Below are 57,115 nucleotides of genomic sequence, written 5' to 3' on the forward strand. Positions count from 1 at the left end.
GGCGATGCGGGGCTGGATCGCCTCCGCCGCGCAGGGCGAATGCCCGCCCCGGACGCTCGCCTGCGGCTTCGCCCAGCGCGGCGCCCTGCCCGCGCTGCCGCCACTCAACCGCCTGCTGGCCACGCTGAACACGCAGGCGCGCGATGCCATCGCCTTCCACCCGCTCGCCTGTCCCCGCATCGGCGAGGACGAGGCGATCCTGCTCCAGCTCTGGGAGGATGCACGCGCGGCGCCGGTGCGGGCGCGCGCCACGCTGGCGCTGATCCTGGAGGAGACGGCGGTGGAGCCCGGCTTCGAGGCGCTGCTGGCCGTCAGCGCGCGCCTGGCGGAAGCCGGGCTCGACGCCTGATCCCGTTCTTAGGCCGGGCTTTTCTCGGGCACGTCGACGGTCTAGATCGCCGTCATGGCCGATCTTGACCGTTTGCTCGCCCGCGCCGCCGAATGGCGCGACCAGCCCCTCGCGCTCGCCACGGTGATCGGTACCTGGGGTTCGGCGCCGCGCCCGCGCGGCAGCCACATGCTCGTCGCCGCCGATGGCCGGTTCGAGGGATCGGTGTCCGGCGGCTGCGTCGAGGGCGAGGTGCTCGCCCATGCCGCCGAGGTGATCGGCGGCGGCGGCTTCCGCCGGCTGCGCTACGGCGTCGCCGATGCCGCCGCCTGGGAGGTGGGCCTGCCCTGTGGCGGCGAGATCGAGCTCATCGTCCAGCCCGTCAGCGACCAGGGCTTCGCGCCCGCCTTGTTCGACCGCATCGCCGCCGCGCGCGACGCGGGCGCGAGCCTGGAGATCGCCACCGATCTCGTCACCGGGAACAGCGGCGAAGCGGCGGATGCGGCGGAGCGCGAGGCCTTCGTCAACAGCTACCGGCCGCCGCGCCGGATGCTGATCGTCGGCGCGGTGCAGATCGCGCAATCGCTCGCCGCGCTGGCGCGCGAGCTCGACTTCGCGGTGACGGTGATCGATCCGCGCGCGCGTTTCCTCACCGCCGATCGCTTTCCCGGCGTCGTGCTGGACGATCGCTGGCCCGACGAGGCGGTGGCGGCGGCGCGTCCCGGCCCGGCGACGGCGCTCGTCACGCTCAGCCACGACATCAAGATCGACGATCCGGCGCTGATCGCCGCGCTGACCGCGCCGACCGGCTATATCGCCGCGCTCGGCTCGCGCAAAAGCCATGCGGCGCGGCGCGCGCGTCTGGCCGATCTCGGCTTTGACGAGGCCGCGCTGGCGCGGATCGAAGGGCCGGCGGGGATCGCGATCGGCGCGATCGGTCCGGCGGAAATCGCGCTCTCGATCGCCGCGGGCGCGGTGCGGGCCTTCTCGACCAAGGCGGGATGAGCTAGGCGCCGGGCATGACGCACGGCGCCCCCCTCACCCTGTTCAACAGCCTCACCCGCGCGAGCGCGCCCTTCGCGCCGATCGATCCCGCCATGGTGCGGCTCTATTCCTGCGGGCCGACCGTCTATTCCACCGCCCATCTCGGCAATCTGCGCGCCTATATCTTCACCGATACGCTGCGGCGCACGCTGAACTGGAAGGGCTGGCCCACCACCCATGTCATCAACATCACCGATGTCGGCCATCTCACCTCCGACGCCGATGCCGGCGACGACAAGATGGAGCTGGCGGCGCGCCGCAGCGGCGAGACGGCGTGGGACATCGCCGCGCGCTACACCGCGCTGTTCAAGGCCGATCTCGCCGCGCTCAACATTCTCGAGCCGTCGCTGTGGAGCGTCGCGACCGATCATATCCAGGACATGATCGGCTTCGCCCGCGCCATCGAGACGCATGGATCGGCCTATCGCCTGCCCGGCGGCCTCTATTTCGATACCGCGACGGTGCCCGATTACGGCCATCTCGCGCGCGCCACGCAGGACGGGCCGGAGATCGGCCGGATCGAGCAGGTCGAGGGCAAGCGCAACCCGGCCGATTTCGCGATCTGGCGGCGCTCGCCCGCGGGCGAGCAGCGGCAGATGGAATGGGATTCGCCCTGGGGGCGCGGCGCGCCGGGCTGGCATCTCGAATGCTCGGTGATGAGCCTCAAATATCTCGGGCGGCAGTTCGATATCCACACCGGCGGCATCGACCACCGCGAAATCCACCATGTCAACGAGATCGCCCAGAACCAGGCCTTTACCTGCTCCGCCGCGACCGGCGCCAACATCTGGATGCACAATAACTTCCTCGTCGACCGGACGGGGAAGATGTCCAAGTCCAAGGGTGGCGTGGCGACGCTGGCGGCGCTGGTGGCGCGCGGCGTGCATCCGCTCGCCTATCGGCTGCTCTGCCTCGGCGCGCACTACCGCTCCGAGCTGGAATTCTCGCTCGAGGCGGTCGCGGCGGCGCTGACGCGGCTCAAGCGGCTGGCGATCGCGCTCACGGCGCTGCGCGCCGAGGCGGGCGATCCCGCCTATCGGGCCGTGGCGGAGCTTCGTGCCAGCCGCGGCGCCGCGTTCGACTGGCAGCGCGCCACCTTGGAGGCGGATCTGTCCGAGACCGGTCGCGCGCTGGTGGCGCGGTTCGACGCCGCGCTCTCGGCCGATCTGATGACGCCGCAGGCGCTCCCCATCCTCGACGAGGCGATCGCCAGCCGCCTGCCCGCCACGGAGCGGCTGGCGCTGGTGGCGCTGTTCGATCTCGCGCTGGGCCTGGACCTGCTCGCGCTCGATCGCCGCCGGCTCTCGCTGCGGCCGGACAGCACGACGCTGACCGACGCGGCGGTGGAGGAATTGCTCGCCACCCGCGCCGAGGCGCGCGCCGCGCGCGATTTTGCCGCCGCCGATGCCGCCCGCGACGCACTGAAGGCGGCGGGCGTCGAGATCATGGATGGCGATCCGCTTCGCTGGGAATGGCGCGCCGATCTGGACTGACCGGATCGGCGGCGGCGGCCGGGGCGCAGCCCATGCCGCCGCCGCCGAGGATCAGAAGCCGGTCCAGTCCTCGGCCAGCGCCGCGGCCTGCGCCCCGCCCGCCGCGCGCCGGCGCGGGGCGGCGGCACGCCGCGCGGCGACGGGCACGGGCCGACCGGCCTCGCGCCGGCCGTCCAGCGTGAACCGGGCGACCTGTTGCGCCAGCGCCTCCGCCTCGTTGGTCAGGCTGCGCGCGGCGGCGGTCGCCTCTTCCACCATCGCGGCATTCTGCTGGGTGACGGCGTCGATCTCGGACACGGCCGCGCTGATCTGCTCCACCCCGCTCGATTGGCGCCCGGCGGCGGCGGCCATGTCGGCGACCAGCGTGTTGATCGTGCCGATCCGCGCCACGGCCTGGGCCAGCGTGTCGCGGGTGCGGCCGACCAGCGCCACGCCCTCGCCGACATGCGTGGTGCTGCTGGAGATGCGCGCCTTCACGTCGCGCGCCGCTTCGGCCGAACGCTGCGCGAGCGCGCGCACTTCTGACGCGACCACGGCGAAGCCCCTGCCCGATTCCCCCGCCCGCGCCGCCTCGACCCCGGCGTTGAGCGCGAGCAGGTTGGTCTGGAAGGCGATGCCGTCGATCACCGCGATGATCTGGGCGATCTCGTGCGCGCTGCCCTCGATCGCCTGCATCGCCGTCATGGCGCGCGCGGCGGCCGCGCTGCTCTCGTCGATCTCGGCATGCATGGCGCCGACCGCCTGATTGGCTTCGCCCGCGATGCCCGCCGTCTCGCGGATCGAGCCGGTGATGCCGCCCATGGCCGACGCGGTCTCGGCGAGGCTGCCCGCCTGGCGCTCGGTGCGCTGGGCAAGATCGTCCGAGGCCTGGCTGATCTCGCTCGCGCCGCGATGGATGCTCTCGGCGGAGAGCGTCACCGCGTGCAGAGCCTCGGCGAGACCGGCGACGGCGGCGTTGAAATCGGTACGGAGCTGGTCATAGGCGGCGGGGCATTCCGCGCCGATGCGGCCCGTGAGATCGCCCGCCGCCAGCCCCTGCAGGCGCGTCGCCAGCGTTTCCATGGCGATGCGCTGGTCCGCCTCGGCCGCGGCCTTGTCGATCGCGGCCTGGCGGAAATGGCGCAGCGCCTCGCCGATCGTGCCGATCTCGTCGCGACGGCCGGACGCGGGCAGCGCGATCTCGTAATCGCCGTGCGCCAGGCGATCCATCGCGTCGCACATGCTGGCGAGCGGCCCGAACAGCCGCCGGCTCGCCGCCAGCGCGGCCAGCGCCGCCGCCACGGTGACGAGCAGCGCCGCCAGCGCGACCCGCACGCCGACGCCATGGACCTGCGCCAGAAACACGTCGGCCGGAATGCCGACATAGAGGATGCCGATCACATGGCCACCGGCGTCGCGGATCGGATCATAGGCGGTGAAATAGGAGCGGCCGGCGATATCCGCGCGCCCGCGATAGGGCCGGCCCTCCACCAGCACCGCCTGGCGCACGGCGTCGCTCGTCAGCCGCGTGCCGAGCATCCGCTTGCCATCCGGACCGATCACATTGGTGGCGATGCGCAGATCCCCGGCGAAGATGGTGGCGCTGCCATTGACCAGCGCCTTCACCCGGTCGACGGGTTCGTTGAAGCCCTTGAGCGGCCGCGAATCCACATAGAGCTGGTCGGCCTGGGCGCTGAAGCGGGTGCCGTAGCGGTGCAGCACATCCCAGGCGACGCGCATATTCGCCTCCTGCCGCTCCACCGCGGCCTCCTCCGCCGAGGCATAGAGAAGCCGGGTCGTGACGAGCCAGCTCGTCGCCGACAGCAGGGTGAGCGCCCCGACCACCAGCACCGTGATCTTGGTCGACAACCGCCAATCGCGGATCTTGTTCGCTATGCCTGCCACAACCCGTCACCCTTACCCGCTTCCCACTCGAGGGTGGTTCTACGGATGGGGAGGTAAAATCGACGTAAACTATCGCAGCAAAGGCGTAACGATCTGTGGCGAGGCGGCCATGGCCTCGTTGTAGCGCAAGGCTGCCCCCCTCCCGCTCTTCTTGGCCGCGTAGAGAGCCGTATCCGCGAGAATCCAGAGGTCTTGCGGAACGACCGCATCCTCGGGCAGGCAGGCATAGCCGATGCTCACCCCCACCCGCACCAGGCCGCCAGTACCCAGCCGATAGGGTTCGCCGCGGATCGCCTGGATCAGCCGTTCGGACAGCAGCCGCACCTCGGCGGGACGCACATGCGTGACGATCATGAACTCGTCGCCGCCGAGGCGGATCACGGCGTCTTCCGGCCGCACCGTGGCGCGCAGACGATCGGCGACACGCTGGAGCAGCTCGTCCCCGGCGCCGTGGCCGAGCGTGTCGTTCACCGCCTTGAAGCCATCCAGATCGAGGCAGAGCATCGCCAGTCGCTGGCCGGGCGCCGCCGTCCAGGCGTGGAGTCGCTCTTCCAGGCCCGTGCGATTGAGCAGGCCGGTGAGCGGATCATGCCGCGCCCGTGCGCGCTGCAGCGCCTCGCTCTCCAGCATGGCGAGCACGAGATCATGATATTCGCACACGATGCCCATGACCGCGCGAAGATAGACAGGGGTGAGCAGCACCAGCACCAGCAGCCAGGGCTCGCCATTGATAAGCAGGCCGATCTTGAACGGCAGGTCGCACAGCGAGGCGAGCAGCAGCGCCAGGCGCGGTGCGGCATAGGCACGCGCGCTCAGCGGGCCGATGATGCTCATGGTGAGCGCCGCGCCCATCACCATGGTGGGCGTATCGTGGCTCAGCATCGCCACCAGCGCGGTGGCCCCCTGGAAACCCGCCCAGCCGATCGACAGCCACAGCAGCGCCTCCACACGGGGCGCGGCGCCGCCGCGCTGCTGCCGATGCTGCACCACGAGCAGCACGAGCCGCACCACCACCAGCACGAACTGCGCGGCGGTCAGCCCGGCGATGATCAGGCCATGGGTGCGGATGGTGGCGGTGATCCCGCACAAGAGCCCGGCCAGGCTGCCCGCCGCCACGACCGACGGCGAGGACAGCAGCGTGCCGAGCAGGATCGCCTGGTGCTGCGGGCTGATGGGCCGGCGCGGCACGGTGAGCCACGCAGAGACGAAAGACCGGCTGCTGAGCTGGCCTCGCAACTTTGTTTCCGGACTCGTCGGTAGCATCGAATGCTGAATAGGGAGTCTTCACTACCGTGGGGTGAGGAGAGAATCCGGTATTCTGCTTAGGCCAAGTGTCGGATCGCCCGAAGTCGACAATCGCATCCGCTCTGGAGATGTTCGCCGCCACATCGGAGGCAAGGCGGTGGCCGTGGCGGGCGAGCGCGACATTGCGATCGTGATCGGCACCCGGCCCGAGGCGATCAAGACGGCGCCGCTCCTGCTTGCCGGCGGCCACCATCCCCGTTTGCGGCTGCGCCTGATCAGCACCGGCCAGCAACCCGATTATTGCCGCGACGCGCTGGCCGAATTCGGCCTCGTCGCCAGCCACCTCCTGCCCGCCCCCCGGCCCGGCGCCGCGCTCGACATGCTGGTGGGGCACCATGCCCGCGCAATCATGCGCCTGCTCCGCCGCGCGCCTCCGGCGCTGATGCTGGTGCAGGGCGATACCAGCTCCGCGCTCGCCGGGGCGCTGGCAGCGCGCGCACTGGGCGTGCCGCTCGGCCATGTCGAGGCCGGGCTGCGATCGGGCGATCTCACCGCGCCCTGGCCCGAGGAGCGCAATCGCCGCGTGATCGACGCGCTGGCCGATCTCCTGTTCGCGCCGAGCGTGCGCGCCGCCGCCCGGCTCGCCGCCGAGGGCCATGATCGCACCCGCATTCATCGCACCGGCAATACCGGCATCGATGCCCTGCTCTGGATGCGCGCGCGGCGGGGGGCCGTTTTGCATGCCCCGGCGCGGCGACTGATCCTCTTCACCTGCCACCGCCGCGAAAGCTTCGGTGCGCCGCTCGCCGCCATCTGCGCGGCGGTCCTCCGGCTGGCGGCGCGCGGCGATGTCGAGATCCTCTGTCCGGTCCACGCCAATCCGGCGGCGGCCGCCCCGATCCGCGCCCTGCTGGGCGGCCGGGCGACGATCCGGCTGGTGGCCGCCCTGCCCTATTCCGCGATGGTCGACGCGCTGGCCGGCGCTTATCTCATCCTCACCGACAGCGGCGGCATCCAGGAAGAGGCCGCCGCGCTCGGCACGCCGACGCTGGTGCTGCGCCGGCGCACCGAGCGCCCCGAGGTGCTTGCCGGCGGCGTCGCGCTGGTCGGCACCGATACCGACGCGATCGTGGCGGCGGCGGAGCGGCTGCTCGACGATCCGGCGCATCATCGCGCGATGCAGAAGCCCGCCTGGCCCTTCGGAAAAGGCGATGCCGCCGGCAAGATCCTCGATCATATCGAACAATATTTCTCCACCGGCCGCTTGCGGGATCGTCCATTGCTTTTGGGCGACGATTGGACCAAGGACGGCGCCCCGAAAGGAGCGTAATCATGGCCACCCACTGGGCCCCTGCGAGCTGGCGCGCCCACGAAGCCCGGCAGCTGCCGGACTATCCCGATCCCGCGGCGCTCGCCGCCGCCGAGCAGCGCATCGCGGGCTTTCCGCCGCTGGTCTTCGCCGGCGAGGCGCGCGCGCTCACCGCCGAGCTGGCGCGCGTGGCCGAGGGCCGGGGATTTCTGCTCCAGGGGGGCGATTGCGCTGAGAGTTTCGCGGAATTCCACCCCAACACCATCCGCGACACGTTCCGCGTGCTGCTGCAGATGGCGGTGGTGCTCACCTATGCGTCCAAGCTGCCGGTGGTGAAGGTGGGGCGCATGGCGGGCCAGTTCGCCAAGCCGCGCTCGGCGCCGCTCGAGGAGCAGGATGGCGTCGCCCTGCCCAGCTATCGCGGCGACAATGTCAACGACATCGCCTTCACGCCCGAGGCGCGCCGGCCCGATCCGGAGCGGATGATCCGCGGCTACAACCAGTCCGCCGCGACGCTCAACCTGCTGCGCGCCTTCGCCCAAGGCGGCTATGCGACGCTGCAGCAGGTCCATGCCTGGACGCTCGACTTCATGGGCCGCAGCCCATGGGCGGAACGCTACCAGCTGCTCGCCGACCGGATCGGCGACGCGCTCGATTTCATGGCCGCGTGCGGGCTCAATCCCGAAACCGTGCCGCAGCTCAAGGGCACCAATTTCTACACCAGCCATGAGGGGCTGCTGCTGCCCTACGAGCAGGCGATGACGCGCCAGGATTCGCTCACCGGCGACTGGTACGACACGTCCGCGCACATGATCTGGATCGGCGACCGCACGCGCTTCGAGGGTTCGGCCCATGTCGAATTCGTGCGCGGCATCGGCAATCCGATCGGCATCAAGGTCGGGCCGAGCCTCGCGCCCGACACGCTGCTGCGCCTGCTCGACCAGATCGATCCGGCGCGCCAGCCCGGCCGGATCACGCTGATCACGCGCTACGGCCATGACGCGATCGAGCAGGGCCTGCCGCCGCTCGTGCGCGCGGTCAAGCGCGAGGGGCGGCCCGTCGTCTGGTCGTGCGATCCGATGCACGGCAATGTCGTCAAGGCCGCCAATGGCTACAAGACCCGCCCGTTCGAGCGAATCCTCGCCGAGGTGCGCGGCTTCTTCGCCGTGCATCGCGCCGAGGGCACGCATGGCGGCGGCATCCATATCGAGATGACCGGCCAGAATGTCACCGAATGCACCGGCGGCGCGGTGGCGATCACCGACGAGGGGCTGGCGGCGCGCTACCACACCCATTGCGATCCGCGGCTCAACGCCCATCAGGCGCTCGAACTCGCCTTTCTGGTCGCCGACATGATCAACGCGGAGATGCGCGAGCGCGAACGCCACGCGGCCTGAAAAAGCGGTTGACGGACCGGCGCCATCCCCATAGAGGAGCGCCTCCCGCCGACGGCCCCTTCGTCTAGCGGTCTAGGACGTCGCCCTCTCACGGCGAAAACACGGGTTCGAGTCCCGTAGGGGTCACCATCCAGCCTCGCCCTGTGGCTGTCATCCGGGTTATTCTGACACATCAAGCAAAAGAACAGGGACGGCGAGGCGGCCATGAGTCCGCCTGCCTAGGTGAGATGGTGATCTCACCCGATATTTGACGCAGTAGCTGATCGATTGGCGGTGTTCGCCCCCCGCTGCGTGGCGCCGGCCACCTCGCACAAAGAGGTGCAAAGCTATGGATGCGCCCATGCGACCGCAGGGCTCAAGCGCAATCAACCCGTCATGGGGGAGCGGGTCGCTCCTCGGCTCAACTGCACCTTGGTGACAGACGTACGCGGCTCGACGGCTCCGCCCTGCCCATAGGCGGAGAGGCTGGCGATCAACTTATGCCCCACCCGATCGGACTAGTCCTTCGCGCGCATGAAGAAGCCGCGGAAGATCGTGCGGCCGCGGCCGACCTGCGCCTCTCGCATCAGGCCGAGCGGGCGCACCATCTTTAGCGCCGATAATCTTCGACTGTATCCCCCCGGAAAGATAGGGAGGCTCCACCCGGTGAGGACGCCTGCCCGACCTGAAAATGAGCGGCAGCGCCGGTTCGCGCGCCGACGACCTCGGTCAATAAAATAAGAAGTCGGAAGCCGTCAGGGCCGCCGGCGAGACACCTCTGAGGAGAATCGTGTCGTGGTCGGACAAAGCGATCAGCGTTCCGTCACTCACGGACGTCATATGAGCCTGGAGACCGTGAAAGTCCGTGATGGCCCATCCGGACAGGCTCAGTTGATCGTGCCCGGTACCATTTCCCGCAACAAAACCTGAAATCGCGGCGGCTCCGAAGTGCTGCCCGAAGGCGAAAGTGTCGCTGCCCAGCGGCGAGCCCACCATGATGGTGCTTGTGCCGGAGGGCGCCGTCAGCAGGCTTGGCTGATAGGCGGTGAGCCGGCTCGTCCCGTCGCTGTTGAGGCTGGTGCGTTCCAGCACCGTACCGTCCGCGCCATACCGTTCCTGGAGCACCGACATGAGGAAATCGCTGTTGCGCGCGTATGTGTTCGACACGGCCGTCCGGCTGTGATCCGCCGCGCCGGTCACGCTTGAGACGACATGGCCAAGAGCGTCGTATGTGACCGCGTCGAATGATCCATCGGCGTAGTAGTGCTCGGAAAACTCCTTGCTGCCATTGGCGAAGAAGCGTTCCAAGGCGGTGATCTTGTTATCCGCGCCAGTGTCCGTGATCTGTCGCGCATAGACTTGCCCCGAGACGAGTTGATCGACCGTTTTCGAGCCATCCGCGTGGTGCGTCTCGGTCTTGAGCAGGATGCCGGAGCCAGGATCGAACGTCTTGTGCGTGTGATCGCCCAGTGGAACGCTGATATCCTGCGCTGTCAACTCGTCAGCCGCATCATAACTGTTCACGACATGCTGGAGACCGTTGTCGTACCGATACTGGTATGAGCCGTCCGGATTCCACGTTGTGGTGTAATGATGGCCTTGCCCATCAATCGAGTCATATTGGAGCTTTTTGCCGCTGGCGTCGTAGCGCGCCGTCGCCACCAAGTGCCCATTGCCATCGTAGAACCGAGCATCCTTCCAGCCGTTGGCCAAGGTGGTCATGTCCTCGCGAATGGCACTGCTTTCCAGCTCGGTAGATAAAGCTTTCCCATTCTTGTCGTAGAAGGTCGTATAGTGGATCGCCCAGGAGCCTCCATAGGTGGGTCCTGTTTGCGACTCCATGGAGCCGTCCGGACGAAAGGTGGTGGCGCCGTAATCCTCTCCGCCATAGCTGTCGCTGCCCCCCGAGTAGGAGACGGTGATGCTATCGTCTCCGTTCAGCTTGGCAGAGCCGCCCGGCGAGAAATCATCCCAGAAGGAGACTGAGTTTTTCCGCACCCCGGACGCATCGAGAAAAACGGCTTCGAACTCACCATTGTTATACGTCAGCACAAAACCACCGGTTTTGGAGGCGACGACGCTGGCGGGAGAATCGGTGTAGGGGCTCTGCGACAAATCCTGATTATCGACGAGAACTTTACCGTTCGCGCTTATCAGACTGTAAGTTGTCTCGTAAAACGGATCACTGTAATATGGAAGATAGGTCGAGTACCGTGTGACATCTACGATGTTCCCGTTGGAAAGCTGCGCAGAGGAAATTATTGTTGCGTTCGACATCCTGCCCCCCAGGCTAACACTCTGATGCTGAATGCTTCTTCCAGAGGTTTTCGACTTATTCAAGTCCGTCCTACGTGACTCACGTCCTGGCAGCTTCGCGAATCAGCAAATCGCGTGTAGAAAAAACCGAAATGGAGTAGTCTCTCTTCCAGTATCAGCGGTTCAAGCGCCAGAGATCGAGCCGATCCAGCTCCAAGTCGAACGGAGCGAGCGACAGCCGCGCTTACTCCGCCGCGGTCGGGGTTATGAGGCGCGCGGTGGGCGGGGCCGCGTGGGTTTTGAGCGACGCCTGCGCGTTTTCCCTGTCCGTGCCATACCAGCCACGCTCGTAAACGGGCGCGTTGGCGGCGATGCAAAGGGTCGAGCGCGCGCTGATGACGACATGGCTGTCCTTGCCTCCCAAGCAAGGAGCCCCGCGACCATAAGGCGGTGCTGATCCTGGCTTCTTCGACCGTAGCGCCTCGGCTTGCGTCCCTCAGAAGATGGGCATGGCCGTCGGCGAAGGCGGCCACCAAGCTTGATGATTGGCCTGCTTCCGAGCGGGTCGGCGGTTGCTCGAGACAGCCATTGCTGCGATAGCAGTGTCCGGGTGCGCGCTTCAATGTGAAGGCGCAGGTTGATTGCGTTGGTCGGGCCGCCAGCGCCGATTGCCTGTGGCCGGGGTCTTTTATGTTCGATCTGGATGCGACCGCTGCGGCGAGCCGCCGCCCTCGCCCGGATGTCGCTCGACACCCTTCACCACGGCGACCGGTCTATGCCATCCGGCGTCGAAGCGCCGATGCGCGATCATGAGGATAGGCGGTGTGCGCGCCGGATGTCCTAGCAAGCGTTTCAACCCTCCGCAGCGGCGGCGGCCAATGGCTGTACGGCTGTCGCTGCTGTGGCGCCGCCGCGTCGCGCCGATCGTCGCGGCCCCGCCCACCGGTGGAACGATCGGACTGTCCTTGGCGACAAAAACAACCGCCAGATCCGTCAACGGCCTCGGCATGTCGAACGGCGCGGCGGGCGCGGCCGGCCGCACCGCGCTTCCGGGGGCACGGCAGATCGCCCGCGCGATGGCGGTGAACCGTCCGGCACATGCCGCCGGCTTGCTATCGGCCGGACCGAGGAATGGCGCCCGGCGGCGCGAAGCGGGCGACTGCCGTGTCGGGATCGGTCCGGCGGAGCGCCCCGCGTGACCGGCCCCGCCGCGAACCTCCCGGTCGATCCGTCCAGGCGGCTCGACCGGATCGCCCTGTATCGCTGGTGGCGACGCGCGATCGTCGATCCGACCGATCATGCGGCGGTGCTGGCGCGCGTTGCTGAAGAGAGCGGCTGGAGTCCGCGCTTCGCCTTCATGACGATGATGTCGGCGGGGATCGCCGAACTGGGGCTGCTGCTCTCGTCGCCGGCGGTGGTGATCGGCGCCATGCTGATCTCGCCGCTCATGAACCCGATCCTCGGTTTCGGATTCAGCCTCGCGCTGTTCGACTTTCGCGAGTTGCGTCGATCGCTGAAGGCGCTGGCGATCGGCGCCGTCGCGGCCGTGACCTTCACCGCGCTCCTGGTGCTCGCCTCCCCGTTGCAGGCGCCGACGGCCGAGATCGTCGCGCGGACCCGGCCCAATCTGTTTGACCTTGCCGTTGCGCTCTTCGCCGCGCTGGCCGGAACCTTCGCGATCATCCGCGGCCGCGGCGACACGATCGTCGGTGTGGCGATCGCGACCGCGCTGATGCCGCCGCTGGCGGTGGTCGGCTATGGCATCGCCACGCGCAACGCGCCGGTCGGCATGGGCGCCTTCGCGCTGTTCGTCACGAACTTCATCACCATCGCGCTGTCGGCGACCGTGATGGCGCGCTTCTACGGCTTCGGCCATTATCTGTCGCGACGGCAGGGTTGGCTGCAGACCATCCTCCTGACGCTTGTCTTCGTCGTGATGGCGATCCCGCTCGGCGTTTCGCTCAATCGTATCGGTCGCGAGGCCGTGGCGACGTCACAGGCGCGTTCGCTGCTCTCCGATCGGTTCGGCTCCGCGGCGCGCGTGACCCAACTCGATATAGACTTCACCGCGCGGCCGATCGTCGTGCGCGCGGTCGTCATCACGCCGCGCCGCTCGATGCAGAAGACGCACGCGATCCAAGCCGCACTCGCCAGAACGCTGGGCCGGCCGGTGCGACTGAACCTCGACCAGATTCTGCTCGGCGCCGGTGCTGACGCACTGGCCGCGCAGCGCGAGGAGCTGCGCCAGGCCGGAGAGGCTCCGAACACGGCGGCGCAGCGGGTGACCGATCTCGCGAACAGCGTCGCGCTGATTACCGGCATCGCGCCCGACGCGGTGACGATCGATCGCGACCATCACCGCGCGGTGGCCGCCGCCGCCCTATTGCCGGGCGCGACCGTCGCCACCTATCGCGCGCTGGAACAGCGTGCCGCGGAGCAGAGCGAGGATTGGGACGTCGTCATCGTCCCGCCGCAGGGCCCGCTGCCGCCCATCATTTTTGCCGACGGTGCGGACACGCTCGATGCCCGTGCGCGCGACGCCGTCGCGGCTTCGGCCTGGGCCGCGCATCGGTGGAACGTCGGCTCCCTCGCGGTGCCAGCCTTGCCCGCCGACGGCGCGACGCCCAGCCGACCCACCCTCGCGCAGCGCCGCGCGCTGGCCGTGGCGGCGCTGTTGCTCCAGGCGGGTATCGCCGCAGAGCCGGCGCCGCCGGCGGGACGGCAGTTCAGCCTGACGCCGGTCGCGGGAAATGCGCCATGAGCGGCGATATCGGCCTCACCGAACTCGGCACGCTTCTCATCGTCGCCTCGCTGGTGGCGATGGTGTCGCGGCGGATCGGCCTTCCCTATACGGCCGGCCTGGTGCTCGCCGGGATCGGCCTTGCCTATCTGCCGATCGGTGCCGACCTGCCGCTCTCGCGCGAGCTGATCTTCAACGTCTTCCTGCCGCCGCTCATCTTCGAGGCGGCGCTGCAGCTCCGCTGGTCACGCTTCAAGACGGATATGCCGTTGACGGTCGTGCTCGCCTTTTTCGGCGTCGCGATCAGTGCCGTTTCGGTCGCGGCCGGCATGCACCTGTTGCTCGGCTGGAGCCTGCTCGGCGCGGCCTTTTTCGGGGTGCTGATCGCGGCGACCGATCCGGTGTCGGTGATCGCCGCCTTCAAGGAGATGAAGGCCGAGCCGCGCCTCAGCATGGTAGTCGAGTCCGAGAGCCTGCTCAACGACGGCGTCGCGGCGGTCGGCTTCGCGATCCTCGTCGGCATCGCCAATGGCGAGGCGCTGACGCCGTCGGGTGCCGCGCTGGCGCTGCTGTGGACGGTGGCCGGCGGCGTCGCGATCGGCGCCATGATCGGCCTTGCCGTCCTGACCATCGCCGGCCGGACGACGGACCATCTGGTCGAGGTGACCTTGACGACCGTGGTCGCCTGGGGCTCGTTCCTGCTGGCCGAGCATGTCCATGCATCCGGCGTGTTCGCGGCGCTGGCGGCGGGGCTCATCGTCGGCAATGTCGGGCCGCGCGGCTCGATCTCGGTCGCTGGTCACCAGCATGTGCAGGATTTCTGGGCCTATGCCGCCTTCCTCGCCAATTCCTGCCTGTTCCTGCTGATCGGCAGCCATGAGGCGCACCAGCCGATCACGCTGGTCTCGGCGCCGCTGGCCCTCGCCATCGTCCTGACGCTGATCGGCCGCGCCGCCGCGGTCTACCCGCTGGCGCTGCCGTTCGCGCGGTCCGGGCTGCGGCTGCCGGTGACGTATCAGCATGTGCTGGTCTGGGGCGGGCTGAGGGGCGCGGTGGGGCTGGCGCTGGCGCTGGCGGTGCCTGCCGGCGTCGCCGAGCGCGGCCAGATCGTCGTCATCACCTTCGGCGTGGTCGCCTTCTCGATCTTCGCGCAAGGGCTGACGATGCCGCGTCTGCTCCGCCGCTGGCATTTGACCGGTTCCGACGCGGACGAACACTGACGTCCCTTGCCTGGAACTCCGCGCGGTTGCCGGAGCTTGAACGCCCGGAAAGGGGACCGGCAATGACGCGATGGCAGTGGCTGCTCCGGCTGGTCACGCGCAGGATGTGGTTCCGGGCAGCCCTGATGTGTGGGTTCGGCGGTGCGCTGGCGCTCGCCGGTGCGCTGGTGGGCCACACCATATCCTATCACTTCGCCGCGACGGTCGGGTCGAAATCGGTCGACAGCATTCTGACCATGCTCGCCTCGAGCATGCTCGCGGTCACCACCTTCTCGCTGACCGCCATGGTCTCGGCCTATGCGGGTGCGACCAGCACGATCACGCCGCGCGCCGTCCAGCTCCTGATCGACGACAGCACCGCGCAGAACGCGCTCGCCACCTTTCTCGGCAGCTTCCTGTTCGCAATCGTGGGCATCGTCGCCTTGTCCACCGGCCTCTATGGCGAAACCGGCCGCGTGATCCTGTTCTTCGGCACGATCCTGGTCATCCTGATGATCGTCGTGACGCTGCTGCGCTGGATCGAACATATCGCCCGGTTCGGGCGCGTGTCCGACACGATCGACCGGGTCGAGCGCGCGGCGATGGCAGCGGTGGAAAGAATGGCCGTGCCGCTCGCGCTCGACTATGCGCCGCCCGCGGTCGCGCAGAGCGGCATGACGGGCGTGCCGGCTTCCACCATGGCGCGGGTCACCCATGTCGATATCGCGCTGCTGGGCGAGATCGCCGACGCGGCGACGGTCGATATCCACCTGCTCGCCCTCCCCGGCAGATTGGCCGAACCCGGGCGACCGCTGGCGTTGATCGCCGGGGCCGTCGACGAGGCGGTGTTGGAGAAGGTGCGGCAGGCTTTCACCCTGGCGCACCAGCGCGCCTTCGATCACGATCCACGCTTCGGCCTGGTGGTTCTCTCGGAGATCGCGTCGCGGGCGCTGTCACCGGCGGTCAACGATCCCGGCACGGCGATCGCGGTGATCGAAGCGGGCGGCCGTGTCTTGCTGCGGCTGCTCGATCATCGCTCGGACGGCCGCACGCGGCTTCCCGCCCGGATCCATGTTCCACCGACAGCCTTGGCCGATCTCCTCGACGATTGGTGCCGACCCATTGCGCGAGACGGCGCGGCGATCGTCGAAGTCGGCGTTCGCCTGCAGAAGACGCTGGGCGCGCTGGCGCGACACGCCCCGGCGGCACGACACGTCATCGCGCGCGAGGCGCTTGATGCCGTCAAGCGGGCGCGCGCCGCGCTGGCAAGCGAGGCCGACCGAGACCTGATCGAGCGAACGCATCGCGCGGCCTTTGGCGCCTAAAAGCAAGAATGCGGCGTTCAGGTGTATAGGCTATCGCCGCTACGGATCGGCGCCGCCTGCGCTGGATGGTTGCGCTTATGGTCCCGCGTCTCGGCCGCCGCCGCCAGGCCGCTGAGCCCAAACAAGCCACCAGCCCCCTCGACAGTCTACACCAAGGTATAAACTAGCGCCGACTGCCGCCAACCGGCACCGGCCCTTCTTCATGGCCGAACGGCGGCGGTAGCGCTTGTGCCGATGCGGGGCGGCCCCGCCCGCCGACCCGCCCGAGGATCGGCTCGGCGGGCGCGGCGGGTGGGTCAGGCGGGAACGAGCGCCGCATAGTCGGTCGCGGCGAGGTCGGTGAGGAGATCCGGGCCGGTCGGCTCCCATCCCAGCCGCGCGCGGGTCCAGTCGTTCGACGCCGTCATGTCGAGCCCGGCAAAGGGCGCCATCCAGCCGAAATACTGGTCGATCTCGGCCGGCGTGACCGAGCGGACCGGCAGCCCGGTGCCCGTGCCGATCGCCTCGGCGATGGCCCGTGCGGCCACGCCCTCTTCGGCCGACGCATGGTAGCGCGCGCCCGGCTCGCCTTGCTCCAGCGCCAGCACATAGAGCCTCGCTACGTCGGAGACATGCGCCGCCGCCCAGCGCGCCCTGCCCTCGCCCAGATAGGCGACCGCCCCGGCGCGCCGCGCTTCGAGGATCAAGGGCGTGATCAGCCCGGCCCGGCTGGTGTCGTGCACCTGCGGCAAGCGGATGGTGCGGACGTCGATGCCCCGCGCGGTCAGCGCCGCGCCCGCGAACTCGGTGGCGATGCGGGGATTGGGGTGGCGCGGGTTGAGCACGTCCTCGGTCGCGCGGCCGCCCTCCACCGGCGTGCCGATGCCGACGCCCGAGGTGAGCAGCAAGGGCTTGTGCGTCCCGTCGAGCGCCTCGCCCATGGCCTTGATATTGCGTTCGTCCTTCCTGGTGTTCTCGAAGAATGTCTGGAAATTATGATCGAACGCACAATGGATCACCGCATCGGCGGCGGCCGCCCCGGCCGCGAGCGTCTCCGGCTTTTCCAGGTCGCCGACATGCACCTCGGCGCCCGCCGCCTCGAGCTGGCGGGCACCTGCGTCGGAGCGGGTGAGGCCGAGCACCCGGTGGCCGCGGTCGAGCAGTTCGGGGATGATGCGGGAGCCGATGAAGCCGGTCGCGCCCGTCAGGAAAACACGCATGCAGGATCTCCTTTTTCCCGCAGCGGCATATCGGTCCCGGCCTTAGCCTGTTAAGTAGTGAGCCTATCCCGGTATAAGCGGCAACAGGCTCGATGATGGCCAGCGAAGCGCACAAGCAACTCGGCACCTATCTGCGCGATCGGCGCACGCGGCTGGATCCGGCGGCGTTCGGCTTTGGCGGTGGCCGGCGCCGGACTCCCGGCCTACGCCGCGAGGAAGTCGCCAGCCGCGCCAATATCAGCGCGACCTGGTATACATGGCTCGAGCAGGGGCGCGGCGGGGCGCCCTCGGCGGACGTGCTCGACAGGATCGCCAAGGGCCTGATGCTGACCGAGCCGGAACGCGAGCATCTCTACATGCTGGGCCTTGGGCGCCTCCCCGAGGCGCGGTATCGACCCGTCGACGGCATCACCCCCCGCCTCCAGCGCGTGCTCGACGCGATGGCGCTGAGCCCGGCCATCATCAAGACGGCGACCTGGGAGGTCGTCGGCTGGAACCGCGCCGCGGCGGTGCTGCTGACCGATTACGCCAAGCTGCCGCGCGAGGGACGCAATATCCTCCGGCTGATGTTCGGCAGCGACCATGTGCGGCGCCGCAACGAGGATTGGAACAGCATCGCCCGTTTCGTCGTCGGTGCCTTCCGCGCCGATGTCGCGCGCGCCGGCGCCAGCACCAGCGCGGAGGTGACGAAGCTGGTGGCCGAGCTGTGCGAAACCAGCCCCGAATTCGAAGCGCTCTGGCAGGACAATGATGTCGTCGCGCATGGCGAGGGGGTGAAGCGCATCCACCATCCCGATGCAGGGTGGCTCGCGCTGGAATTCTCGTCCTTCGCGGTCGAAGGCCGGCCCGACCTGGGGATGATCATCTACAATCCGGCGTCGCCCGAAGATGCCGGGAAGCTCCGCGCGCTGCTGGGCCATGACGAGGCATGACCAGGCCGACGGCCGCCGGCCGCCGGCCGCGGCGGGGCTTTCGGCCGGATCAGCACGGCTGCGTCGCCCCGACTGACTCGCGCTCCAAAGCAGGGTCGGCGCGTTTAACAGAGATACGAACAACGTTATCCTGCCCTACGCCCGAATTCGCGTAGAAGTTGCCGGATTGGTCGCTAAAGAAGCGCACGACACGCTTTCCGCTTCTGCATTGCAGGATAAGGTTTCGTCCCGAAATGCGGCACCGCCCCAAATGTCTATAGATTTCTACAAAGTGGATGAACACGCCATCGGCAAAGTAGGCCTGTACCGATTGATCAAGACCGGTCTGCACCGCCGGCTTGATCACACTACCAATAACAAGCTGCCGAACGTCTCCGTTGTTCAGGGGCCGTAACTCGGCGACCGATCGTTGGTTCTTCTCATCAGATAGCTGCGCGGCCGCCCCTCGATTGCCTTGCTCAAGCCCTGACCCGGGCGACGCCCCAACCAGCGCCATGGCGCTCAGGAACAACGCGGAGCATCGCAAGCCTTTTTTGCGCATTATTATCTCCTGTCCGACCTGCCGTCCGCGTCCGCCGAAGGGGGCAACTGAGTCTTCTTTATGCAACTTGGGTGCCGCTTGCTCGCATCATGCATGTCCTGGCCTTCGGTCACCCCAAGGTCACCATCAGACGGGCGACGCAAGCGGTGCGGCCAGCCTGCCGTCGGGGCTGCGCAAAGTCGCGATCTGTGCCGACGCCGCATCGGCGCCCTCGCGCCACGGTTTCCATCGTAACCCTTCGCGCTCGAACTGACATCTTTCCCGCACGCCCGGCGCCTAGGCTCCCGCTTTTGCGGAGCCGTATCGATGGTTCAATCAACCTTGTATGTGCTTGATCAAACCGGTGCTTCCTGGAAGAACCTGGGCAGCAGGGACGCGCCGCCCAAGAGCCGGCCGGGGGATCATGCCGAGCGCAAGCTGTACGATAGCTACTCGGCGCAGATCGCCTCCTCCTCCGTTTCGGCCTTCATCCAAAATGGCGCGCCCTGCGAGAGCTGCCACGACGCTTTCCTCAAATATTCTGTCCAGAAGACCTTCATTTTCGCGATCGGCAAGATGGGCAGCGGCAAGCTCCAGGGCGGGACCGGCTACCCCATACTGCCCCAGACGAACGTCATCCCCACCTTCATCAATCGGGACGGCGAGGAGCAGGTATCGACTGCGGCGCGATATGTCCTGAAGCTTCCGGCATTCCTGGATCCCACCGCGCTCCCGGCCTTGATCTATTACATCAAGGGACAGTGCTTCATCGGGGGAGCGCCAGAGGGATTGCAGTCGCTCGATCCCGCCCTGCTGGACTTACTTCTCAACGCCGCCTCCTGAAGGCGTCGTGCCGCGCCGCGGTTGGGCCGGCGGTGCGCGCCAGCGCGCAGGCGGCACGCACGAGGTCCCTCGGCGTGGCGCGTCGTCAGCGCCGCTGCGCCGATCCGATCGGCGTCGGCTTCGGCGGTGCCGGTGACAAGATAGCGCTCTTGGCCACCATGCCGATGTCCCCACCTCAGGGCCTCTCGCCATCCATGGTGGCGTGAACGACCAGGTCCGATCGCCCCGGCGCCGTCCCGTCCCTTACCGCTCCGGCCGACCCGCTCCCCATCCGACGATCAGCGTCGCCGTTGCCGGCGGAGCGCCTGTGGGGGATGCCCGTAAATCCGCAGGCAGGCGCGCCGCATCCGTTCGAGATCGCCGAAGCCGGTGTGGAGCGCGATCTGATCGAGCGCCTCGCTCGAATTCTCGATCCGCGGGATTGCCGCCTCGCAGCGCAGCCTTTCGACGGCACGTGCGGGCGTCTCGCCCGTTTCGGCGACGAACTGCCGCGCGAACTGGCGCGGGCTGATGCAGGCCACCTCGGCGAGCTGCTCAACCGAGAGCCGTTCGCGCAGATGCGCCCGCGCATAGGCGAGCGCTTCGCGGATCCGCCCCGGTCGCGGTTCCAGGTCGAGCAAGGTCGAGAATTGCGACTGTCCGCCGCTTCGCCGATGGTAGACGACAAGATCGCGGGCGATGATCTTCGATACCTCGGTCCCGCAATCCTCCTCGATCATGGCGAGCGCGAGATCAATCCCGGCGGTGATGCCGGCCGAGGTCCACACCTCGTCCTCGCGGATGAAGATGCGATCCGCATCCACCCTCAGCGAGGGATAGCGCCGCTGCAGCTCCCCGGCGTAGCGCCAGTGCGTCGTCGCGCGGTGACCGTCGAGCAGGCCCGCCTCGGCAAGCAGAAAGGCGCCGGTGCATATGCTCGCGATCCGCCGGGCGCGCGGCGCGGCTTCCCGAAGAAAGGCGACCGTCGCTGCCTGGCTTTGGAGCGCGTCGATCGTCGAGGCGCCGACGACGATGAGCGTGTCGATGTGGCCGTCGTCATCCGGGCAGACGGTCTCGATCCGGACGCCCGACGACCCCCGCACGAGCCCGTCCGAGCTTGCGACGATCCGCATCTCGTACGGCGCGGCATGAAAATCGACCGCCAGATTGAACGCGCAGAGCGGCCCGCCGAGATCGAGCAATTCGAAGCCCGGGAACACGACGAACCAGATGACACGCCTCGCACCCGCTTCGGTCATAGCGTCCTCCATGGCAGAATGTGCGCTTTCTACGTCATTTCTGACGGAGGCGATAGCGCCTAGATCCACCTCACCGAAGGCGAGCGGCCTTTCGCTCGTTCCGCAGGAGCAAGACGATGGCGAAGATCTCCAACATCATTCTGGTGCATGGCGCGTGGGCCGATGGCTCGAGCTGGGCGAAGGTCCTGCCGCTGCTGGCGGCGCAGGGCATGACCGTGACGGCGGTTCAGCTCCCGCTGACGGCCTTCGATGCCGATGTCGCGGCGGTTCGCCGCGCGATCGCGCTGGCCGAAGGCGAGGTCGTGCTCGTCGGCCACAGCTATGCCGGCGCGGTGATCGGCGAGGCGGGCAATGATCCGAAGGTCGCCCGCATGGTCTATATCGACGCCTTCGCGCCCGATGCCGGCGAATCCGCGGGCGCGCTGTTCGCCCAATTCGAGGCGGCGCCGCTCGGCGCGGAGCTGCGGCCCGACGCCGAAGGCTTTCTGAAGCTGAGCCGCGAGGGCGCCTTCACCCTGTTCGCGCAGGATCTGAGCCAGAGCGAGAAGGCCGCCATCTATGCGACGCAGGGGCCGATCAATGGGGCGGCGCTCGGTGGTACGCTCACGGCGGCCGCGTGGCGCGATCGGCCGGTCTTCTACATGATCGGCGATCAGGATCATGCCATTCCGCCGGTCGAGCAGGCGCGCATGGCGACGCGGATGAACGCGACCATCACGCATGTCGACAGCAGCCACGTGCCGATGCTGTCACAGCCGCAGGCCGTCGCCGACTTCATCCTGAGCGCCGCTGCCTGATCCGGTATCGCGAGGAGACGCACCATGTTCATCCGCTCGAACGGCATCGACCTTCACGTGCAGCAGAGAGGCGCGGGCCTGCCCGCTCTGGTCTTCCTGCATTACTGGGGCGGCTCCTCGCGAACCTGGCATCATGTGATCGACGATCTGGACGATGAGTTCCGAACGATCGCGATCGATCACCGCGGCTGGGGAAAATCCGACAAGCCCGAAAGCGGCTACGCGCTCGCCGATCTAGCGGCGGACGCCATGGGCGTGATCACCGAAATGGCGTTGCAGCGCTATATCCTTGTCGGCCACTCGATGGGCGGAAAGGTCGCGCAACGGATCGCCGCCCAGCGGCCGGCCGGGCTCAAGGGGCTGGTTCTCGTCGCGCCATCGCCGCCCTCGCCGCTCGGCCTGCCGGAGGAGGTGCGGCGGGGCATGGTGAGCGCCTACGCGACGCGCGAGAGCATCATCGCCACGGTCGAGCAGGTGCTTGCCCCGAACGGCCTCTGCGACGCAGATCTTGAGATGGTGATCGAGGACAGCCTGCGCGGAGCGCCGGCGGCGATCGCGGCGTGGCCGCTCGCCACCAGCCAGGAAGACATCACCGCGCTGGCGTCCCGGATCGAGGTGCCTACGATCGTCATTTCCGGAGAAGACGACCGCGTCGATCCGCCGGCGATCCTGCGGCGCGAACTCCTGCCGCGCGTGCCGCAGGCGCAGCTGCACCTGCTTGCCGGCGTCGGCCACCTCTCGCCGCTGGAAGCGCCCGGCGCCATCGCCGATCTCGTCCGCACCTTCGCGCGCGCCGTGATGCCCGACCTCACGGCCCCGGCATCCACGACAGGCCGCTGAGCCCCGGCAACGATCCGGCAGCTACCGTTCGAGGAGTCCACCCAATGTACGACTATCAGACGCTTCGGCTCGAAGCGCAGGGCGCCGTCCTGTTCGTCACCATCGACGCGCCGCCGATGAACCTCATCGGGCCTGAACTGGTCCGCGATCTTGTCTCGCTGATCGAGCTGCTCGATCGCGGCGAGCCGTATCGCGTCGCGGTCTTCCGCAGCGCCGATCCCGATTTCTTCATCTCGCACGTCGACGTCACCAAGGTGAGCGCCTATCGAGCCGAAGCGGCAAGGCTGACCGGCGAGGCGTCGATAGCGCTGCTGTTCCGCAGGCTCGCCGAAACGAGGGCGGTCACGATCGCGCAGATCGAGGGCCGCGCGCGCGGCGCGGGCAGCGAATTCGTCCTCAACTGCGATATGCGCTTCGGCGCGCGCGGCCGGGCGATCCTGGCGCAGAATGAAGCGGCGTTCGGGCTGATCCCGGGCGGCGGCGGCGCGCAGCATCTTGTCCGCATGGTCGGGCGCGGCCGGGCCCTGGAGATTCTGCTCAGTGCGGATGATTATGACGCCGATCTCGCCGAACGCTATGGCTGGATCAACCGCAGCCTCGATCGGGAGGAGATCGGGCCGTTCGTCGCCGCGCTCGCGCATCGGATCGCGCGCATGCCGGCGACTGGCCATGCCATCGTCAAGGAGCGCATCAACGCCATCTCGCTCCCGCCCGTCGAAGACTATCGGCGCGACTCCGATCTCTTCGGCGAGGGCGTCACCCAGGTCGCGGCGCAGCGGCGCATCCATGCCGCACTCGATCGCGGCTTCCAGTCACGCGAAGCGGAAATCGAGGCGGGGAAGCTGCTCGGAACGCTGCCCGATTGAGTCTCGTCGAGGCCGGGCCCGCAGGAAGACGCGAGGCGCTGCTGGCGCGGGCACGGCGTGCGCACCGCCCAACTTGTCCGCTCACCGGACGGCCAATCGGTGCGTCTTCCTTCCTTGTCGGATGGTGACGCCATGCTTGCCAGCCTGACGGACCCGAGAGGAGACAGAGATGCTGCTCTCGATCCGCCTCCCGGTCCGGACGGGGCGATCACGGTCACGGGTGGGGCGCAAGAGCCCTTCGCCCCGGAAAGCCCTCCTGGGGCGGGGATGAAGTGGAAGATAGGGCAGAGCGGCCGACTGATGCCGATCGCCCGGCCTTGGGTCGGCATGTGGTCGCTCGCCAGGTCGTCCGTCACCTCCCACAGCGGATCTCGCCGCCCTCCTTGACCTCGCGCAGATCGGGCCTCGCCGACATCGATCGACGTGGCGTTGGGCGCGTTGGGCGCTCGGCCGCGATACAGGGTTGGTTCTCGTCAAAGGCCGAGCGCAGGCGGCGGCCCATGCCCCTAGCCATCGGCGCCGGCAGGTCCGACCTGGTCGTGAGCGAACGCCCGGCGATCTTCCTGGCCCCGACGCGGCATGACGCGCGTGCGCAGGGCGAGGACGATCTTGCGTCCGCGGACCTCGATTAGCCGATAGGAGATGTCGGCCACGATGATCATGCCACCGACATAGACCGCGACCACCACGGCGATCGGAATCGCGACATGATGCGTCTGGGCGATCGCGTAGGCATGTCCAAGACCGTCACGCGCCAGCGGGTGCCATAGGTAGAGCGAGTAGGAGATGAGGCCGAGATACGCCATCACCTTGTTCCCGAACACCGCTCTGGCGGCACGGCCATCATGGGCCAGGGCGACGACGAGCGCGGGGAAGGTCGCGACGATTGCGAGATCGGAGTTGGGCACCATGAAGGCCACGCCCAGCGCCAGCAGGACGGCATAGAAGCTGCGGTCGGACCTCATGGCCTCGAGCCGTCCCTCCGTGAACGCCCGATGCGTCACTATGCCGACCGCGAAGCCACAGAGACAGCGGAAGAGCGGGAAGGAGTTCTCCAGCGACGCGACGTCCATCATACTCTCGGAGCCATCACCGAAGACGGCGATCGTTCCATACCCGATCACGGCCAGACCAATGGTCTGCCACGCGGGGCGGACGCGGGCGAGCGTGGTGAGGAGCGGGAAGACGAGATAGGCCATGGCTTCGGTGCTGACCGACCACAAAGCGCCGGAGACGGCCGGCGTCCCGAAGCCCCACGCTTCCGACATGGTGAAGTTGGCGAGAAGCTGCGGCGCGGTCAGCAAGGCCCCGCTGCCGCTTGTACCGAAGAAGAGACGGACCGTCGCAGCAGTCACGACCACGAGGTGCAAGGGATAGACACGCGCTATTCGGTTCAGCAGAAAGCCGAAATAGGCTGCGGCGTCCGACTTCATCCGGAGACCGTCATATCTCATGGATAGGACAAAGCCGCTGAGAATGAAGAACAGGTCGACCGCGAGATAAGCTCTGGATGTCAGGGAGAAATTGTACTGCGCGAATGCAGGATTGAAATGGAGATGGTAGAGCAGAACAGCCAGGGCGGCGACGCCGCGGATGCCGGTCAATCCTTCGACGCGGTTTTTCATGCTGCCTTCTCGGAACCTGTGTCGACACCGCCTTCGCAAAAGCGCAACTGAAATGGACAGCAGAAGGCGATCGCGCCAAAGCACGCTGCAAGGTCCGGCGATGTTCTCGTCTAAAGGAGGACCTTGATCTTTGGATCAGTTCCAAAGCCGATGGCGGAAGATCACGCCGGTATGTCGAGGCACGTCGGATGCGATCATTTAAGTCATTTTCGCGCGACCCCCTTCTATGTCGATATCTGTCCGGCTGTTCTAGTTGACCGGCCGGGAGGACATTTTCGATAGTCTCTATCTTGAAACATATCCCATTAGGGCTGGCAAGCTATAGATAACCAATACGTAATGATCACAGTGCCAACAGGCTGGACGATGGCGAATAGTGATGCGTTTCTGGCGGTTCGATTCATGAATCCTCGACTCGAACGAATCTTGCCGATGTGGAAGCCGCCGCAACAACAGCCCCGGGACGTCGCAAAGATAACATCGGGGTTTGTCTTCATCATCGGACTTGCAGCCTTGAGCGCCGATGGCTTCGACTATCCAAACGCTTTAGAAAGCGCGCCGCGCCTCTTCGTGCGATCGGAACGGTGCGACGGAGACATGGAAGAGATGGATGCAGACCCCGTGAGAGGATCTGTCGGACGCGAGGCCACTCGACGACGCTTTAGATGTCGTCTCCGCTGCCCCGAGTGCGGCCAGAACTTCATGCCGAGTGCGACACCCCGCTCCCCGCCCCGATCTTCTCGCCTCGCCACCTGCCAGCCCGATCCCCCCGTCCCGGCTGCGTCTGCATGCGCCCCCGTCGCAAGCCTGAACAGAATCCACCCGCCTCGGTCGGCGACGAGCCGCCGAGCCTCGCCCCGGCGCGGCAGCGACATACCGGTCGCAAATTCCATCTCTGCGCCAGGGATGTAGAGGTTGATCGCGGCCCACAGGTGCGGCCGTGGCGCGACGGCGCGCCGGCGCCTCGCGCCCGGGGGCACGCCGCGCCGGAGCCCCCACTTTCAAGCATTCCGCCATCCAGTGGGGGCCAAAACCAGAAACCTTGGTGGGCCCGGCAGGACTCGAACCCGCAACCTAGCCGTTATGAGCGGCCAGCTCTAACCATTGAGCTACAGGCCCCGCTCCGCCGGATACTAAGCCGGGCCGGCGCTGGCAAGCGGCAGGCCCGTGGCGCGGGCGCGCCAGGCGGCGGCGAGCAGGGCTTCGGCGGAGATCGGTTGCACCCCCTCGCGCGCCAGCAGATCGAGCACGCCGTCCCACCAGGCGTAGAAGCGCCGGAGATCGGCGGCGTCGCGCACATAGGGCGTGTGGCCCGGCACCAGCGAGGGCGAGTGGAAGGAGATGGAGAGGAGTTGCAGCCCCTCCTCCAGCGCCAGGCGGATCGCCAGGCAGGCGTCGGCCAGCGGCGTGCCCTCCGGGGTCAGCGGCAGGCGCTGCAACAGGCCGGTGCGCGCCAGCAGCCCGCGCCCGCGCGGCACGGCGTCGGCACGCCGGTAGAGGCGCGCGCCATGGCGCCGCAGACGGCCGCCAAAGACGCTGGTGAGCGGCAGTTCGAGCAGCAGCCGCGCCGGCCCGGCCCAGTGCGGCCAGGCGTCGCGGCCCGAGAAATCGGGGCCGCCCTCGTCGGAATAGTCGAACAAGGCGCGCGCCGAACAGTCCAGCCGATAGCCTTCCGCCTCGAGCAGCCGCGCGCTGTGCGGGCCGATGCCGTAGCGGCCCGCGCGATAGACGATCGGGCGCCGGCCGAAGCCCGCGGTCAGCCGATCGGTCAGCGCGCGGATCTTGGCCTGTTCCAGCGCCTCGGGCAGATTGCCGACAAAGCTGTTGCGCTCGGTGAGCGGCTCGTCGTGCGGCGGGTTGACCCAGGGGTGCAGCTGCGCGCCGATCTCCGCCTCGCCCGAGGCCAGCAACGGCGCGAGATGGCCGATCGCGCGCGGATCGGCGGCGACGGGATAGTCCAAGAGATAGATGGGCCGGACCCCGAAAGCGGCGAGCCGGCGGTGTGCGCCCGGCACCGCCGCGATCGTCTCGGTCGCGGGGGCCTCGCGGCGACGCGGGGCGGCCCAGTCAAACTCCTCCTCGGTATCGACGAAGACGAGGAAACGCCGCCCGATATCGGCGGGCAGGCGGACCCGGTCGATCGCCGCGGGCGGATGATCGATGCGTCCGCCCAAAGCCACCCGTCGCCCCCTCAGCCGGTCGGCCGTTCCACCTCGGCGGCCGCCTCCACCAGCGCCAGCGTGAACCAGCCCTGCTCGACGCGCAACTGTCCACCCGCAAGCTGCGCGAGACGGCGGACGAGATGGAGCGAGAAGCCGAGGCCCAGCAGCGGCCCGTCGCCCTCCGCGCCGGCCAGGCCGAAGCCGGGATCGAACAGCGCCGCCTCGTCCAGCGCGGCGAGCCGCGGCGGCCGCGTGACGCGCAGCAGCGCGCCCGTCCCCTCGGCGCGCGCCTCCAGCACCACCGTCTCGCCAGGTTCGGCGACGGCGGCGGCGGCGGATGCGAGCCGCGCGATCATGCGCCGCAACGCCGAGGCATCGCCGAGCGCGAGCGGCAGATCGGGCGCGATCGACCAGCGGAAGGTCACGCCCCGCGCGGCGGAGGCCTCCGCCTGCTCGGCGCAGATCGGCGCGATCAGCGCCGGCAGATCGAGCGCGGCGCGCTGCAGATCGAGCTGCCGCCCGTCGAGCCGCGCGGCGACGTCGAGATCGTCCACCGCCGTCATCAGCCGGCCGGCCTGCTCGACGATGCCGGCGGCGCGGTCGCGATAGGCGCTCGCCACGGGGCCGCGCATCTGGCGGCGGATCATCTCGGCGAAGCCGCCGATCGCGTTGAGCGGCGTGCGCAGCTCGTGCACCAGCTGGCGCAGCGAATCGGGATGGGCGGCCGCCTCGGCGCGCTCGTCCGCGCGCGGCCGGCGGCCGGTGCCGCGATAGCCCAGGAAGCGGCCGTCGCGCGGATCGAACACGGGCACGCCGGCGATCCGCCACTCGCCCGCCGCCGGCCCCTGCCCCGCCACCATCAGCCGCGCGTTGCGGAAGGCGGCGCGGCGTCGGAACGCGCCGGGCGCCTGGCCGTCCACGCCATAGGCGCCGCTCGCGGGGGTGGCGATCGTCTCGCCGATCAGCGGCCCGCGCGGCACGCCCTCCACCCAGCGGAAAATACCGGCGGAATCGGTCTCGAAGCGGATCAGGCTGGCGCGCTGCGCCGGCGCGGGGGGCACCGCCTCGTCCTCGCGGCGCGTGCGGAAGCGGGCGATGCGGCTGATGATCGAGCGGATCTGCCCCTCGCCCTCGCCCGGGGCGAAGGGCGCATCGCCCTCCTCCTCCAGCGGCAGTTCGGGCTCTGCCTCGTCATCGCCATCGTCGAAGCGGGGTTCGGCGCGCGCCGGCCGCGCCGCGCCGACCGGCTCGGCCAGCACGAAATCGCTCGCGCCGAAGCCCGCCAGCGCCGCCTCGACATAGCCGCCCAGGTCGCGCCGCTGGCGCAGGAACACGCGGTTGGCGGCCGAGAGCTGGGGCAGCAGCCACAGCCATTCATGATCGGCGAGCACGACGCGGCTGAGCAGCGCGCCGGCGACGGCGGGCACATCCTCGGCCACCAGCGCGACCAGCGCCGGCGCGAGCGGGCGGACCGCCAGCGAGGCGGCGGCATCGCGGCGGGCGCCGAGCGGCACCACGTCGCGCAGCGCGCGGATGCGGCCGAGCGCATCCTCCAGCAGCGCGTCGCCATCCTCGGCGCGGCGCTGGGCGAGCAGATCAAGCAGCTGGCGCCATTGCGTGACGCGCGCGGACGGACGCTCGGGCACGCGGGCCAGCACCGTCGCGAGCATATCGTCAAATCGCAAGCCGAACCTCCCGACGCCGCGCAACCCATCGCCCGCGCACCGTGGCGGCCGATCGCGGCCGCCTGTGACTAACTGACCGATAAAGATTGCCTATCCCTTGCGCGCATCGGCCACAAAGCCGGCGCTGCCGCGCCTGGCGCATAGTGGGACAATTGCAACCCGCGGCAACTTTATTATAGAGCCCTGATGCAAGGAGAAAGGAATCATCTCGTGCGCAGTGCGTCCCTGTTGCTCGACCCGATTGACCGCACCATCCTGTCCGAACTGCAGCAGGACGGGCGGATCACCAATGTCGAACTGGCGCGCCGGGCCGGATTGACCGCGCCGCCCTGCCTGCGGCGCGTGCGCACGCTGGAAGAGGGCGGCGTCATCCGCGGCTATCATGCCAAGCTCAATCCGGGCGCGCTCGGCTATGGCATCACCGTCTTCGCGCTGGTCTCGCTGCGGAGCCAGGCCGAGGAGGATCTCCGCGCCTTCGAGGCCCATATCGCCACCCTGCCCGAGGTGCGCGAATGCCATATGCTGAACGGCGAGATCGATTTTATCCTCAAGATCGTCGCGCATGATCTTCAGGCCTTCCAAGCCTTTCTCACCTCGCGGCTAACGACCGCGCCGCATGTCGCCAGCGTCAAGACCTCGCTGACGATCCGCACCTCCAAGGACGAGCCGGGCGTGCCGGTGGACCCCGCCTGAACGCGCGACGGCCCGGGCCTCGCCTGGCGAGATCCGGGCCGCCGGTCGGGCGACGCGCGATGGCGCCGCCCGCAAGGGGTGCGTGATCAGCCCGCCGCGGGCGCCGGCGCCGCCGTGGCCGAACCCTGGCCGACATTGGCGTAGATCACCCAATATTGCGCGAGCGCCTGGCGCGGGCCGGTGACGGCGTTGAGCGCCTGCACCGCCGCGTCCTTCTGGCCGGCGCGCGCCAGCGCCATGCCCAGCCGCAGGTTCACGATGTTGGGGTCGACGCCGCCCTTGGAGAGCGCGATCTTGTAGAGATCGGCCGCCTGGGCATACATGCCATAGCCCAGATAGGCGTCGGCGGTATTAAGCGCCTTCTTGCCATCGGCGCCGGCGCGCGCCGCCTTGTCCAGCGCGGGCAGCGAAGCCTTGTCGGCCGCGACCTTGGGCGCCGCGAGATTCTTGATCTCGTTTAGCACCTTGCTGTTCTTGAGCGCCTGGTTGTCGACCATGTTCGAGGCCATGCCCTCGTCGATCACGGCCTTGGCTTCGCCCGGGAAGCCCTTGTCGTTGGCGAGATTGGCATATTCGAAATAGTCGCGCTCGCCGGCCAGGCCGCCCGTGGCGCGCATCAGCCGCAGCGTGTCGAGATCGGTCTGCTGGTCGAGCCGGTTGGTGTCGCGATAGGTCTGCAGCACCGTGCGCCACGCCGCCGGCGAGGGATAGGCGCTGATCAGCTGCTGGCCATATTTCACCGTCTCGGCCGGCATCTTGCCGTCATAGGCGATGGCGAGCGCGCGGCGATACCAATCCTCGGGCACGGGCTGGCCGCTGGCCTTCTTGGCCTGGATCGCCTGGTCCACCACCGGCAGCGCCGCCTGGGGCTGCTTCTCGCGGAGCTTGGTCTGCGCGAGCAGGATCGCCGTGTCGCCATCCTGCGGATTGAGCTGGACGAGTTGGGTGAAGGCCTTGTCCGCCGTCGCCAGATCGTTGGAGTTGAAGGCGTTGACGCCGCGCACATTGAGGATCTGCTTGGTCACCTCGGGCGTCGCCTTGCCGGTGGCGAGGATCTGGTCGATGGCGCTGTTCTGCGTCGCCGCGTCATTCTCCTTGAGCGCGATCTGCAGCTGGATGAGATAGCCCTGATATTTGTCGTCGGGCGTGGAGGCCGCCTGGAGCAGCGCCGGCAGCGCCGCCTTGGCGCCGGCATAATCGCCCGCCTGCATCGCCTTCTGCACCGGCTGGGCCGCCTGGCGGAAGGCGGTGCTGAACTGCGCGCCCTGCTGCGCGGCCTCTTCCTTCTTCTTGGCGAGCGCGGGGCTGGCGGTCATGCCGGCGATACCCAGGGCCAGCGCCCCCGCAAGGGCAGTCGTCGTTGCGAACTTCATTCGGGAATCTCCTCCTGCAGCACCGGGGACGCGCCGCGTCCGTGGTGCTAGCCTTCGCCCTTGCCGGGTTCAAGCATGCGTACCGCCGAACGGGCTCGCGCCTGTCACGTGAACGCCGCTTGAACGCCGCGCGCAGCGATCGGAGCCATGGCATTGACGCGGCCTCCCGCTCTGCTAGCCGCGCAGCCATGCTCGCGCTCCTCTCGCCCGCCAAGACGCTCGATTACGAGCGCCCCCTGCCCGAACACGTCGCCGCCACACGGCCGCGCCTCGCCAAGGCGGCCGCCGCCCTCGCCCGCGCCGCCGCCGGGCTCGAGGCGGCTGATCTCGAGCGGCTGATGGGCATCAGCGAAAGCCTTGCCACGCTCAACCGCGATCGCTTCCGCGGCTTTGCGCGGGCGCCGCAGCGGCCCGCGCTCTATGCCTTTGCCGGGGATGTCTATACCGGGCTGGAGGCGCACAGCCTAAAGGAGCCGGCGGTGCGCTTCGCCCAGGATCATCTGCGCATCCTCTCGGGCCTCTACGGCCTGTTGCGACCGCTGGACGCGATGCGGCCTTATCGGCTCGAAATGGGCACGCGATGGGCGCCCGATGCGCCGAGCCTCTATCAGCATTGGGACGATCGCGTGGCGTCGCTGCTCGGCCGCGATCTCAAGGCGGAGGGATCGGGGGAGATCGTCAATCTCGCCAGCAAGGAATATTGGCAGGTGATCGCCCAGGCGCCGCCCAAGGCGCGGATCGTCACGGTGGAGTTCATGGAGCCGGGGCCGAAGGGGCCGCGCATCGTCAGCTTCCACGCCAAGAAGGCGCGCGGCATGATGGCGCGCTTCCTGTGCGAGCATCGGCTCGCGCGCGCCGATGATCTGAAAGCCTTTGACAGCGACGGCTATCGCTTCGCGCCGGACCAGTCGGACGAGGATCGCTTCCGCTTCCTGCGCGGCTGATCCCGCCGGGGGGTGCGCGCGGCGGGCCGGCGCGCGCCGCCGCTATTCCTCGCCGTCCTTGATATCGGCCAGGCCGAGCGACTTGAGCTTGCGGTGCAGCGCCGAGCGCTCCATCCCGATAAAGCTCGCGGTGCGCGAAATATTGCCCGAGAAGCGCCGGATCTGCACGCGCAGATATTCGCGCTCGAACGTCTCGCGGGCCTCGCGCAGCGGCGTTCCCATGATCGCGCGCGCCGCATTGTTGGGCGCCAGCTTCTCCTGCTCGGAAAGCACTTCGGGCGGCAGCATGTCGATATCGATCGAGGCGAGCCGGTCGCCCGGCGCCATGATGATGGTGCGCTCGACGATGTTGCGCAGCTGGCGGACATTGCCCGGCCAGTCATAGGTCTGAAGCGCGCCGATCGCCTCGCCCGACAATTCGGGCGCGGGCACCCGGCGCTCGGCGGCGTAGCGCGCGACGAAATGGCGGACCAGCGGCGGAATATCCTCGCGGCGCTCCGCCAGCGGCGGCAGATGCACCGGCACCACGTTGAGCCGGTAATAGAGATCCTCGCGGAAGCGGCCGGCGGCGATCTCGTCCTGCAGCGTGCGCGCCGTGGCCGAGACGACACGCACATCCACGCGCACCACCTGGCCGCCGCCCACGCGGGTGAAGGCCTGATCGGTCAGCACGCGCAGGATGCGCGCCTGGGTGGTGAGCGGCATGTCCGCGATCTCGTCGAGGAACAGGGTGCCGCCATGCGCCTGCTCCAGCAGGCCGGGCCGCACCAGCTCGCCGCCCTCCTCGACGCCGAACAATTCCTCCTCGACGCGCTCCGGGGTCATCATCGCCGCCGAGACGACGATGAAGGGCGCCGCCGCGCGGTTCGACCAGGCATGGAGCAGCCGCGCCGCCACCTCCTTGCCCACGCCCGCGGGGCCGGTGATGAGCACGCGGCTGCCGGTGGCGGCCACCCGCTTCAGCGTCGCGCGCACCGTGTTGAGCGCGGCGGACTGGCCGGTCAGCTCCTCCTCCTGCCCCACCTGCGCGCGCAGCGTGGCATTCTCGCGCCGCAGCCGCTCGGTCTCGGTCGCGCGGCCCACCAGCAGCAGCAGCCGCTCGGCCTCGAAGGGCTTCTCGATGAAATCGGCGGCCCCCCGCCGGATCGCCGCCACCGCCGTATCGAGATTGCCATGGCCCGAAATGACCAGCACCGGCAGCGACGGATCGCGCCGCTTGATCTCGTCGAGCAGATCGAGCCCGTCCAGCCGCGAGCCCTGCAGCCACACGTCGAGCAGCACCAGGCTCGGCCTGCGTTCGCGGATGGCGGCGAGCGCGGCGTCGCTGTCGGCGGCTGTGCGGGCGCCATAGCCCTCATCCTCCAGCACGCCGGCCACGAGTTCGCGGATATCCTGTTCGTCGTCGACGACGAGTACGTCGAGTGCCATGTCAGACGGCCTTCATGCGGGTGAGTTCGGGAAGCGCGCGTTCCTCATCGCCATCGCCGCCCTCGCCGGCGAGCGGCGCGAGCGTGGCGGGATCGAGCAGGATGCGAACGATGGTGCCGCCGCCCGGGCGGTCGCGGAAACTGATCGTGCCGAAATGCTCCTCCACGATCTTGCGGACGATGGCGAGGCCCAGCCCGGTGCCGCCGGCGCGGGTGGTCATATAGGGCTCGGTCAGCCGCTCGCGCTCGGCGGGCAGGCCGATGCCGGTATCGGCCACCTCGATGGCGATCCGCCCCTCCTCTTCCACGATCGCCATGGCGATATGCTCGGCCGCGCCGCGCTCCGGCTTCTCGACGATCGCCTCCACCGCATTCTTGACGACGTTGGTCAGCCCCTGGCCGAGCAGCCGGCGGTCGCACACCAGGATCGGCGAGGGATCGGGCGCGGCGAGATCGAAGCGGATGCCGGGATGCGCCACCTCGTGCAGGAACAGCGCCTGCCGCGCCACATCCACGATCGGCTCCGGCTTGAACACGGGCTTGGGCATGCGCGCGAAGGAGGAAAACTCATCCACCATCCGCCGCAGATCGCCCACCTGGCGGACGATCGTCTGGGTCAGCCGCTCGAACACCGCCGGATCGGACTGGACCTCGCGGCCATAGCGCCGCTGCAGCCGCTCGGCGGCAAGCTGGATCGGGGTGAGCGGATTCTTGATCTCGTGCGCGATCCGCCGCGCCACGTCGGACCAGGCGGCGCGGCGCTGGTCGAGCAGCTGCTGGGTGATGTCGTCGAAGGTCAGCACATAGCCGTCGGCGGAGGGCAGCACCGTCACGGCCAGCGTCCGCATGTCGCCGGCCGAGGCGAACTGCACCACCGCGTCGCGCGCCTCGGCGTCGATCAGCGGATCGAGTTCGGGCGCGATCTCCGCCAGCGGCCGGCCCACGGGATTATCGTCGCGCTGGGCGAGCAGCGCCTCGGCCGAGCGGTTGAGCAGCCGCACCCGCCGCTCGCGATCGACCGACAGCACGCCCGCCGACACGCCGCGCAGCACCGCTTCGGTCAGCGCGCGGCGCGCGTCGAGCTGGCGATTGGCGGCGACCAGCGCCCCCGTCTGCTCCTCCAGCCGCCGCGTCATGCGGTTGAAGGCGGTGGCCAGCACGCCGATCTCGTCGCGCTGCTTGGGCGCCGGCACGCGCACCGAGAGATCGCCCAGCGTGATCCGCCGCGCCCCCTCCATCAGCCCGGTGATCGGCCGGGTGATGCGATCGGCGACGGTGAAGGCGATCCAGATCGCGGCGGCGACGATCAGCAGCGACAGCAGGAACAGGGCCGCATTGAACTGGAGCTGGAGCAGCCGCGAGCGCTCGATCAGCTGGCGGTAATCGCCGATCGCGGAGCTTGCGCGCGAAGCCTGCTTCAGCACCAGCGGATCCACCCGCCGCGAGGCGTAGAGATAGATCCCCGCGCGCGCATTGACGACGATGTGCGATTCGATCCGGTCGGGGGCCGATGTCGTCACCGGCTTGCCACGGCTGAGCCCCGCCACCATCGGCTCGGGCAGGAGCTGGCCGACCGGGCGATCGCGGTTCAGATTGGTGAAGGCCAGCAGATAGGGCGCCCGGTTGGGGCCGAGGCCGATCAGCGCCAGCTCGTTGAGGTGGCGATAGCTATATTGCTGGGCGAGGAAATAGGAGAATTTGGGATCGTCGACGGGCAGCCACGCCATGGTGTCGCGAAAGTCGCTCGCCATCGGCACCATCTCGTCGTCGAGCCGCTGGATGCTCTCGGCGACATAGGATTGCGCGACGCGGTCGGCGCTCTCCAGCACCGTCCGCGCCTTGTCCGAAAACCAGAAGGACACGCCATATTGGAAGAGCAGCGAGGCGAAGATCACCACGAACAGCGTCGGGATGGCGGCGATCAGCGAAAAGAGCGCCACCAGCCGGACATGCAGCCGCCCGCCCGCGCCGCCGGCGCGCCGCCGCGCCACGCGCCGCGCCAGCAGCACCATCACGCCGATCAGGGGCACGAGATTGCCTACCAGCAGCAGCGCCACCAGCGGCGGGCTGAGCTGGCGTTCGGGCGAACCGGATTCGCGGATCAGCGCCCAGCTGCCGGCGAGGATCAGCGCGGCGGCGATCAGCGTCGCGCCTTCCAGCAGGCCGAACAGCGAGCCACGCCGGAAGACGAGTGCCAGACGCCGACGCCAGCGCGGGAGGCGCGCCGTCGGCAGGGAGGAGGATCCGCCGCTCTTGGCCATCATCGTTGCAACCCTACCACAGTCGGTGGCGGGTTCAACACAGATATGGGTTAACCGCGCGCGCCCTGTCCCGCTTCGGATCAGGCGCCGCCGCGCCGCGCCGCGCTGGGATCGATCGCGCGATCCGCCAGCTTCTTGCGCAGCGTGTTCCGGTTCATGCCCAGAAGCCGCGCGGCGCGGATCTGGTTGCCGCGCGCGGCGGCGAGCGAGAGGCGCAGCAGCGGCGCCTCGATCTCGGCGAGCAGCCGGTCATAGAGGCCGTCAGGCGGCAGATCGCGCCCGAAGCTCGCGAAATAGGCGACGAGATGCTGCTCCACCGCCTGGGCGAGGCCGGAGGCGTCGCCGCGCGGCGCCAGGCCCGGCTCGGCCGCCTGTGGCCCGAGCTGCGCCTCGATCGCGGCGGCGCCGATCACCTCCTCGCGGATCAGCACCGCCAGCCGGCGCATCAGATTTTCAAGCTCGCGCACATTGCCCGGCCAGCCATGCCGCGCCAGCCGCGCCACCGCCGCCTCGTCGAGCCGCTTGCGGGGCAGGCCGTCGGCGGCCGCGCGGTCGAGGAAATGGCGCGCCAGCTCGCCGATATCGGCGCCGCGCTCGCGCAGGGCCGGCAGCCGGATCGGCACCACGTTCAGCCGGTAAAAGAGATCCTCGCGGAACCGGCCCTCCTCGACCTGTCGCTCGATATCCTTGTTGGTGGCGGCGATCACCCGCACGTCCGCGCGGATCGGGCGGGCGCCCCCCACCGTGGTGAACTCGCCCTCCTGCAGCACCCGCAGCAGCCGGGTCTGCGCATCCACGGGCATGTCGCCGATCTCGTCGAGGAACAGCGTCCCGCCATGCGCCTGCTCGAAGCGGCCCGCGCTGCGCATGCCGGCGCCGGTAAAGGCGCCGCGCTCATGGCCGAACAGCTCGCTTTCGATCAGATCGCGCGGAATCGCAGCCATGTTGACCGCCACGAAGGGCCGCGCCAGCCGTGGCCCGAGATCGTGGATGGCGCGCGCGACCAGTTCCTTGCCGGTGCCGGATTCGCCCAGGATCAGCACGGTGAGGTCGGTCGCCACCACGCGCGCGATGGTGCGGTACACCGCCTGCATCGCCGGCGAGCGGCCGATCAGCGGCAGCTCCTGCGGTTCGCTCCCGGCGGCTTCCTCCGGCGCGGCGCGCCCGGCCAGCGCGCTCGTCACCGCCCGGCCAAGCTCGTCCAGGTCGAACGGCTTGGGCAGATAATCGAAGGCGCCGCGCTCGGTGGCGCGCACCGCCGTCGCCAGCGTGTTGCGCGCCGAAAGCACGATCACGGGCAGGCCGGGATGGCGGCGCGTCAGCTCGGGCACGAAGTCCAGCCCGTCGCCATCGGGCAGCACCACATCGGTGATGACGACATCGGGCCGGAACGGGCCAATCACCCGGCCGAGATCGGCAAGCGAGGCGGCCGTCTCCACCACATGGCCCTCGCGGCGCAACGCCTCGCGCACCACGGTGCGGATCGCGGCATCGTCGTCCACCACCAGGATGCGGCCGGCACTCATGGGCGCGCACTCCGCGCCCGCGGCAGGAAGAGGCGGAACACCGTGCATTCGGGATGGCCCTCGCGAACATATTCGACGATCCCGCCCATCTCGCCGATCAGCTTCTCGACCAAGGCCAGGCCGAGGCCGGTGCCGCTCGGCTTGGACGAGACGAACGCATCGAAGAGATGGTCGAGCAGTTCGGCCGGCGCGCCCGGCCCGTCATCGATCACCGCCAGCTCGATCGGCAGCGACACGCGCGCGCCGCCGTCCCGCGCCAGCGAGAGGCCGTGGCGATAGGCGGTGCGCAGCGTGATGGTGCCGCCCGGCCCCGCCGCCTCCGCCGCGTTCTTGAGCAGATTGAGCAGGATCTGCACCAGCGCGTCGCGGTTGCCGAGAATTTCGGGCAATGACGGATCGTAGGCTTCGCGCAGCGTACAGCCGGCGGCGAAGCCGTTGGCCGCCACGTCGCGGACATGGCCGAGCACCGAATGCACGTTGATCGGCGCCAGCGGGCGCGGCCGCGTATCGGTCAGCCCCTCCATGCGGTCGATCAGCCCGGCGATGCGATCCACCTCGTCGCGGATCAGCCGGGTCAGCGCCCGCTGCTCGGGCGCGGCGTCGCTCTCGAGCAGCTGCGCGGCGCCGCGAATGCCCGACAGCGGGTTCTTCACCTCATGCGCCAGCAGGGCCGCCGCCGCCGCCGCGGGCAGCACCCGCCCGGCGCGATCGCCGCGCCGCGCGCTGGCATCGTGGCTGGCGCGGCCATGGATGGTGAGGATACGCCAGCCCTTGCGCTCGGGCAGCGGCGCCACCGCGAGATCGACGCGCGCCGCGCGGCCGCCGGGCAGGATGATATCGAGATCGAAGGCGGCGAAGGGCTGGTCGGGCGCCATGCTCGTCAGCGGGTGGCCGATCAGCCGCTCGATGCCGCGCCCGATCAGCGCGGCGCGGGCGAGGTTCAGCAGCGTCTCGGCCGCGCCATTGCCCTCGCACACGCGCCCCTCGCCATCGATCACCAGCATGGCGACCGGCAGCGCGGCGAGCAGCTCGGCAATGGGCAGCGGACCGGCTGCGGAAGGGGCCGCGGCCATGAGCGGGATCAGGCGGCCGCCCGCGCCCGCCAGGGGCGGTAGAATTCGTCGAGCATCGCCAGCACCCGCCGCGCGTCGGGCTCGCGGTTCACCGCATTCCGGAAATCGGCCGAGCCCGGCAGGCCCTTGGTGTACCAGCCAATATGCTTGCGCGCCATGTTGACGCCCGTCTCGGTGCCGTAATGGCTCAGCATCCGCTGATAATGCTCGACGATCACGGCATATTGCTCGTCCAGCGAAGGATCGTCCAGCCGCTCGCCCGCCGTCAGCGCGCGCATCGTCTGGGCGAGCAGCCAGGGCCGGCCATAGCTGCCCCGCCCGATCATCACCCCGTCCGCGCCCGACTGGCGAAGCGCCTCGATCGCATCGTCGGGGGTGCAGATATCGCCATTGACGATCACCGGCACCGACACCGCGTCCTTGACGCGGCGGACAAAGGCCCAGTCGGCCGAGCCCTTGTACATCTGGTTGCGGGTGCGGCCATGCACCGTGATCATCTTGACGCCTAGATCCTCGGCGATGCGCGCCAGCTCGGGCGCGTTGAGGCTGGCATGATCCCAGCCCATGCGCATCTTGAGCGTGACCGGCACCGACACCGCCTCGACCGTCGCCTTGATGATCGCGGTGGCGAGCGGCAGCTCGCGCATCAGCGCCGAGCCGGCATCGCCGTTCACCACCTTGCGCACGGGGCAGCCCATGTTGATGTCGATGATCGCGGCGCCGCGATCCTGGTTGAGCCGCGCCGCCTCCGCCATCTCGGCCGGCGCGCAGCCCACCAGCTGCATCGAAACCGGCTCCTCGGCCGGATCCCAGGCCGCCTTCTGGATCGATTGCCGCGTCTCGCGGATTGCGGCCTGGCTGGCGATCATCTCGGTGACGTTAAGCCCCGATCCATAGCGCCGCACCAGCGTGCGGAAGGGCAGATCGCTGACACCCGTCATCGGCGCCAGGATCACCGGCGTGTCGATGGTGACGGCGCCGATCTGGATCGGCCGGAGAAGCGGCTGCGCCATGGTCTGAATCTGCCTGAAAAAGAGGCACGCGCCTAGCGCGAAACCGGCGCGCCGGCAAGTTCCGCTTTCGGCGCGCGCGCGGGAGCGCTAAGGCGCCGGCCAATGACCGACCTTCGCATCGCCGCCCTGATCGTCGCCGGCGGCACCGGCGCCCGCTTCGGGGGCAGCCCCAAACAATATCGTCCGCTCGGCGGCCGCTCCGTCATCGCCCATGGCTTTGACGGCTTCGCCGGCCTGCCCGTGCATCTGGTCGTCGGCGCCGGGCAGGAGGACGCGCTGCGCGCCGCGCTCGGCGATCGCGTGCCCGCCAGCATCAGCACCGGCGGCGCCACCCGCCGCGCCTCGGTGCGCGCGGGGCTGGAAGCGATCGCGGCGGCGGGCGGCGCCGATCTGGTGCTGATCCACGATGCCGCGCGCCCCGGCCTTCCCGCCGCGGTGCGCGCGCGGCTGATCGCGGCGCTCGCCACCGCCGAGGCCGCCATCCCGGTGCTGCCCGTGGTCGATACGCTGGTGCGCGTCGCCGCCGGCCAGGCGGGCGATACCGTGCCGCGCGAGGGGCTTGGCCGGGTTCAGACGCCGCAGGCCTTTCACTTTCCCGCGATCCTCGCCGCGCATCGCGCTTGGTCCGGCGCGGACGAACCCACCGATGACGCGCAGGTCGCCCGTGCCGCCGGCCTCGCCGTCCAGATCGTCGAAGGAGACGCTGCCTTGGAAAAGATCACCCACGAGGCCGATCTCGCCGCCGCCGCCGCCCGGCTGCTGGTGCCGCGCGTTGGCATCGGCTATGATGTCCATGCCTTCGATGCGGGGGATCATGTCATGCTGTGCGGCGTGCGCGTACCCCATGATCGCGCGCTGGCCGGGCATAGCGACGCCGATGTCGGCCTCCACGCCATCACCGACGCGCTGCTCGGCACGATCGCGGACGGCGATATCGGCAGCCATTTTCCGCCGTCCGACCCGCGCTGGAAAGGCGCGGAGAGCGGCCAGTTCCTCAGCCATGCCGCCGGCCTGGTGCGCGCCGCCGGCGGCGTGATCGATCATGTCGACTGCACCATCATCTGCGAGGCGCCCAAGGTCGGCCCGCACCGCGACGCGATGCGCGCGCGCGTGGCGGCGCTGCTCGATCTGCCGATCGGCCGGGTCAGCATCAAGGCCACCACCACCGAGCGGCTCGGCTTCACCGGGCGCCAGGAAGGCATGGCGGCGCAGGCGATCGCGAGCGTCAGGCTGCCGGCATGAGACGCGCCTGGCTGCTTGCCGGGCTCCTCGCCGCGGCCGGCGCCCAGGCGCGCGCCGCCTGTCTCGGCCCGGACGAGCAGCGCATCCTGTTCAGCCTCGCTCTGCCCGACGCGATCGAGGCGCTGGCCAAGCGCTGCGGCCCGGTGCTGGGCCGCGACGCCTTCCTGCCGCGCCAGGGGGCGGCGCTGGCGGCGCGCTACCGGCGCGAGGCGCCGGCCGATCCCGCACGCGCGCGCAAGGCGATCGAGGCCGCGACCGGGCAGGATTTCTCCTTTCTCGCCGATGACGACAGCGTCACCGCGCTCGCCGCGCAATTCGTGGAGAAGGCGGTGGAACGCCATGTCGCCACCAAGGATTGCGCGACCGTGGACGGGCTGATCGGCCTGGCCGCGCCGCTGCGCGCCGACGCCATGGCCGAGGCCTTGCTGCTCGGCCTGCAGCTGTCCGGCTCCGAAACCATAGCGGGCGTGCCCCTGTGCCGCCCGGATCAAGAGGGTTCCCGTCCATGAGCGACAATCTTCCCGATGCGCTGACCGCGCTTGCCACCCGTGTCGTCGAGGAAAATCGCGATGCCGGGCTGCGTATCGCGGTGGCGGAAAGCTGCACCGGCGGCCTGGTCGCCGCCGCGATCACCGAGGTGGCCGGCTGCTCGGCCGTGTTCGAGGGCGGCTTCGTCAGCTATTCGAACCAGTTCAAGCAGCAGCACCTGCATGTCGCCGGCGATGTGCTGGAAACCTTCGGCGCCGTGTCGGTCGCCACCGCCTGGGCGATGGCGCAGGGCGTGCTCGCCGTGACCGACGCGGACGTGGCGGTGGCGATCACCGGCATCGCCGGGCCGGGCGGCGGCAGCGAGAAGAAGCCCGTCGGCACCGTCGTCTTCGCCCGCGCGACGCGCGACGGCGATCCGGACGAGGTGGTGGCCGATCTGCGCGAATTCGGCGATCTCGGCCGCGCCGCCATTCGCCGGCAGGCCGCGCTCTGCGCGCTGGAACTGCTGCTGCCCCCGCACCCGCAGGGCTGACGCGCCCCCTCTCCGCCGAGTCGCGGCCGGATCGGTTGGTCCGGCCGGGGGGGGAGTCGCGCGTCCCGCGAAACCGGCGCCGGAGCAAAAAGCGCATGTTCCAGAGCCGCTTCGGCCTGGCCGCAGCAAAGATCTTCTATAATAAAAGTGCCACAGTGTTGACTCATTCCGAGTCATACGCATTCTATCCTCCATCGGCTTATGAGGAGTCGCCGTAAGGCGCCCCGTTTGCGAAGTATTTTGGGGGGTTCGTCTCACAATGCGGAAAATGGGATCGACGCGGCGTGCCGCGGCGGGCAGATGCCTAGTGACTCTACTTGGCGCTTGCTCAGTGTTTTCACTAGTATCTCTTCCCCTCACGCCCGCCTGTGCGCAGGATTTCCAGTACGTTACTGCCAGCGGCCAGATCATGGGGCCTTCGGGCGAAACCATCGCTGGGGCGGAGGTGCGCGTCCGGTCCGAGGCCCAGGGATTCACGCGCGTCACCGTGACACGGAGCGACGGCAGCTATTCCATCAACAGCCTGCCGCCGGGGCGCTACACGGTGACCGTCACCGCCCCGGGCTTTCAGCCGCTGCAACGCGCCGGCGTGGATCTTTCCAGCGGACAAAGCGCCAACAGCTTCCGCCTCGCCGCGCTCGAGGGCCAGGGACAGGCCATTCTCGTCACCGCCGGGCGGCGTCAGGTGCTGGATTTCACGAGCACGGCGACCGGCGCCGCGCTCGAGATAAGCGATCTGTCGCGCCGGTTGCCGCTCGGCCGAAGCCTCACCGACGCGATCCTGCTCGCGCCGGGCACCACCCCCGGCGACAGCGCCTTCGGCAACCTGGCGAGTGTGACGGGTTCGTCCGTCTCGGAAAATCAATTCTACGTAAACGGCCTGAACATCACCAGCTTCCACAAGGGCCTGGGATCAGCGACCGTACCATATGACTTCTACCAGACGGTCGATGTGCGCAATGGCGGCTATTCGGCGGAGTTCGGCCGCGCCACGGGCGGCCTCACCATCGCCACCACCAAGTCCGGCTCGAACCGCTGGCACGCCGGCAGCATCTTCACCATCGAGCCGGACTTCGTGAACGCGCTGGCGCCCAACACCTACGCTGCCGACAACGACGCCTATAAGTCGGAGCATTTCGAGGCCTATTTCTACGGCTCGGGTCCGATCATCAAGGATCGCCTGTTCTTCTACGCCTTTGCCAATCCGCGCGACGTGCGCAGCGGCGGCGGCAGCCTCGCGGCGAACAGCTATTACGAAGGCGTCGGCAAGGTCACCTTCTGGGGCGGCAAGATCGACGCCATCCCATTAGACGGGCACCGGCTCGAATTCACCTATTTCGATACCAGCGGTCCCGGGCGCAGTTCCAGCCGGCGCTATGATCCGAACACCAATGCGCTGGGCGCGATCACCAGCCGCCGCACCAGCGACGGCATCGGCCGCAATTTCGTCGGCCGATACACGGCGGCGCTCAGCCACTGGCTCAGCCTGTCCGGCGCCTATGGCGAATCGAAGCAGGGCGGCACGTCGATGCCCACCAATCTCCTGCCGCCGGTGACGGACCAACGCTCGGGCACGGCGCGCACCATCGGCAATCCCGATGCCGGCATCGCCAGCGCGATCCAGCACCGGCGCTTCTACCGTTTCGATGGCGATCTCGATTTCAGCCTGCTCGGCCATCATCATGTACGGGCCGGCTTGGATCATGAGGACCTGGACGTGACGGTACGCGGCGAGGTGACGGGCGGCGCCTCCTGGACCTATTACAAGGCCGGCGAGAAAAACCGCTACGCACCGCGCGGCACCGAATTTGCGGCGGGGCGCGTCTACACCAATAATGGTCGCTTCCGCACCGTGAACCAGGCCTTCTATGTCGAGGACAGCTGGTCGATGCTACACGACCGCGTGACGCTTCGGCTCGGCCTGCGCGACGACCGGTTCGAAAACCGCAACGTGGCCGGAAAGACGTTCTACACATCCGGCGATCAATTTGGGCCGCGCATCGGCCTGACGGTCGATCCCTTCGGCGACAAGCGCACCAAGCTCTACGCGACCTTCAGCCGCTTCTTCCTGCCCATCCCCACCAACACCAATGCCCGATTGGCCGGAGCCGAGCTGGACTATACGCGCTGTTACGCACTGGCCGGCGTCAATGCCGACGGCACCCCGATCCTTGGCGATCCGCTTGCGTTCAGCGGCGCGCGGGCGGATTGCCCGGGCAGCACCGCGCGCAATTGCCGGCTCATCGGCGATGGCTCGCCCAAGCCGACCGAGGCCGTGGTCAGCCAGTCGCTCAAGCCCCAGTCGGTCGACGAGTTCATCGTCGGCGCCGAACATCGGCTGGATCAGCATCTGCGGCTCGGCCTCTACGCCACCTATCGCACGCTCAACCGATCGCTCGAGGATGCCGCGATCGATCTGGCGGTGCTGCGCTACTGCACGCGGAACGGGATCGAAGGGTGCGACGATATCTGGTCGGGCTTCCACCAATATGTGCTGCTCAACCCCGGCTCCGACGCGCGCATCACCCTGTCCAATCCGATCGCCGGCGAGAGCGGGCTTCGCACCGTCGATTTCTCCGCCGGCGATCTCGGCTATCCCAAGGCCAAGCGTACCTATTTCGGCGTCACCGCGACGCTCGACCGCGATTGGGACGGACGGTTCGAGCTGCACGGCTCCTATGTCTGGTCCAAGAACAAGGGCAATATCGAAGGCGGCGTCAAATCGGACAATGGCCAGACCGATTCCGGCCTGACCGAGGATTTCGACCAGCCCGGCCTGACCAACGGCTCCTATGGCTATCTGCCCAACGACAGGCGGCACGTCTTCAAACTATACGGCGCCTACCAGCTGCTTCCCAAGTTCCGGCTCGGCTTCGACTTTTCCGCCTCCTCGCCGCGACGCTTCGGCTGTATCGGGCTGGTGCCGGACGAGGTCGATCCGTTCGCCAACGCCTATGGCGCCGCCGGCCGCTATTGCCGCCTCGCCAACGGCCAGCTCGACGCCAAGAATCCCGTCGTGCTGGTTCCGCGCGCCACCGCCTTCAAGAGCGACTGGGTAACGCGCTTGGATGCCTCGCTGACCTTCCTGCCGCGCCCCAAGAACGAGGACCTGGCTGTCCAGATCAGCGTGTTCAACCTGTTCAACCAGCACGCCGTGGTCACCCGCAGCGAATATGGCAGCGACGGCTCGGGCGAACCGACCCGCACCTATCGCCTCCCCACCGAATATCAGAGCCCGCGCTCCGCCCGCTTGACCGTGAGGCTCGGTTTCTAGCCCGGATCGGCGCTCGGCTGACCGCGCCGCCGTCAGCCGTAGAGCGCGGCGGCGCGGGTTTCGAAGGCGCCGATCATCTTGCGCAGCGCGCGATCGAAGACCTGCCCGGCGATCATTTCGAACAGCCGGGACTTGAACGCGAAATCGACCGTGAAATCGACCAGCGTGCCGCCCTCGCCATCGGGCCTGAAGCCCCATTCGTTGCGCAGATACTGGAGCGGCCCGTCGAGATAATCGACATGGATGCGCTCCGGTCGCGCCTTGGTGACGCGCGAGGTGAAGCGCTCGCTGATCCCCTTGAAGCCGACGACGAGATCGGCGACCATCTCGCTCGGCCCGTCCTCGCGCACGCGCACCGCCGCCACCCAGGGCAGAAATTCGCCATAGCGGCCGACATCGGCGACGAGATCGAACATCTGCTCCGGGCTGTAGGGCAGCCGGCGCGTTTCCGAATGACGCGGCATGACGATCAGGCCGGCGTGGCGATGCGTCCGAGCTTCGCGTCCCGCGCCGCCCGCAGCCGCGCGAAATCGTCGCCCGCATGATAGCTGGAGCGGGTGAGCGGCGTCGCCGAGACGAGCAGGAAGCCCTTGGCGCGCGCGATCGCGGCATAGGCGGCAAAGGCCTGGGGCGTGGTGAACTCGGCCACCTTGGCGTGGCGCGGCGTCGGCTGGAGATATTGCCCCATGGTCAGGAAATCGATGTCCGCCGAGCGCATATCGTCCATCACCTGATGGACTTCGAGCCGCTCCTCGCCAAGCCCCGTCATCAGGCCGGACTTGGTGAAGATCGAGGGATCGTGGCGCTTCACGCTCTCCAGCAGCCGCAGCGAGGCGTAATAGCGCGCGCCGGGGCGGATGGTGGGGTAGAGCCGCGGCACCGTCTCGAGATTGTGGTTGTACACGTCCGGACGCGCGGCGACGATCGCCTCCACCGCCGCCTGCGCCTTGTTGCGGAAATCGGGCGTCAGAATTTCGATGGTGGTGTCCGGCGTGGTCCGGCGCAGCGCCTCGATCACCTTCACGAACTGGTGCGCGCCGCCATCGGGCAGATCGTCGCGATCCACCGAGGTGATGACGATGTGGCTCAGCCCCATCTCGGCCGCGGCATCCGCGACATGCTGCGGCTCGAGCGGATCGACCGCGCGCGGCATGCCCGTCTTCACATTGCAGAAGGCGCAGGCGCGCGTGCAGGTATCGCCCAGGATCATCACCGTCGCGTGCTTCTTGGTCCAGCACTCGCCGATATTCGGGCAGGCGGCCTCCTCGCACACGGTGGCCAGGTTGAGACGGCGCATCAGCTGGCGCGTCTCGGCGAAGCCGGCGGAGGTGGGCGCCTTCACCCGGATCCAGTCGGGCTTGCGGAGGCGCGGAGGACGCGGGGTGGCGGCCATGTCGTTCATGGGGTGCGACATAGCGATTGCGCGCGCCACTTGCCAGCCCCGGCCGCAAGCCGGTAGCAGTGCGGGCATGACGGCACTTGATCCCCTGCTCCAAGGCTATCGGCGTTTCCGCGCGGAGGGTTGGGCGCACCAGCGCGAGCGCTGGACCAGCCTCGCCGAAGGCCAGTCCCCGCGCCTGCTGGTGATCGCCTGCTCGGACAGCCGAGTCGATCCGGCGGTGATCTTCGATGTGTCGCCGGGCGAGATCTTCGTGGTGCGCAACGTCGCCAATCTCGTGCCGCCGTTCGAGACGGATCCGTCGCGCCACGGCGTGTCGGCGGCGGTGGAATATGCCGTCACCCAGCTCAAGGTGGATGGCATCGTCGTCATCGGCCATGAATTCTGCGGCGGCTGCCAGGCCGCGATGACCCGCGCCTTCGAGGGCGCGCCCAATGGCGAGGGCGGCTTCGTCCGCCACTGGGTCGACATGCTGGACGAGGCGCGCGATCGCGTGGTCGCCGAACATGGCGAGGGCGATGCCGCGCTGCGCGCGCTGGAGCGCGAGGCGGTGCGGGTCAGCCTCGCCAATCTCCGCAGCTTCCCCTTCGTGGCCGCCGCCGAACAGGCCGGCACGCTGACGCTGACGGGCGCCTGGTTCGCGATCCGCGACGGGCTGCTGCGCATCCTGGACGAGCAGAGCGGCCGCTTCGAGACGGTGTAGCCGCGCGGGAACCGCGCCGCCGCGAGAATAGTTTCGCAGGCCATTGTTTCCGATCAGGAGGAATGGACATGCGCGCCCGCGCCCTCGTCGCTTTGGCCGCCGCCGCTCTGCCGCTGGCGGCGCTCTCGGCCCAGACCGACCCCAACCAGCCGGCCAATGACGGCTCCGCCGCGGCCTCGGCCTCGGTCCCGCCCGGCCAGGTGGCGCCCGGCACCGATCCCGGCACGGCCGCGGCCAATGCCGCGATCGCCGGCAATATCAGCGCGGTGAAGACGGTGAACGCCAATGCCCGCACGCAATATGCGGCCGATCTCGCCGCCTATGACGCCTCGCTGCGCGCCCATGGCCGGCAGGTGGTGCAGAATGCCCGGCAGCGCCGCGCCTATGCCGAGGCCATGGCGCAGTGGCGGATGCAGGTCGCGGCCTGCCAGGATGGCCGCCGCCCCGCCTGCGACGCGCCGGCGCCCGATCCCAGCGCCTTCTACTGATCGCGTCGGCGGCGATCGACGACCCCGCCGCCGGCCGCCCCTGACGGGACGGGCCGGCGGCGGCGTCGCTCAGCGCGTCAGCCGCTTATAGGCGCCCCGGCCCGGCCGGTCTGCCTCGTCGCCCAGGCGGCGGCGCTTGTCTTCCTCATAGGCCTCGAAATTGCCCTCGAACCATTCGACATGCCCGTCGCCCTCGAAGGCGAGGATGTGGGTGGCGAGGCGATCGAGGAAGAAGCGATCGTGGCTGATGACCACGGCGCAGCCCGCGAAGCTTTCCAGCGCCTCCTCGAGCGCGCGCAGCGTCTCGACGTCGAGATCGTTGGTCGGCTCGTCGAGCAGCAGCACATTGCCGCCCTTGGCCAGCATCTTGGCCATATGGACGCGGTTGCGCTCACCGCCCGAGAGCTGGCCGACCTTCTTCTGCTGGTCGACCCCCTTGAAGTTGAAGGCGCCGACATAGGCGCGCGTCGCCACCTCATGCTTGCCGAAATAGAAGCGCTCGTTGCCGCCCGACACCTCCTCCCACACATTGTGGTTGGGGTTGAGCGCATCGCGCGACTGGTCGACATAGCCGAGCCGCACCGTCTCGCCGATCTTCACCTCGCCCTGATCCGGCTGTTCCTGCCCGGTAATGAGCTTGAACAGCGTCGATTTGCCGGCGCCGTTGGGCCCGATCACGCCGACGATGCCGCCCGGCGGCAGGGTGAAGGAGAGATCGCGGAACAGCTGCTTGCCATCGAAGCCCTTGGACAGGCTCTTCACCTCGATGACATTGCCGCCGAGCCGCTCGGGCACCTGGATGAGGATCTGCGCCTTGCCCGGCCCGCGCTCGGCCTGGCGTTCCACCAGCTCGTCAAAGGCGCGGATACGGGCCTTGCTCTTGGTCTGGCGGGCCTTGGGCGATTGGCGGATCCAGTCCAGCTCCTCGCGAATGGCCTTCTGCCTTCCCTCCTCCTCGCGCTCCTCCTGCGACATGCGCTTGGCCTTGGCCTCGAGGAAGCCCGAATAATTGGTGTTGTAGGTGTAGTAGCGGCCGCGATCCAGCTCGAGCACCCAGGTCACCACATTGTCGAGGAAGTAGCGATCGTGGGTGACGAGGATGACGTTGCCGGGATAGTCGATCAGGTGCCGCTCCAGCCAGGCGACGCTCTCGGCATCGAGATGGTTGGTGGGCTCGTCGAGCAGCAGGATGTCGGGCTTTTCGAGCAGCAGCCGGGTCAGCGCCACGCGGCGCCGCTCGCCGCCCGAAAGATTTTCGACCGCCCAGTCGCCCGGCGGACAGCGCAGCGCCTCCATGGCGATCTCGAGCTGGTTGTCGAGCGTCCAGCCATCGACCGCGTCGATCTTCTCCTGGAGCTGGCCCATCTCCTCCATGAGCGCGTCGAAATCGGTATCGTCCTTGGGATCGGCCATTTCGGCGGAGATGGCGTTGAAGCGATCGACCAGGTCGGCGACCGGGCGGACGCCGTCCATCACATTCTGCTTCACCGTCTTGGTGGCGTCGAGATGCGGCTCCTGCGGCAGATAGCCGACGGTGACGCCCTCGGCCGCCCACGCCTCGCCCTGGAATTCCTTGTCGATGCCGGCCATGATCTTCATCAGCGTCGACTTGCCGGTGCCGTTGACGCCGATGATGGCGATCTTGGTGCCCGGCAGGAATTGCAGGCTGATATTGTTGAGCACCGGCTTGGGGGCGCCGGGAAAGGTCTTCGTCAGGCCCTTCATGACGAAGCTATATTGGACGGCCATGCGCGCGCGCTTCCTGCAGATCGGAGGTTGGGATCGTTGCAGGCTATCTAGCGAGGGCAAAGCGGAATGCAAATGCACCGCCGCCCGCCCCGTCGCCGCGCGCGCTCACACCATGGCGGCGAGCAGCTCCTTGATCGGCACGAAACCGAAGCCGACCGCCGAATCGGCGATGCCATAGGGCATGAAGATCAGCTCGCCATGGCGCAGCGCGCCGCAGGTATAGACCACGTTCGGCACATAGCCCTCGCGATCCTCGGCGGCGGCGGCGACCAGCGGCTCGGCGGTGCGGGCCAGCACGCGGCTGGGATCCTCCTTGTCGAGCAGGATCGCGCCGATCGAATATTTGCGCATCGCGCCGACGCCATGGGTGAGCAGCAGCCAGCCCTCGTCCAGCTCGATCGGCGATCCGCAATTGCCGATCTGCACCATTTCCCAGGGGTAGCGCGGCGTCATCAGCAGCTCGCCCTCGCCCCAGCTGGTGAGATCGTCCGAGCGGATGAGGAAGAGATTCTCGCCGTCCTGGCGACCGGCCATGGCGTAGCGGCCGCCCACGCGCCGCGGGAAGAGCGCCATGCCCTTGTTCCGCGCGGCGGGCCCCGCCAGCGGCGCCATCTGGAAGCTGCGGAAATCGCGCGTGCGGATCAGCTCCGACCGGATCTCCGCGCCATTATAGGCGGTATAGGTGCCGAGCCACTCGACGCTGCCATCGTCATGCGTAAACTCGACCAGCCGCAGATCCTCGAGTCCCTTGGATTGGGCCGAGGTCATCGGGAAGATCACCGTGCCCGAAAGCGTCGAATCGCGATGGCGGTGCACCTCGATCGCGCCATTCTCCAGCTCGCGCGCGCTGTCGGCGGCGGTGGCGAAGGGCGGCTCGGGCGCCAGCTCGAAAAAGGTGCCGGGCGAGAGAATGCCCTCGCGGAAGGCGATCGAGCTGATATGCCCCTCGCCCACCGTCCGCAGCGACATGATGATCCGCGAGGAGCCCGGCGACAGGCCCGACTGGTCCGGGTGCCGGACGATCGACGGATTCATGATCGCCGCCGCCGCATAGCTATATTCGTTGCAGAAGAAGGCGCCGATCAGCTGCTGCTTGGTATCGGAGATGGCGTCTCCGTCCAGCGTCAGCGCCCGCGCCATCTGGGCGTAGCGGGTCTTGAACACGTCGCGCGTCTGCCAGTGCCGCGCCTCGAAATCCTTGAGGACCATGGACAGCTCGCGCGCCGCCTCGGCCTCGTCGAGGGCGAGCACGCCGTCGACGATCCGCCGCGGCCGGCTGGGCCGGCCATTCTGGCTCTCCACCGGAATCTGAAAGGGGCGCACGACAACCCGCGAAGCGTCCGCCTGAAGGCGCAACGGCCAATGCATTACCAGATCGAGCACGATCCCTCCCGAAAACCCGTGCCAGGCTCTACCGGCCTCCTGCCGCAGCCGCGTCAGGAGGCAAGCAGGTCCGCGGGTGTGAAGCCGCCGTTCCTGCCGGCCTTTTCCGCCATTTCGCGCATCGCGCAACAGGCAAATTGGAAGGCGAGCACCGACTCGGCGCCCTGGTTGAGATTGACCCGATCCGCCATCAGCCCGTCGAAGCAGCCGCCATCGGCGGGGATGCCGATCGGCAGGCCGAGATCGTTGGCGCCCAGATACCAGTCATAGGCCCGCCGCGCCGAGGCCGCCCAGCGCGGATCGCCGGTGAGATCCAGCGCCGTGCGCGCCGCCTCGATCGTCGCCCAGGCCTCGAGCGGCTGCTGGTCGAAGGGCAGCGGATCCTGGTGCGCGCGGCCGAAACTGTCCGTGCCCACCGCGCGGAACTGGCCGAGCGGGTTCACCTGCCGCGTTTCCAGCCAGCTCAGCGTCTCCAGCCCCGCCGCCACCATCTCGGGCGCGCCCAGGCGATCGCCGGCGCGCAGCAGTGCCTGGGGGAGCCGGGCATTGTCATAGGCCAGCACCGATTCGAACCAGCGCCAGTCCGGCCGCGCGGCGGCGCGATAATCGGCGAGCAGGCGCGCCGCCCCGTCGCGCAGCAGCGTCGTGGCCAGGTTGTGCGCGGGATGCGCATCCAGCATCGCGTCGCAGCCCAGGATCACGAAGGCGATGGTGCGCGGGCTGGCGAGCGACCGGACATGCGGCGCCACCTGGTCGAACAGGTGCGACGCCCAGATCTTCAGATCGGTGCGCCGCGCGTTGCGCGCGGTATCGCCCAGCGACCAGAGCGAGCGGCCGAAACTATCCTCCGACCCCTCGCTTTCCAGCCAGCCGCGATCATAGCCCATGAAGTTGCGGAACCGCCCGCGCGCGCCGTTCCAGGCATGCTGGACAAAGGCCGCGTAGATCGTCGCCAGCGCGTCCGCGCGCGACGCCTGCGCGCCGGTGATGCGGTGCATCAGCATCAGCGCCCGGCAATTATCGTCCACGCAATAGCCATGATTGCGATCGGGCACGGCGAAGATGGAATGCTGGATGATGCCGCAGCCGTCGCTCAGCCGCTCGACCCCGGTGAGATCGGGGCCGACCGGTTCGATCGCCGTCAGCCGATCGACGGGAAACAGGCGCGCCGGTTGTGATCCCAGCGCCTCCTCGAACAAGGCGACATAGGCGCGGGCGAATTCCGACCATACCATGGTCCGGCCGACAGCCCAGGCCGCCTCGCCCATGCGCAGGCGCCGCTCGGGATGATCCAGAAGATCCACCAGCGCGCGCGCGAAGCCGATCGAATCGCCGAACGGCACCAGCCGTCCCATCGCCGGGTCGAGCAGCTCCACCGCATGCCAATAGGGCGTGGACACGACCGGCCGCCCCATCGCCACCGCATAGGAGAGCGTGCCCGAGGTGATCTGCGCCTCGTTGAGATAGGGCGTAACGTAGATGTCGGTCGCGGCCAAATAGTCGAGCAGCGTTTCCTGCTCGGTATAGGCGTTGATGAAGCGCACATTGTCGCTCACGCCCAGCTCCTCGGCCAGCGCCATCAGCCGCTCGCGATAGGCCTCGCCCTCATGCGCCACGAGATGCGGATGCGTGGCGCCCAGCACCACATAGAGCGTCTCGGGATGCGCCGCGACGATCGCCGGCAGCGCCCGGATCATCGTCTCCAGCCCCTTGTTGGGCGACAAGAGGCCAAAGGTGAGCAGCACCTTGCGCCCGTCGAAGCCGAACAGCGCCTTTTCGCGCACGCCGTCGCTCAGCGGGCGGTCGGGCACGCCATGCGGCACCACCGCGATATGCTCCGCCGCGATGCCGTGCACCGCCATCAGCAGCTCGCGGCCCTTCTCCGCCATCACCACCAGCTTGGCCGCGCGGCGGGCGAGCGCCTCCATCACGCGGCGCTGGTCAGCATTGGGCTGTTCCAGCACCGTGTGGAGCGTCACCACCACCGGCGCGGTGACGCGATCGAGCAGCTTGAGCAGATGGCCGCCGGCATCGCCGCCATAGATGCCATATTCGTGCTGCACGCAGACGATGTCGGCGCCGCTGGTGTTGATGCGATGCGCGGCGGCGGCATAATCGGCCAGCGCGTCCTGGCCGATCTCGCACACCACCGTCGACGGATAGTCGTAGCGGTTGCCGCGATCGTTCATCGCGTAGACGTCCACCGCCAGGTCCGGAAAGGCATCACTGAAGCCTTCGCGGAAATGCTCGGTGAAGGTGGCGATGCCGCATAGCCGCGGCGGGCTGTTGCCAATCAGGGCAATTCGGCGCAGCGCGCGAGACGAAGCCATGTCGAAGTCCCTCTATGTTCCGCCGGCACCGGATCGGGACGCATACCCGCAGGAAGGCGCCCGCCGGCCGGGTTCAATATGGTAATGCTCTATCCCATGTGAAAGTTGCGGATGCTGCGATGCGAACCGACGCGGCCGCTCGTTTCGGCCCCGGGGAGTCGGTGAACCGAGGACGCCGGCCCGTTTTTCCCGTTGACCGTTACCGCGCCCGCGTTATGCCAACCGCCAGGGGACGGCAGCTGCCGCGACCCCATGTGAGAATATAGGGAGCTGCCCGCATGAAGAAGTTCGCTTTCGTCCTCGCCGCTGCTGGCCTGATGAGCGTCGCCGCCTGCAACAAGTCGCCGCAGGCCGAGGCTGTCGAGAATGCGGGCGACAACGCCGCCGCCGCGCTCGACAATGCCGGTGACAATCTCTCGGCCGCTGCCGACAACGCCACCAACGAGCAGACCGAGGCCGCGCTCGACAACGCCGCCGACAACGCGCACGCCGCGGCCGACAATGTGAAGGACACGGCCGAGAACAAGGCCGACGCGATCGACTCCAAGAAGTGATCGCGCGCGCCCGCCGCGAGGCGGGCGCCCGGAAGAAGCGCCGCCTCCTGCCCGGAGCGGCGCTTTTTTCATGCCCGGTGCGCGCCGGCGGTCGAGCGACGGGCCGCCCGGCGGCGCCCCGCGTCAGGGAATGAAACGGGCGCGATATTCCTTGGGCTTGCCCAGCGAAAAGGCGCGGTCGCGGCAGAAATAGCAGATGAACTCGCTGTAGCGCAGCCCCTGTGCGGCGAGCAGCCGGAAGAGATCGGCGATCGTCTTGTCGCGCTGCAGCAGATCGAATCGATGGCGCACGGTGACGACATCGGTACCCTGCGCGCGCATCAGCCCGCTGTCGAGCGCCGCCAGCCGATCATAACTGTCCTCGAAGATCATGCCATTGGCCGTGCGGCGGCCGCCCGGCTTCTGGAACTTCGAGAGATTGTAGTTTTCTATGGTCGCGCCGCCGCGTTCATAGGTCTGCACATTGCTGTAGTGGAAATATTCGACACAGGGTTCGACCAGCAGCGAATAGTGGCGTGGCCCGAGAAAAGTGACCCCGGCGCCGAAGGGCACCGGCACCTGGGATCGCCCGAAGGTCTGCGCGCCATGCGCCGAGATCAGCAGCATGGGATTGACGCCGATCTGCCCCGCCGGATGCCAGATATAGAAATGATCGCCAAGTTCGGTGCGCTGCGCCATGCTCATCCTCACGCGGAAAAGCGCCTCCTGTCCGCCCGCGATGACGGGAGCATGTCGCCGGCGTTGCAGGCGTAACGCAGCTCGGATCGCCTCCCGCCCGAGGGCGGCGCGACCCGGGTAAGACCCGCGCCGCCATCGCGCCCGATGCGGTCGGGCACGGCCTCCGCACGCCCGACGCTCCCTTGCGGCCGCCCTGGCCCATGGCGCTCTTCTTGACCCCGCCGGACCCGATGCCTAGGAAACCCGCCGTCGGGGAGTAGCGCAGTCTGGTAGCGCATCTGCTTTGGGAGCAGAGGGTCGCAGGTTCGAATCCTGTCTCCCCGACCATCGCGCCTCCCCGTCCGCAGCCCTTCCCGCCCGCAGCCCGGCCAGCCGAGGCCGCTCAGCCGCGTTTGAGCATCGGGACGGCGGGCGCTTCGCCCCAGGGGCGGATCACCGTGTCGGTGCCGTAGAGGCGGCCGGTGCCGCGCTCGGCGCGCTTGGCGGCGTAGAGGGCGAGATCGGCGCGGCGGAGCAGTTCCGAGCCGGCGATCGGCGCCTCGGCCAGCACCGCGCCCACCGTGGCGGTGACGATGCGGCGCGCGCCGTCCTGCGTCACCATCTGGCGCAGCGCGCGCAGCACGGTCTGCACCAGCGCGGGCAGCGCGGCGCAGTCGCGCGGGCGGCGCACCAGCAGCACGAACTCGTCGCCGCCCAGCCGCGCGGTGAAATTCTGCCCCATGCCGGGCCCGCGCAACACCTCGCCGACGCGGCGCAGCACCGCGTCGCCCGCCTCATGGCCATGATTGTCGTTGATCGGCTTGAAGCCATCGAGATCGATCAGCAGCAGCGCCAGCGGCGTGCCCGGCGCCTGCGCCACCGCCTCGTCGAGATGCGCCTCGAACTCGGCGCGGTTGGCCAGGCCGGTGAGGCTGTCGGTGCTCGCGCTGTGCTTCAGTTCGAGTTCGTAGCGGTGCCGCTCGGTCATGTCCTGGAACACGCCCACCACCGCGATCGGCCCCGCCTCGGAGCGCTCCACCTCGCCCGAGCCGCGCACATATTTGCGCGCGCCGGTGGCGCTGATCAGCGCGCTCTCGAAGGTGAAGGGCGCGCCGGTGGCGACGGCATCGTCGATCAGCGCGGCGATGCGCGCGCGATCGGCCGGCGGATAGAAGGCCAGCGCCGCCGCGCGCGTGGGCGCGGGGCCGACCGGCATGTCGTGGATGGCGAAGACCTGGTCCGACCATTCCACCGACGCATCGGCGAGCGACAGCCGCCAGGATCCGATCCCCGCCATCCGCTCCGCCTGGCGCAGCTGTCGGTTCTTGCGGGCGATCACCGCCGCATCGGCCTGCACCTCGCGCGACAGGCGGAGCGTCGCCGCGGCCGCCGCGCGGGCGCGGATCAGCCCGTCCACCAGCCCGGCGAGCCGCGCGAGCTGAAGGCGCGCCTCCGGGCCGAAGCGGCGCGGCGCGGTGTCGATCAGGCACAGCGTGCCGATCGCCGGCCCCGCGGCATCGGTCCCGGCGCCGGTCGGCCGCAGCGGCGCACCCGCATAGAAGCGCACGCCCTCCGCCCCGATGACGAGCGGATTGGCCGAGAAGCGCGGATCGGCCGCCGCATCCTCGATCACCATCACCTCGTCGCTCAGCACGGCATGGGCGCAGAAGGCGTGCTCGCGCGGAACCTGCCGCGCCTCCAGCCCGCACCGCGCCTTGAACCATTGCCGGTGCCGATCGACCAGCGACACCATAGCGATCGGACAGTCGAAAATCTGCCGCGCGAGCAGCACCGCCGATTGGAACTCCGCCTCCTCGGGCGTGTCCAGCAGGGCCAGCTCGGCGAGGGTCGCGCACCGATCGGCCAGCAGGGGATCGTGAAGAGCCATGGCCTTCTCTCCACCGTCGTGGCTTACGAGAGGCTTACCATCCCGCCCCAAGACCAAGGCTTCGACGAAGGTCGGTGGCCGGCGGGCGGTCGCTCGGCGATGCCGGGCGCAGCCTCGGGCTTATCCTAGGTGAGCGGATCTAGAGGCTAGGCCTGGGGATCGGGAAGATTGTGGTAGCGGAGGAGGGACTCACGTGTTCGTCCGAAGCGCCTTATGCGCCTGCGTTATTCGCTGTGGGCCCCGTGTCCGTGACCCCGATCTTCTGGGTCTTGCTGGGAGGTGCTGGGAAAGATCGATCACGCCTTTGTGATGCGGAAACGCCGCCCGGTGAGGGGCGGCGTGTCGGCGCCGGAGCTGTGCCGGGGGGCGTTACGACGATCGCCGACTGCACCCGATCGTCGGAGTGGATGGTCGTCGCCATCATCGTCGCCGCCACGCAGCTCGAACCCCATTCGGCACCCGCAAAACTTGCGGCGCTTGATCGCGAGATCGCGCGACAGGAGCACGATCAGCGATCCCGGCAGGATGATGAGCAGCGCCTTGCCCATCACCGCGATGCGCTCGGGCCCAGTCGTGCCCGACCAGCCGCCCAGCCACAGGATGTAGATGATCTAGCATCCCATGGCGTTGAGTGACGCGGCGCCGAAGACGCTCGCAACGAGGGCCAGGATCGCGCGCCGGTCGCGGGGAGTCCAGGTAGGCAGCTTCACGACCGCCTCACTTTCACAACGCCGCCGTCGATATATACGCACGGAGCTGGCGGCGGCGTGCCCCCGTTAACGTCTTGCACCCCTTTCAAGGATGCAAGAAGAAAGGCGCCCGGATTAACAGGCGACATCCTGTTCGGACCAGTTCCGCCGTCGAACATGGGCGCCGTGGTGTTGCCCGCCAACAGCACACTCTGGTCGATGCTGTAGTTTCCGCTGGGGCCCGCGTCGATGTTGATCCCGATCCTGTTCGGGCCACGGCCCGCCACTGGTCCGGCGATATGACCACCGCTCACAGTGAAATAACTGGTGGACACAAATCGGAGCCCAAACGTGTTTCCGGAGGAGGTGCCACCGACCACGTTCACGTTCTTGACATTGTCGCCGACTACAAGCAGCCCGCAGTCGGCATTGCCAGGAAACTCGCAGGCGCAAATAATGACGCCGTCAACGGTTCCCCCGGGCGCAGGCGCAATCGTAAGGCCGCTCTTATGGGCGCTCAGC

47 protein-coding genes and 3 tRNA genes (2 of these 50 cut by a window edge) are annotated in these 57,115 nt (G+C 68.7%); 25 read left to right on the forward strand and 25 right to left on the reverse strand.

Features of this window, described 5'->3' with window-relative positions:
• The 3 genes in view from LHA26_RS00275 to cysS are tightly spaced (at most 54 nt apart) and all read left to right on the forward strand, a layout consistent with a single transcriptional unit that may run on beyond the window.
• Window positions 1–349 carry the 3' portion of a hypothetical protein gene (locus LHA26_RS00275; protein ID WP_252166767.1) on the forward strand. Its footprint begins 62 nt before the window's first position, so the window shows 349 of its 411 coding nt (coding positions 63–411); its start codon lies off the left edge, out of view; the stop codon is at window positions 347–349.
• Between the two features lie 54 nt (window positions 350–403).
• A complete protein-coding gene (locus LHA26_RS00280) occupies window positions 404–1,333 on the forward strand; it encodes an XdhC family protein (protein WP_252166768.1) in 930 nt (309 codons plus the stop codon).
• Window positions 1,334–1,347: 14 nt separating this feature from the next.
• Window positions 1,348–2,865 (forward strand): cysteine--tRNA ligase, encoded by a 1,518-nt coding sequence (gene cysS / locus LHA26_RS00285; protein WP_252166769.1) that lies wholly within the window; start codon window positions 1,348–1,350, stop codon window positions 2,863–2,865.
• A gap of 51 nt (window positions 2,866–2,916) precedes the next feature.
• Here the strand turns inward: cysS and LHA26_RS00290 are convergent, their stop codons facing one another.
• Together LHA26_RS00290 and LHA26_RS19990 are read right to left on the reverse strand one after the other, a co-directional pair.
• The gene (locus tag LHA26_RS00290) at window positions 2,917–4,713 is read right to left on the reverse strand and encodes a methyl-accepting chemotaxis protein (RefSeq protein WP_252166770.1); all 1,797 of its coding nucleotides are present in this window, start codon (window positions 4,711–4,713) and stop codon (window positions 2,917–2,919) included.
• A 105-nt stretch (window positions 4,714–4,818) separates the two neighbouring features.
• Complete coding sequence (locus LHA26_RS19990; RefSeq protein WP_302898028.1) at window positions 4,819–5,937, reverse strand: GGDEF domain-containing protein; 1,119 nt, start codon at window positions 5,935–5,937, stop codon at window positions 4,819–4,821.
• A 220-nt stretch (window positions 5,938–6,157) separates the two neighbouring features.
• On the opposite strand from LHA26_RS19990, the gene wecB reads away from it, so the two are divergent.
• The 3 genes from wecB (at window position 6,158) to LHA26_RS00310 (ending at window position 8,829) form a co-directional block, all read left to right on the forward strand.
• On the forward strand, window positions 6,158–7,324 hold the full coding sequence (gene wecB / locus LHA26_RS00300; RefSeq protein ID WP_252166771.1) for a non-hydrolyzing UDP-N-acetylglucosamine 2-epimerase: 1,167 nt from the start codon (window positions 6,158–6,160) through the stop codon (window positions 7,322–7,324).
• A 2-nt stretch (window positions 7,325–7,326) separates the two neighbouring features.
• Window positions 7,327–8,700, forward strand: coding sequence for a class II 3-deoxy-7-phosphoheptulonate synthase (locus LHA26_RS00305; RefSeq protein WP_252166772.1), 1,374 nt, complete (start codon window positions 7,327–7,329; stop codon window positions 8,698–8,700).
• Between the two features lie 53 nt (window positions 8,701–8,753).
• Window positions 8,754–8,829 (forward strand) — tRNA-Glu (locus tag LHA26_RS00310).
• A gap of 579 nt (window positions 8,830–9,408) precedes the next feature.
• Here the strand turns inward: LHA26_RS00310 and LHA26_RS00315 are convergent.
• Window positions 9,409–10,956, reverse strand: coding sequence for a hypothetical protein (locus LHA26_RS00315; RefSeq protein ID WP_252166773.1), 1,548 nt, complete (start codon window positions 10,954–10,956; stop codon window positions 9,409–9,411).
• Window positions 10,957–11,813: 857 nt separating this feature from the next.
• On the opposite strand from LHA26_RS00315, the gene LHA26_RS00320 reads away from it, so the two are divergent.
• The 4 genes from LHA26_RS00320 to LHA26_RS00335 all read left to right on the forward strand — a co-directional run bounded on the left by LHA26_RS00320 (window position 11,814) and on the right by LHA26_RS00335 (window position 16,199).
• A complete protein-coding gene (locus LHA26_RS00320) occupies window positions 11,814–12,134 on the forward strand; it encodes a hypothetical protein (RefSeq protein WP_252168440.1) in 321 nt (106 codons plus the stop codon).
• 107 nt (window positions 12,135–12,241) lie between these two features.
• Window positions 12,242–13,696 (forward strand): DUF389 domain-containing protein, encoded by a 1,455-nt coding sequence (locus LHA26_RS00325; RefSeq protein WP_437441225.1) that lies wholly within the window; start codon window positions 12,242–12,244, stop codon window positions 13,694–13,696.
• A complete protein-coding gene (locus LHA26_RS00330) occupies window positions 13,693–14,895 on the forward strand; it encodes a cation:proton antiporter (RefSeq protein WP_252166774.1) in 1,203 nt (400 codons plus the stop codon). Before LHA26_RS00325 ends, LHA26_RS00330 begins: the two co-directional genes overlap by 4 nt.
• Before the next feature lie 62 nt (window positions 14,896–14,957).
• On the forward strand, window positions 14,958–16,199 hold the full coding sequence (locus LHA26_RS00335; RefSeq protein WP_252166775.1) for a DUF2254 domain-containing protein: 1,242 nt from the start codon (window positions 14,958–14,960) through the stop codon (window positions 16,197–16,199).
• Window positions 16,200–16,495: 296 nt separating this feature from the next.
• Here LHA26_RS00335 and LHA26_RS00340 read toward each other — a convergent pair whose 3' ends face one another.
• On the reverse strand, window positions 16,496–17,398 hold the full coding sequence (locus LHA26_RS00340; protein ID WP_252166776.1) for an SDR family oxidoreductase: 903 nt from the start codon (window positions 17,396–17,398) through the stop codon (window positions 16,496–16,498).
• A 95-nt stretch (window positions 17,399–17,493) separates the two neighbouring features.
• Here LHA26_RS00340 and LHA26_RS00345 point away from each other — a divergent pair, with 95 nt between their 5' ends.
• Complete coding sequence (locus tag LHA26_RS00345; RefSeq protein ID WP_252168434.1) at window positions 17,494–18,330, forward strand: helix-turn-helix transcriptional regulator; 837 nt, start codon at window positions 17,494–17,496, stop codon at window positions 18,328–18,330.
• Between the two features lie 49 nt (window positions 18,331–18,379).
• On the opposite strand, the gene LHA26_RS00350 is transcribed toward LHA26_RS00345, so the two are convergent.
• Window positions 18,380–18,871 carry a hypothetical protein gene (locus LHA26_RS00350; RefSeq protein ID WP_252166777.1) on the reverse strand — a complete coding sequence of 164 codons (492 nt, stop codon included), beginning with the start codon at window positions 18,869–18,871 and terminating at the stop codon, window positions 18,380–18,382.
• A gap of 306 nt (window positions 18,872–19,177) precedes the next feature.
• Between LHA26_RS00350 and LHA26_RS00355 the strand changes: the two genes are divergently transcribed.
• Window positions 19,178–19,693 carry a hypothetical protein gene (locus LHA26_RS00355; protein ID WP_252166778.1) on the forward strand — a complete coding sequence of 172 codons (516 nt, stop codon included), beginning with the start codon at window positions 19,178–19,180 and terminating at the stop codon, window positions 19,691–19,693.
• Window positions 19,694–19,971: 278 nt separating this feature from the next.
• Here LHA26_RS00355 and LHA26_RS00360 read toward each other — a convergent pair whose 3' ends face one another.
• Entirely contained in the window at window positions 19,972–20,931 is a 960-nt protein-coding gene (locus LHA26_RS00360; protein WP_252166779.1) for a GlxA family transcriptional regulator, read from the reverse strand.
• A gap of 116 nt (window positions 20,932–21,047) precedes the next feature.
• Here LHA26_RS00360 and LHA26_RS00365 point away from each other — a divergent pair, with 116 nt between their 5' ends.
• Genes LHA26_RS00365 through LHA26_RS00375 form a run of 3 tightly spaced genes read left to right on the forward strand, consistent with a single transcriptional unit; the run spans window position 21,048 to window position 23,434 of the window.
• Complete coding sequence (locus tag LHA26_RS00365) at window positions 21,048–21,728, forward strand: alpha/beta fold hydrolase (RefSeq protein ID WP_252166780.1); 681 nt, start codon at window positions 21,048–21,050, stop codon at window positions 21,726–21,728.
• A gap of 24 nt (window positions 21,729–21,752) precedes the next feature.
• A complete protein-coding gene (locus tag LHA26_RS00370) occupies window positions 21,753–22,568 on the forward strand; it encodes an alpha/beta fold hydrolase (protein ID WP_252166781.1) in 816 nt (271 codons plus the stop codon).
• A 44-nt stretch (window positions 22,569–22,612) separates the two neighbouring features.
• Window positions 22,613–23,434 carry an enoyl-CoA hydratase/isomerase family protein gene (locus LHA26_RS00375; protein ID WP_252166782.1) on the forward strand — a complete coding sequence of 274 codons (822 nt, stop codon included), beginning with the start codon at window positions 22,613–22,615 and terminating at the stop codon, window positions 23,432–23,434.
• A 506-nt stretch (window positions 23,435–23,940) separates the two neighbouring features.
• On the opposite strand, the gene LHA26_RS00380 is transcribed toward LHA26_RS00375, so the two are convergent.
• The 4 genes from LHA26_RS00380 to LHA26_RS00395 all read right to left on the reverse strand — a co-directional run bounded on the left by LHA26_RS00380 (window position 23,941) and on the right by LHA26_RS00395 (window position 28,906).
• A complete protein-coding gene (locus LHA26_RS00380; RefSeq protein ID WP_252166783.1) occupies window positions 23,941–25,059 on the reverse strand; it encodes an acyltransferase family protein in 1,119 nt (372 codons plus the stop codon).
• 1,043 nt (window positions 25,060–26,102) lie between these two features.
• Window positions 26,103–26,178: transfer RNA gene (locus LHA26_RS00385), tRNA-Ile, on the reverse strand.
• 14 nt (window positions 26,179–26,192) lie between these two features.
• The gene (locus tag LHA26_RS00390; RefSeq protein WP_252166784.1) at window positions 26,193–27,239 is read right to left on the reverse strand and encodes a polysaccharide deacetylase family protein; all 1,047 of its coding nucleotides are present in this window, start codon (window positions 27,237–27,239) and stop codon (window positions 26,193–26,195) included.
• Window positions 27,240–27,250: 11 nt separating this feature from the next.
• Window positions 27,251–28,906: a sensor histidine kinase gene (locus LHA26_RS00395; protein ID WP_252166785.1), complete on the reverse strand. Its 1,656-nt coding sequence runs from the start codon at window positions 28,904–28,906 to the stop codon at window positions 27,251–27,253.
• Window positions 28,907–29,116: 210 nt separating this feature from the next.
• Between LHA26_RS00395 and LHA26_RS00400 the strand changes: the two genes are divergently transcribed.
• Window positions 29,117–29,599, forward strand: a complete 483-nt coding sequence (locus LHA26_RS00400) for an Lrp/AsnC family transcriptional regulator (protein WP_437441226.1) — start codon at window positions 29,117–29,119, stop codon at window positions 29,597–29,599.
• 86 nt (window positions 29,600–29,685) lie between these two features.
• Here LHA26_RS00400 and LHA26_RS00405 read toward each other — a convergent pair whose 3' ends face one another.
• Window positions 29,686–30,972, reverse strand: a complete 1,287-nt coding sequence (locus tag LHA26_RS00405) for a tetratricopeptide repeat protein (RefSeq protein ID WP_252166787.1) — start codon at window positions 30,970–30,972, stop codon at window positions 29,686–29,688.
• Between the two features lie 188 nt (window positions 30,973–31,160).
• Between LHA26_RS00405 and yaaA the strand changes: the two genes are divergently transcribed.
• Window positions 31,161–31,916 (forward strand): peroxide stress protein YaaA, encoded by a 756-nt coding sequence (yaaA, locus tag LHA26_RS00410; protein WP_252166788.1) that lies wholly within the window; start codon window positions 31,161–31,163, stop codon window positions 31,914–31,916.
• A gap of 42 nt (window positions 31,917–31,958) precedes the next feature.
• Here the strand turns inward: yaaA and ntrX are convergent, their stop codons facing one another.
• The 5 genes from ntrX to dusB form a co-directional block, all read right to left on the reverse strand.
• Window positions 31,959–33,344, reverse strand: coding sequence for a nitrogen assimilation response regulator NtrX (ntrX, locus tag LHA26_RS00415; RefSeq protein WP_252166789.1), 1,386 nt, complete (start codon window positions 33,342–33,344; stop codon window positions 31,959–31,961).
• Between the two features lies 1 nt (window position 33,345).
• Window positions 33,346–35,607 carry a sensor histidine kinase NtrY-like gene (locus LHA26_RS00420; protein WP_252166790.1) on the reverse strand — a complete coding sequence of 754 codons (2,262 nt, stop codon included), beginning with the start codon at window positions 35,605–35,607 and terminating at the stop codon, window positions 33,346–33,348.
• A gap of 77 nt (window positions 35,608–35,684) precedes the next feature.
• Window positions 35,685–37,130, reverse strand: a complete 1,446-nt coding sequence (gene ntrC, locus LHA26_RS00425) for a nitrogen regulation protein NR(I) (protein ID WP_252166791.1) — start codon at window positions 37,128–37,130, stop codon at window positions 35,685–35,687.
• Entirely contained in the window at window positions 37,127–38,203 is a 1,077-nt protein-coding gene (locus LHA26_RS00430; RefSeq protein WP_252166792.1) for a two-component system sensor histidine kinase NtrB, read from the reverse strand. The genes ntrC and LHA26_RS00430 overlap by 4 nt, the downstream gene beginning before the upstream one ends.
• Before the next feature lie 8 nt (window positions 38,204–38,211).
• Window positions 38,212–39,216: a tRNA dihydrouridine synthase DusB gene (gene dusB, locus LHA26_RS00435; RefSeq protein ID WP_252166793.1), complete on the reverse strand. Its 1,005-nt coding sequence runs from the start codon at window positions 39,214–39,216 to the stop codon at window positions 38,212–38,214.
• Between the two features lie 102 nt (window positions 39,217–39,318).
• On the opposite strand from dusB, the gene LHA26_RS00440 reads away from it, so the two are divergent.
• The 4 genes from LHA26_RS00440 to LHA26_RS00455 all read left to right on the forward strand — a co-directional run bounded on the left by LHA26_RS00440 (window position 39,319) and on the right by LHA26_RS00455 (window position 44,753).
• A complete protein-coding gene (locus LHA26_RS00440) occupies window positions 39,319–40,458 on the forward strand; it encodes a bifunctional 2-C-methyl-D-erythritol 4-phosphate cytidylyltransferase/2-C-methyl-D-erythritol 2,4-cyclodiphosphate synthase (protein WP_252166794.1) in 1,140 nt (379 codons plus the stop codon).
• On the forward strand, window positions 40,455–40,967 hold the full coding sequence (locus tag LHA26_RS00445) for a hypothetical protein (RefSeq protein WP_252166795.1): 513 nt from the start codon (window positions 40,455–40,457) through the stop codon (window positions 40,965–40,967). Before LHA26_RS00440 ends, LHA26_RS00445 begins: the two co-directional genes overlap by 4 nt.
• On the forward strand, window positions 40,964–41,479 hold the full coding sequence (locus tag LHA26_RS00450; protein WP_252166796.1) for a CinA family protein: 516 nt from the start codon (window positions 40,964–40,966) through the stop codon (window positions 41,477–41,479). Before LHA26_RS00445 ends, LHA26_RS00450 begins: the two co-directional genes overlap by 4 nt.
• A 409-nt stretch (window positions 41,480–41,888) precedes the next feature.
• On the forward strand, window positions 41,889–44,753 hold the full coding sequence (locus LHA26_RS00455) for a TonB-dependent receptor (RefSeq protein ID WP_252166797.1): 2,865 nt from the start codon (window positions 41,889–41,891) through the stop codon (window positions 44,751–44,753).
• A gap of 32 nt (window positions 44,754–44,785) precedes the next feature.
• On the opposite strand, the gene LHA26_RS00460 is transcribed toward LHA26_RS00455, so the two are convergent.
• Window positions 44,786–45,217, reverse strand: a complete 432-nt coding sequence (locus LHA26_RS00460; RefSeq protein WP_252166798.1) for a type II toxin-antitoxin system RatA family toxin — start codon at window positions 45,215–45,217, stop codon at window positions 44,786–44,788.
• A gap of 5 nt (window positions 45,218–45,222) precedes the next feature.
• Window positions 45,223–46,155: a lipoyl synthase gene (lipA, locus tag LHA26_RS00465; RefSeq protein ID WP_252166799.1), complete on the reverse strand. Its 933-nt coding sequence runs from the start codon at window positions 46,153–46,155 to the stop codon at window positions 45,223–45,225.
• Between the two features lie 67 nt (window positions 46,156–46,222).
• On the opposite strand from lipA, the gene LHA26_RS00470 reads away from it, so the two are divergent.
• The gene (locus LHA26_RS00470) at window positions 46,223–46,855 is read left to right on the forward strand and encodes a carbonic anhydrase (RefSeq protein WP_252166800.1); all 633 of its coding nucleotides are present in this window, start codon (window positions 46,223–46,225) and stop codon (window positions 46,853–46,855) included.
• A gap of 68 nt (window positions 46,856–46,923) precedes the next feature.
• The gene (locus tag LHA26_RS00475; RefSeq protein WP_252166801.1) at window positions 46,924–47,343 is read left to right on the forward strand and encodes a hypothetical protein; all 420 of its coding nucleotides are present in this window, start codon (window positions 46,924–46,926) and stop codon (window positions 47,341–47,343) included.
• A gap of 69 nt (window positions 47,344–47,412) precedes the next feature.
• Here the strand turns inward: LHA26_RS00475 and ettA are convergent, their stop codons facing one another.
• The 3 genes from ettA to LHA26_RS00490 form a co-directional block, all read right to left on the reverse strand.
• Window positions 47,413–49,092, reverse strand: a complete 1,680-nt coding sequence (gene ettA / locus LHA26_RS00480) for an energy-dependent translational throttle protein EttA (RefSeq protein WP_252166802.1) — start codon at window positions 49,090–49,092, stop codon at window positions 47,413–47,415.
• A 105-nt stretch (window positions 49,093–49,197) separates the two neighbouring features.
• Window positions 49,198–50,460 (reverse strand): glycoside hydrolase family 130 protein, encoded by a 1,263-nt coding sequence (locus LHA26_RS00485; protein ID WP_252168435.1) that lies wholly within the window; start codon window positions 50,458–50,460, stop codon window positions 49,198–49,200.
• 68 nt (window positions 50,461–50,528) lie between these two features.
• A complete protein-coding gene (locus LHA26_RS00490; protein ID WP_252166803.1) occupies window positions 50,529–52,805 on the reverse strand; it encodes a glycosyltransferase family 4 protein in 2,277 nt (758 codons plus the stop codon).
• A gap of 278 nt (window positions 52,806–53,083) precedes the next feature.
• Here LHA26_RS00490 and LHA26_RS00495 point away from each other — a divergent pair, with 278 nt between their 5' ends.
• Window positions 53,084–53,359: a hypothetical protein gene (locus LHA26_RS00495; protein ID WP_252166804.1), complete on the forward strand. Its 276-nt coding sequence runs from the start codon at window positions 53,084–53,086 to the stop codon at window positions 53,357–53,359.
• Between the two features lie 123 nt (window positions 53,360–53,482).
• Here LHA26_RS00495 and LHA26_RS00500 read toward each other — a convergent pair whose 3' ends face one another.
• Complete coding sequence (locus LHA26_RS00500; protein ID WP_252166805.1) at window positions 53,483–54,037, reverse strand: putative adhesin; 555 nt, start codon at window positions 54,035–54,037, stop codon at window positions 53,483–53,485.
• A gap of 250 nt (window positions 54,038–54,287) precedes the next feature.
• Here LHA26_RS00500 and LHA26_RS00505 point away from each other — a divergent pair.
• Window positions 54,288–54,364: transfer RNA gene (locus tag LHA26_RS00505), tRNA-Pro, on the forward strand.
• Window positions 54,365–54,419: 55 nt separating this feature from the next.
• On the opposite strand, the gene LHA26_RS00510 is transcribed toward LHA26_RS00505, so the two are convergent.
• The 3 genes from LHA26_RS00510 to LHA26_RS00520 form a co-directional block, all read right to left on the reverse strand.
• The gene (locus LHA26_RS00510) at window positions 54,420–55,904 is read right to left on the reverse strand and encodes a sensor domain-containing diguanylate cyclase (RefSeq protein WP_252166806.1); all 1,485 of its coding nucleotides are present in this window, start codon (window positions 55,902–55,904) and stop codon (window positions 54,420–54,422) included.
• Window positions 55,905–56,200: 296 nt separating this feature from the next.
• Window positions 56,201–56,452, reverse strand: a complete 252-nt coding sequence (locus LHA26_RS00515) for a hypothetical protein (protein ID WP_252166807.1) — start codon at window positions 56,450–56,452, stop codon at window positions 56,201–56,203.
• 158 nt (window positions 56,453–56,610) lie between these two features.
• Window positions 56,611–57,115, reverse strand: the final stretch of a protein-coding gene (locus LHA26_RS00520; protein ID WP_252166808.1) for a glycosyl hydrolase family 28-related protein. Its footprint extends 920 nt past the window's final position; the window shows 505 of its 1,425 coding nt (coding positions 921–1,425); its start codon lies off the right edge, out of view; it ends in the stop codon at window positions 56,611–56,613.

Origin of the sequence: Sphingomonas morindae, assembly GCF_023822065.1 — a bacterium.
Lineage (GTDB): Bacteria > Pseudomonadota > Alphaproteobacteria > Sphingomonadales > Sphingomonadaceae > Solisphingomonas > Solisphingomonas morindae.

Bases quoted from the DNA above. Each gene is read 5' to 3' on its own strand.
- LHA26_RS00280 (WP_252166768.1), top strand. From the start codon at position 404: ATGGCCGATCTTGACCGTTTGCTCGCCCGCGCCGCCGAATGGCGCGAC.
- cysS (WP_252166769.1), top strand. From the start codon at position 1,348: ATGACGCACGGCGCCCCCCTCACCCTGTTCAACAGCCTCACCCGCGCG.
- LHA26_RS00305 (WP_252166772.1), top strand. From the start codon at position 7,327: ATGGCCACCCACTGGGCCCCTGCGAGCTGGCGCGCCCACGAAGCCCGG.
- LHA26_RS00315 (WP_252166773.1), bottom strand. From the start codon at position 10,956: ATGTCGAACGCAACAATAATTTCCTCTGCGCAGCTTTCCAACGGGAAC.
- LHA26_RS00320 (WP_252168440.1), top strand. From the start codon at position 11,814: ATGGCTGTACGGCTGTCGCTGCTGTGGCGCCGCCGCGTCGCGCCGATC.
- LHA26_RS00330 (WP_252166774.1), top strand. From the start codon at position 13,693: ATGAGCGGCGATATCGGCCTCACCGAACTCGGCACGCTTCTCATCGTC.
- LHA26_RS00335 (WP_252166775.1), top strand. From the start codon at position 14,958: ATGACGCGATGGCAGTGGCTGCTCCGGCTGGTCACGCGCAGGATGTGG.
- LHA26_RS00340 (WP_252166776.1), bottom strand. From the start codon at position 17,398: ATGCGTGTTTTCCTGACGGGCGCGACCGGCTTCATCGGCTCCCGCATC.
- LHA26_RS00345 (WP_252168434.1), top strand. From the start codon at position 17,494: ATGGCCAGCGAAGCGCACAAGCAACTCGGCACCTATCTGCGCGATCGG.
- LHA26_RS00350 (WP_252166777.1), bottom strand. From the start codon at position 18,871: ATGCGCAAAAAAGGCTTGCGATGCTCCGCGTTGTTCCTGAGCGCCATG.
- LHA26_RS00355 (WP_252166778.1), top strand. From the start codon at position 19,178: ATGGTTCAATCAACCTTGTATGTGCTTGATCAAACCGGTGCTTCCTGG.
- LHA26_RS00360 (WP_252166779.1), bottom strand. From the start codon at position 20,931: ATGACCGAAGCGGGTGCGAGGCGTGTCATCTGGTTCGTCGTGTTCCCG.
- LHA26_RS00365 (WP_252166780.1), top strand. From the start codon at position 21,048: ATGGCGAAGATCTCCAACATCATTCTGGTGCATGGCGCGTGGGCCGAT.
- LHA26_RS00370 (WP_252166781.1), top strand. From the start codon at position 21,753: ATGTTCATCCGCTCGAACGGCATCGACCTTCACGTGCAGCAGAGAGGC.
- LHA26_RS00375 (WP_252166782.1), top strand. From the start codon at position 22,613: ATGTACGACTATCAGACGCTTCGGCTCGAAGCGCAGGGCGCCGTCCTG.
- LHA26_RS00380 (WP_252166783.1), bottom strand. From the start codon at position 25,059: ATGAAAAACCGCGTCGAAGGATTGACCGGCATCCGCGGCGTCGCCGCC.
- LHA26_RS00405 (WP_252166787.1), bottom strand. From the start codon at position 30,972: ATGAAGTTCGCAACGACGACTGCCCTTGCGGGGGCGCTGGCCCTGGGT.
- yaaA (WP_252166788.1), top strand. From the start codon at position 31,161: ATGCTCGCGCTCCTCTCGCCCGCCAAGACGCTCGATTACGAGCGCCCC.
- ntrX (WP_252166789.1), bottom strand. From the start codon at position 33,344: ATGGCACTCGACGTACTCGTCGTCGACGACGAACAGGATATCCGCGAA.
- LHA26_RS00420 (WP_252166790.1), bottom strand. From the start codon at position 35,607: ATGATGGCCAAGAGCGGCGGATCCTCCTCCCTGCCGACGGCGCGCCTC.
- ntrC (WP_252166791.1), bottom strand. From the start codon at position 37,130: ATGAGTGCCGGCCGCATCCTGGTGGTGGACGACGATGCCGCGATCCGC.
- LHA26_RS00430 (WP_252166792.1), bottom strand. From the start codon at position 38,203: ATGGCCGCGGCCCCTTCCGCAGCCGGTCCGCTGCCCATTGCCGAGCTG.
- dusB (WP_252166793.1), bottom strand. From the start codon at position 39,216: ATGGCGCAGCCGCTTCTCCGGCCGATCCAGATCGGCGCCGTCACCATC.
- LHA26_RS00440 (WP_252166794.1), top strand. From the start codon at position 39,319: ATGACCGACCTTCGCATCGCCGCCCTGATCGTCGCCGGCGGCACCGGC.
- LHA26_RS00445 (WP_252166795.1), top strand. From the start codon at position 40,455: ATGAGACGCGCCTGGCTGCTTGCCGGGCTCCTCGCCGCGGCCGGCGCC.
- LHA26_RS00450 (WP_252166796.1), top strand. From the start codon at position 40,964: ATGAGCGACAATCTTCCCGATGCGCTGACCGCGCTTGCCACCCGTGTC.
- LHA26_RS00455 (WP_252166797.1), top strand. From the start codon at position 41,889: ATGGGGCCTTCGGGCGAAACCATCGCTGGGGCGGAGGTGCGCGTCCGG.
- LHA26_RS00460 (WP_252166798.1), bottom strand. From the start codon at position 45,217: ATGCCGCGTCATTCGGAAACGCGCCGGCTGCCCTACAGCCCGGAGCAG.
- lipA (WP_252166799.1), bottom strand. From the start codon at position 46,155: ATGAACGACATGGCCGCCACCCCGCGTCCTCCGCGCCTCCGCAAGCCC.
- LHA26_RS00470 (WP_252166800.1), top strand. From the start codon at position 46,223: ATGACGGCACTTGATCCCCTGCTCCAAGGCTATCGGCGTTTCCGCGCG.
- LHA26_RS00475 (WP_252166801.1), top strand. From the start codon at position 46,924: ATGCGCGCCCGCGCCCTCGTCGCTTTGGCCGCCGCCGCTCTGCCGCTG.
- ettA (WP_252166802.1), bottom strand. From the start codon at position 49,092: ATGGCCGTCCAATATAGCTTCGTCATGAAGGGCCTGACGAAGACCTTT.
- LHA26_RS00485 (WP_252168435.1), bottom strand. From the start codon at position 50,460: ATGCATTGGCCGTTGCGCCTTCAGGCGGACGCTTCGCGGGTTGTCGTG.
- LHA26_RS00490 (WP_252166803.1), bottom strand. From the start codon at position 52,805: ATGGCTTCGTCTCGCGCGCTGCGCCGAATTGCCCTGATTGGCAACAGC.
- LHA26_RS00495 (WP_252166804.1), top strand. From the start codon at position 53,084: ATGAAGAAGTTCGCTTTCGTCCTCGCCGCTGCTGGCCTGATGAGCGTC.
- LHA26_RS00500 (WP_252166805.1), bottom strand. From the start codon at position 54,037: ATGGCGCAGCGCACCGAACTTGGCGATCATTTCTATATCTGGCATCCG.
- LHA26_RS00510 (WP_252166806.1), bottom strand. From the start codon at position 55,904: ATGGCTCTTCACGATCCCCTGCTGGCCGATCGGTGCGCGACCCTCGCC.
- LHA26_RS00515 (WP_252166807.1), bottom strand. From the start codon at position 56,452: ATGGGCAAGGCGCTGCTCATCATCCTGCCGGGATCGCTGATCGTGCTC.